This is a genomic window from Clavibacter phaseoli, from assembly GCF_021922925.1.
GTDB classification, from domain to species: Bacteria; Actinomycetota; Actinomycetes; order Actinomycetales; family Microbacteriaceae; genus Clavibacter; species Clavibacter phaseoli.
In genome coordinates this window covers 2,266,756-2,320,471 of sequence record NZ_CP040786.1, presented here as the reverse complement: position 1 = coordinate 2,320,471, position 53,716 = coordinate 2,266,756, and the positions used below count along the sequence as shown (strand labels likewise).

62 protein-coding genes (2 of these 62 running past the window's edge) are annotated in these 53,716 nt (G+C 74.3%); 35 read left to right on the top strand and 27 right to left on the bottom strand.

The annotated features are described in order from the left end of the window. A protein-coding gene (locus FGI33_RS10815; protein WP_119434926.1) for a hypothetical protein crosses the window boundary here: on the bottom strand, positions 1-922 show its 5' portion. Its footprint begins 155 nt before the window's first position; 922 of the gene's 1,077 nt are visible here — the first part of the coding sequence; it begins with the start codon at positions 920-922; the stop codon falls past the left edge of the window. Then, positions 919-1,335, bottom strand: a complete 417-nt coding sequence (locus FGI33_RS10810) for a PadR family transcriptional regulator (protein ID WP_119434927.1) — start codon at positions 1,333-1,335, stop codon at positions 919-921. Before FGI33_RS10810 ends, FGI33_RS10815 begins: the two co-directional genes overlap by 4 nt. A gap of 173 nt (positions 1,336-1,508) precedes the next feature. Between FGI33_RS10810 and FGI33_RS10805 the strand changes: the two genes are divergently transcribed. The 6 genes from FGI33_RS10805 (at position 1,509) to FGI33_RS10780 (ending at position 6,218) form a co-directional block, all read left to right on the top strand. Continuing rightward, on the top strand, positions 1,509-1,799 hold the full coding sequence (locus FGI33_RS10805) for a DUF6412 domain-containing protein (RefSeq protein ID WP_237581867.1): 291 nt from the start codon (positions 1,509-1,511) through the stop codon (positions 1,797-1,799). A gap of 106 nt (positions 1,800-1,905) precedes the next feature. Further along, positions 1,906-2,673: a YidC/Oxa1 family membrane protein insertase gene (locus FGI33_RS10800; protein ID WP_119434928.1), complete on the top strand. Its 768-nt coding sequence runs from the start codon at positions 1,906-1,908 to the stop codon at positions 2,671-2,673. A gap of 64 nt (positions 2,674-2,737) precedes the next feature. Next, a complete protein-coding gene (locus FGI33_RS10795) occupies positions 2,738-3,646 on the top strand; it encodes an alanyl-tRNA editing protein (RefSeq protein ID WP_237581866.1) in 909 nt (302 codons plus the stop codon). Positions 3,647-3,769: 123 nt separating this feature from the next. Further along, a complete protein-coding gene (locus FGI33_RS10790; protein ID WP_237581864.1) occupies positions 3,770-4,297 on the top strand; it encodes a hydophilic protein in 528 nt (175 codons plus the stop codon). A 17-nt stretch (positions 4,298-4,314) separates the two neighbouring features. Next, positions 4,315-5,349: an aldo/keto reductase gene (locus FGI33_RS10785; protein ID WP_119435460.1), complete on the top strand. Its 1,035-nt coding sequence runs from the start codon at positions 4,315-4,317 to the stop codon at positions 5,347-5,349. 101 nt (positions 5,350-5,450) lie between these two features. Continuing rightward, positions 5,451-6,218 (top strand): lysophospholipid acyltransferase family protein, encoded by a 768-nt coding sequence (locus tag FGI33_RS10780; protein ID WP_237581862.1) that lies wholly within the window; start codon positions 5,451-5,453, stop codon positions 6,216-6,218. A 289-nt stretch (positions 6,219-6,507) separates the two neighbouring features. On the opposite strand, the gene panD is transcribed toward FGI33_RS10780, so the two are convergent. Continuing rightward, entirely contained in the window at positions 6,508-6,924 is a 417-nt protein-coding gene (panD, locus tag FGI33_RS10775; protein ID WP_119435734.1) for an aspartate 1-decarboxylase, read from the bottom strand. A 286-nt stretch (positions 6,925-7,210) separates the two neighbouring features. On the opposite strand from panD, the gene FGI33_RS10770 reads away from it, so the two are divergent. Continuing rightward, complete coding sequence (locus FGI33_RS10770; protein ID WP_237581860.1) at positions 7,211-8,296, top strand: YihY/virulence factor BrkB family protein; 1,086 nt, start codon at positions 7,211-7,213, stop codon at positions 8,294-8,296. A 60-nt stretch (positions 8,297-8,356) separates the two neighbouring features. Here FGI33_RS10770 and FGI33_RS10765 read toward each other — a convergent pair whose 3' ends face one another. Next, positions 8,357-9,883 (bottom strand): cryptochrome/photolyase family protein, encoded by a 1,527-nt coding sequence (locus FGI33_RS10765; RefSeq protein WP_119435281.1) that lies wholly within the window; start codon positions 9,881-9,883, stop codon positions 8,357-8,359. A 145-nt stretch (positions 9,884-10,028) separates the two neighbouring features. On the opposite strand from FGI33_RS10765, the gene FGI33_RS10760 reads away from it, so the two are divergent. Then, positions 10,029-11,405 (top strand): glycosyltransferase family 2 protein, encoded by a 1,377-nt coding sequence (locus tag FGI33_RS10760; protein WP_237581857.1) that lies wholly within the window; start codon positions 10,029-10,031, stop codon positions 11,403-11,405. Here the strand turns inward: FGI33_RS10760 and FGI33_RS10755 are convergent. From FGI33_RS10755 to upp, 3 genes are all read right to left on the bottom strand, one after another. Further along, positions 11,402-11,869, bottom strand: coding sequence for a MarR family winged helix-turn-helix transcriptional regulator (locus FGI33_RS10755; RefSeq protein ID WP_045530129.1), 468 nt, complete (start codon positions 11,867-11,869; stop codon positions 11,402-11,404). The two genes, FGI33_RS10760 and FGI33_RS10755, sit on opposite strands and share 4 nt — an antisense overlap. Before the next feature lie 299 nt (positions 11,870-12,168). Next, positions 12,169-12,966 (bottom strand): winged helix-turn-helix domain-containing protein, encoded by a 798-nt coding sequence (locus tag FGI33_RS10750; protein ID WP_119434715.1) that lies wholly within the window; start codon positions 12,964-12,966, stop codon positions 12,169-12,171. Positions 12,967-13,359: 393 nt separating this feature from the next. After that, positions 13,360-13,998: a uracil phosphoribosyltransferase gene (upp, locus tag FGI33_RS10745; RefSeq protein ID WP_119381825.1), complete on the bottom strand. Its 639-nt coding sequence runs from the start codon at positions 13,996-13,998 to the stop codon at positions 13,360-13,362. A 68-nt stretch (positions 13,999-14,066) separates the two neighbouring features. Here upp and FGI33_RS10740 point away from each other — a divergent pair, with 68 nt between their 5' ends. Continuing rightward, positions 14,067-14,528: a nucleoside deaminase gene (locus tag FGI33_RS10740; protein ID WP_182623307.1), complete on the top strand. Its 462-nt coding sequence runs from the start codon at positions 14,067-14,069 to the stop codon at positions 14,526-14,528. A 31-nt stretch (positions 14,529-14,559) separates the two neighbouring features. Here the strand turns inward: FGI33_RS10740 and FGI33_RS10735 are convergent, their stop codons facing one another. Then, a complete protein-coding gene (locus FGI33_RS10735) occupies positions 14,560-15,477 on the bottom strand; it encodes a cation diffusion facilitator family transporter (RefSeq protein ID WP_119403185.1) in 918 nt (305 codons plus the stop codon). 132 nt (positions 15,478-15,609) lie between these two features. On the opposite strand from FGI33_RS10735, the gene proC reads away from it, so the two are divergent. Beyond that, positions 15,610-16,485 (top strand): pyrroline-5-carboxylate reductase, encoded by an 876-nt coding sequence (proC, locus tag FGI33_RS10730; protein WP_119434717.1) that lies wholly within the window; start codon positions 15,610-15,612, stop codon positions 16,483-16,485. A gap of 36 nt (positions 16,486-16,521) precedes the next feature. Here the strand turns inward: proC and FGI33_RS10725 are convergent, their stop codons facing one another. After that, positions 16,522-17,190, bottom strand: coding sequence for a potassium channel family protein (locus FGI33_RS10725; protein WP_043671599.1), 669 nt, complete (start codon positions 17,188-17,190; stop codon positions 16,522-16,524). A gap of 62 nt (positions 17,191-17,252) precedes the next feature. Beyond that, the gene (locus FGI33_RS10720) at positions 17,253-18,677 is read right to left on the bottom strand and encodes a TrkH family potassium uptake protein (RefSeq protein ID WP_119435255.1); all 1,425 of its coding nucleotides are present in this window, start codon (positions 18,675-18,677) and stop codon (positions 17,253-17,255) included. Positions 18,678-18,755: 78 nt separating this feature from the next. Here FGI33_RS10720 and FGI33_RS10715 point away from each other — a divergent pair, with 78 nt between their 5' ends. From FGI33_RS10715 to FGI33_RS10705, 3 genes are all read left to right on the top strand, one after another. Beyond that, a complete protein-coding gene (locus FGI33_RS10715) occupies positions 18,756-19,301 on the top strand; it encodes an ArsR/SmtB family transcription factor (RefSeq protein ID WP_119435256.1) in 546 nt (181 codons plus the stop codon). Between the two features lie 123 nt (positions 19,302-19,424). After that, positions 19,425-19,664 carry a helix-turn-helix domain-containing protein gene (locus tag FGI33_RS10710; RefSeq protein WP_119435257.1) on the top strand — a complete coding sequence of 80 codons (240 nt, stop codon included), beginning with the start codon at positions 19,425-19,427 and terminating at the stop codon, positions 19,662-19,664. A 72-nt stretch (positions 19,665-19,736) separates the two neighbouring features. Beyond that, on the top strand, positions 19,737-19,835 hold the full coding sequence (locus tag FGI33_RS10705) for a 30S ribosomal protein bS22 (protein ID WP_003792170.1): 99 nt from the start codon (positions 19,737-19,739) through the stop codon (positions 19,833-19,835). A gap of 126 nt (positions 19,836-19,961) precedes the next feature. Here the strand turns inward: FGI33_RS10705 and FGI33_RS10700 are convergent, their stop codons facing one another. Then, positions 19,962-20,714 carry an HAD family hydrolase gene (locus FGI33_RS10700; protein WP_147362080.1) on the bottom strand — a complete coding sequence of 251 codons (753 nt, stop codon included), beginning with the start codon at positions 20,712-20,714 and terminating at the stop codon, positions 19,962-19,964. 77 nt (positions 20,715-20,791) lie between these two features. Here FGI33_RS10700 and FGI33_RS10695 point away from each other — a divergent pair, with 77 nt between their 5' ends. The 4 genes from FGI33_RS10695 (at position 20,792) to FGI33_RS10680 (ending at position 23,649) form a co-directional block, all read left to right on the top strand. Beyond that, positions 20,792-21,055, top strand: a complete 264-nt coding sequence (locus FGI33_RS10695) for a glutaredoxin family protein (protein ID WP_086521095.1) — start codon at positions 20,792-20,794, stop codon at positions 21,053-21,055. Positions 21,056-21,087: 32 nt separating this feature from the next. Then, a complete protein-coding gene (locus FGI33_RS10690; RefSeq protein WP_119435490.1) occupies positions 21,088-21,390 on the top strand; it encodes a Dabb family protein in 303 nt (100 codons plus the stop codon). Positions 21,391-21,472: 82 nt separating this feature from the next. After that, the gene (locus FGI33_RS10685; RefSeq protein ID WP_119435491.1) at positions 21,473-22,114 is read left to right on the top strand and encodes an ABC transporter ATP-binding protein; all 642 of its coding nucleotides are present in this window, start codon (positions 21,473-21,475) and stop codon (positions 22,112-22,114) included. Beyond that, on the top strand, positions 22,111-23,649 hold the full coding sequence (locus tag FGI33_RS10680) for a hypothetical protein (RefSeq protein ID WP_237581855.1): 1,539 nt from the start codon (positions 22,111-22,113) through the stop codon (positions 23,647-23,649). Before FGI33_RS10685 ends, FGI33_RS10680 begins: the two co-directional genes overlap by 4 nt. On the opposite strand, the gene FGI33_RS10675 is transcribed toward FGI33_RS10680, so the two are convergent. The 6 genes from FGI33_RS10675 to aspS all read right to left on the bottom strand — a co-directional run bounded on the left by FGI33_RS10675 (position 23,646) and on the right by aspS (position 28,406). Beyond that, positions 23,646-24,284 carry a DUF6518 family protein gene (locus FGI33_RS10675; protein ID WP_119435286.1) on the bottom strand — a complete coding sequence of 213 codons (639 nt, stop codon included), beginning with the start codon at positions 24,282-24,284 and terminating at the stop codon, positions 23,646-23,648. The two genes, FGI33_RS10680 and FGI33_RS10675, sit on opposite strands and share 4 nt — an antisense overlap. Positions 24,285-24,363: 79 nt before the next feature. Continuing rightward, a complete protein-coding gene (locus tag FGI33_RS10670; protein ID WP_119435285.1) occupies positions 24,364-24,579 on the bottom strand; it encodes a hypothetical protein in 216 nt (71 codons plus the stop codon). Between the two features lie 61 nt (positions 24,580-24,640). Next, the gene (locus FGI33_RS10665; RefSeq protein ID WP_119435284.1) at positions 24,641-24,970 is read right to left on the bottom strand and encodes a DUF7882 family protein; all 330 of its coding nucleotides are present in this window, start codon (positions 24,968-24,970) and stop codon (positions 24,641-24,643) included. Positions 24,971-25,146: 176 nt separating this feature from the next. Further along, a complete protein-coding gene (locus FGI33_RS10660; RefSeq protein ID WP_119435283.1) occupies positions 25,147-25,686 on the bottom strand; it encodes a P-loop NTPase family protein in 540 nt (179 codons plus the stop codon). After that, complete coding sequence (locus tag FGI33_RS10655) at positions 25,679-26,908, bottom strand: LCP family protein (RefSeq protein WP_237581853.1); 1,230 nt, start codon at positions 26,906-26,908, stop codon at positions 25,679-25,681. Before FGI33_RS10655 ends, FGI33_RS10660 begins: the two co-directional genes overlap by 8 nt. A gap of 187 nt (positions 26,909-27,095) precedes the next feature. Further along, complete coding sequence (aspS, locus tag FGI33_RS10650; RefSeq protein ID WP_119402996.1) at positions 27,096-28,406, bottom strand: aspartate--tRNA(Asn) ligase; 1,311 nt, start codon at positions 28,404-28,406, stop codon at positions 27,096-27,098. A gap of 127 nt (positions 28,407-28,533) precedes the next feature. Here aspS and FGI33_RS10645 point away from each other — a divergent pair, with 127 nt between their 5' ends. Genes FGI33_RS10645 through FGI33_RS10635 form a run of 3 tightly spaced genes read left to right on the top strand, consistent with a single transcriptional unit; the run spans position 28,534 to position 30,892 of the window. Continuing rightward, positions 28,534-29,361 (top strand): LamB/YcsF family protein, encoded by an 828-nt coding sequence (locus FGI33_RS10645; RefSeq protein WP_237581851.1) that lies wholly within the window; start codon positions 28,534-28,536, stop codon positions 29,359-29,361. Beyond that, positions 29,358-29,978 (top strand): 5-oxoprolinase subunit B family protein, encoded by a 621-nt coding sequence (locus FGI33_RS10640; protein WP_237581850.1) that lies wholly within the window; start codon positions 29,358-29,360, stop codon positions 29,976-29,978. Before FGI33_RS10645 ends, FGI33_RS10640 begins: the two co-directional genes overlap by 4 nt. Next, the gene (locus tag FGI33_RS10635) at positions 29,975-30,892 is read left to right on the top strand and encodes a 5-oxoprolinase subunit C family protein (protein ID WP_237581849.1); all 918 of its coding nucleotides are present in this window, start codon (positions 29,975-29,977) and stop codon (positions 30,890-30,892) included. Before FGI33_RS10640 ends, FGI33_RS10635 begins: the two co-directional genes overlap by 4 nt. Positions 30,893-30,944: 52 nt before the next feature. Here the strand turns inward: FGI33_RS10635 and FGI33_RS10630 are convergent, their stop codons facing one another. The 4 genes from FGI33_RS10630 to FGI33_RS10615 form a co-directional block, all read right to left on the bottom strand. After that, entirely contained in the window at positions 30,945-31,730 is a 786-nt protein-coding gene (locus FGI33_RS10630) for a DUF2510 domain-containing protein (RefSeq protein WP_119435161.1), read from the bottom strand. Positions 31,731-31,849: 119 nt separating this feature from the next. Beyond that, the gene (locus FGI33_RS10625) at positions 31,850-34,339 is read right to left on the bottom strand and encodes an ATP-binding cassette domain-containing protein (RefSeq protein ID WP_119435162.1); all 2,490 of its coding nucleotides are present in this window, start codon (positions 34,337-34,339) and stop codon (positions 31,850-31,852) included. A gap of 114 nt (positions 34,340-34,453) precedes the next feature. Continuing rightward, the gene (locus tag FGI33_RS10620; protein WP_119435192.1) at positions 34,454-34,666 is read right to left on the bottom strand and encodes a hypothetical protein; all 213 of its coding nucleotides are present in this window, start codon (positions 34,664-34,666) and stop codon (positions 34,454-34,456) included. Positions 34,667-34,899: 233 nt separating this feature from the next. Further along, entirely contained in the window at positions 34,900-35,943 is a 1,044-nt protein-coding gene (locus FGI33_RS10615; protein WP_119402413.1) for a sigma-70 family RNA polymerase sigma factor, read from the bottom strand. A 316-nt stretch (positions 35,944-36,259) separates the two neighbouring features. Between FGI33_RS10615 and FGI33_RS10610 the strand changes: the two genes are divergently transcribed. From FGI33_RS10610 to ccsB, 5 genes are read left to right on the top strand one after another with little or no spacing between them, the layout of a single operon-like run. Then, positions 36,260-36,904 (top strand): histidine phosphatase family protein, encoded by a 645-nt coding sequence (locus tag FGI33_RS10610; protein ID WP_119435193.1) that lies wholly within the window; start codon positions 36,260-36,262, stop codon positions 36,902-36,904. Beyond that, positions 36,904-37,512, top strand: coding sequence for a TlpA family protein disulfide reductase (locus tag FGI33_RS10605; RefSeq protein ID WP_119435195.1), 609 nt, complete (start codon positions 36,904-36,906; stop codon positions 37,510-37,512). Before FGI33_RS10610 ends, FGI33_RS10605 begins: the two co-directional genes overlap by 1 nt. Beyond that, entirely contained in the window at positions 37,513-38,253 is a 741-nt protein-coding gene (locus FGI33_RS10600; RefSeq protein ID WP_237581848.1) for a cytochrome c biogenesis CcdA family protein, read from the top strand. Further along, a complete protein-coding gene (gene resB / locus FGI33_RS10595) occupies positions 38,237-39,883 on the top strand; it encodes a cytochrome c biogenesis protein ResB (protein WP_119402410.1) in 1,647 nt (548 codons plus the stop codon). The genes FGI33_RS10600 and resB overlap by 17 nt, the downstream gene beginning before the upstream one ends. After that, on the top strand, positions 39,880-40,908 hold the full coding sequence (gene ccsB, locus FGI33_RS10590) for a c-type cytochrome biogenesis protein CcsB (RefSeq protein WP_237581847.1): 1,029 nt from the start codon (positions 39,880-39,882) through the stop codon (positions 40,906-40,908). The genes resB and ccsB overlap by 4 nt, the downstream gene beginning before the upstream one ends. 22 nt (positions 40,909-40,930) lie before the next feature. Here the strand turns inward: ccsB and FGI33_RS10585 are convergent, their stop codons facing one another. Continuing rightward, positions 40,931-41,914, bottom strand: a complete 984-nt coding sequence (locus FGI33_RS10585) for an o-succinylbenzoate synthase (RefSeq protein WP_119435442.1) — start codon at positions 41,912-41,914, stop codon at positions 40,931-40,933. Between the two features lie 54 nt (positions 41,915-41,968). On the opposite strand from FGI33_RS10585, the gene FGI33_RS10580 reads away from it, so the two are divergent. Both FGI33_RS10580 and FGI33_RS10575 read left to right on the top strand, forming a co-directional pair. Beyond that, complete coding sequence (locus FGI33_RS10580; RefSeq protein ID WP_043585277.1) at positions 41,969-42,880, top strand: 1,4-dihydroxy-2-naphthoyl-CoA synthase; 912 nt, start codon at positions 41,969-41,971, stop codon at positions 42,878-42,880. A gap of 19 nt (positions 42,881-42,899) precedes the next feature. Next, positions 42,900-44,087: an AMP-binding protein gene (locus FGI33_RS10575; protein ID WP_237581846.1), complete on the top strand. Its 1,188-nt coding sequence runs from the start codon at positions 42,900-42,902 to the stop codon at positions 44,085-44,087. Positions 44,088-44,184: 97 nt separating this feature from the next. On the opposite strand, the gene FGI33_RS10570 is transcribed toward FGI33_RS10575, so the two are convergent. Continuing rightward, positions 44,185-44,358: a CsbD family protein gene (locus FGI33_RS10570; protein ID WP_015489305.1), complete on the bottom strand. Its 174-nt coding sequence runs from the start codon at positions 44,356-44,358 to the stop codon at positions 44,185-44,187. A 132-nt stretch (positions 44,359-44,490) separates the two neighbouring features. Here FGI33_RS10570 and FGI33_RS10565 point away from each other — a divergent pair, with 132 nt between their 5' ends. Then, positions 44,491-44,805: a hypothetical protein gene (locus FGI33_RS10565; RefSeq protein WP_119403147.1), complete on the top strand. Its 315-nt coding sequence runs from the start codon at positions 44,491-44,493 to the stop codon at positions 44,803-44,805. On the opposite strand, the gene FGI33_RS10560 is transcribed toward FGI33_RS10565, so the two are convergent. The 4 genes from FGI33_RS10560 to FGI33_RS10545 are packed head-to-tail and all read right to left on the bottom strand — an operon-like array spanning position 44,795 to position 47,924. Next, positions 44,795-45,340, bottom strand: coding sequence for an NUDIX hydrolase (locus tag FGI33_RS10560; protein ID WP_220453101.1), 546 nt, complete (start codon positions 45,338-45,340; stop codon positions 44,795-44,797). The two genes, FGI33_RS10565 and FGI33_RS10560, sit on opposite strands and share 11 nt — an antisense overlap. Before the next feature lie 9 nt (positions 45,341-45,349). Continuing rightward, a complete protein-coding gene (locus FGI33_RS10555) occupies positions 45,350-45,955 on the bottom strand; it encodes a GNAT family N-acetyltransferase (RefSeq protein WP_237581845.1) in 606 nt (201 codons plus the stop codon). Positions 45,956-45,969: 14 nt separating this feature from the next. Next, the gene (locus FGI33_RS10550) at positions 45,970-46,548 is read right to left on the bottom strand and encodes a GNAT family N-acetyltransferase (protein WP_237581844.1); all 579 of its coding nucleotides are present in this window, start codon (positions 46,546-46,548) and stop codon (positions 45,970-45,972) included. A gap of 56 nt (positions 46,549-46,604) precedes the next feature. Continuing rightward, positions 46,605-47,924 carry a glutamyl-tRNA reductase gene (locus FGI33_RS10545; protein ID WP_119435084.1) on the bottom strand — a complete coding sequence of 440 codons (1,320 nt, stop codon included), beginning with the start codon at positions 47,922-47,924 and terminating at the stop codon, positions 46,605-46,607. 104 nt (positions 47,925-48,028) lie between these two features. Here FGI33_RS10545 and hemE point away from each other — a divergent pair, with 104 nt between their 5' ends. The 7 genes from hemE to FGI33_RS10510 all read left to right on the top strand — a co-directional run. Then, complete coding sequence (hemE, locus tag FGI33_RS10540; protein ID WP_119435085.1) at positions 48,029-49,156, top strand: uroporphyrinogen decarboxylase; 1,128 nt, start codon at positions 48,029-48,031, stop codon at positions 49,154-49,156. Continuing rightward, entirely contained in the window at positions 49,149-50,588 is a 1,440-nt protein-coding gene (hemG, locus tag FGI33_RS10535) for a protoporphyrinogen oxidase (protein WP_237581843.1), read from the top strand. Before hemE ends, hemG begins: the two co-directional genes overlap by 8 nt. A gap of 127 nt (positions 50,589-50,715) precedes the next feature. Further along, positions 50,716-51,057 carry a YtxH domain-containing protein gene (locus FGI33_RS10530; RefSeq protein ID WP_119403103.1) on the top strand — a complete coding sequence of 114 codons (342 nt, stop codon included), beginning with the start codon at positions 50,716-50,718 and terminating at the stop codon, positions 51,055-51,057. Positions 51,058-51,089: 32 nt separating this feature from the next. Then, the gene (locus tag FGI33_RS10525; RefSeq protein WP_119434153.1) at positions 51,090-51,506 is read left to right on the top strand and encodes a phage holin family protein; all 417 of its coding nucleotides are present in this window, start codon (positions 51,090-51,092) and stop codon (positions 51,504-51,506) included. Then, the gene (locus FGI33_RS10520; protein WP_012300073.1) at positions 51,496-51,771 is read left to right on the top strand and encodes a DUF3618 domain-containing protein; all 276 of its coding nucleotides are present in this window, start codon (positions 51,496-51,498) and stop codon (positions 51,769-51,771) included. Before FGI33_RS10525 ends, FGI33_RS10520 begins: the two co-directional genes overlap by 11 nt. Before the next feature lie 96 nt (positions 51,772-51,867). Further along, a complete protein-coding gene (mptB, locus tag FGI33_RS10515; RefSeq protein WP_237581842.1) occupies positions 51,868-53,430 on the top strand; it encodes a polyprenol phosphomannose-dependent alpha 1,6 mannosyltransferase MptB in 1,563 nt (520 codons plus the stop codon). 86 nt (positions 53,431-53,516) lie between these two features. After that, positions 53,517-53,716, top strand: the 5' portion of a protein-coding gene (locus FGI33_RS10510) for a TIGR03086 family metal-binding protein (RefSeq protein ID WP_119402768.1). Its footprint extends 364 nt past the window's final position; the window shows 200 of its 564 coding nt (coding positions 1-200); its start codon is at positions 53,517-53,519; its stop codon lies off the right edge, out of view.

Below are 53,716 nucleotides of genomic sequence, written 5' to 3'. Positions count from 1 at the left end.
CGACCGCCTCGCTCCCGTCGATGATCCCGGTCACCAGGGCGGCGTCCTCGCCCCGGAGCGGGAAGACGTTCCAGGCCCCGTCGGACGGGGTGACCGGCTCGCCCGTGGTCGGGTCGGTCGCCATGCCGTCCGTCCCGTAGGAGCCGATGGTCGTGACGGGCGTGCCGTCCTGGTCGAAGAGCTGCACGCGGTCGAGGAGGTTCCCCTCGGCGTCGTACGCGAAGAGGTTGGTGACCTGCTCGCCGTCGAGCGAGAGGCCCGGCTGCTCGTACGAGGTGGGGTACGCCGCCCCGGAGTCGTCGTACCCGCGCACGGCGAGCTCGTCGAGCGTGCTCGGGATCAGGGCGACGAGGACCACCGCGGTGACCGCGCTCACGGCGGCGCGCAGGGTACGGGCCGGGCGCGATCGCGCCCACCTCCCGAGGCCCCACTGCACGCTGATCACGGTCAGGACGATCAGCGCCGTCCAGCTGATCGGGTCCGTCGGCAGCACGCGGAGCGAACCCAGCACGACGATGGCGAGCATCTGGTACCCCGCCCACGCCCGGAGCAGCCACCACACCGGGCGGAAGACGATGACGAGGTCGAGGATCGCGGAGAGCTCGCGGTGGGCGCGGATCCGCGCGTGCAGCTCCCCGGCCCGCGCGAGGGCGCCGTCGCGCAGTTGGTGCAGCGGGGAGGCGGGGGCCGTGTCGACCGCCCGGTCCGGCAGCCCCGCGGAGCTGCGCAGCTCGTCCGCGTAGCGCACCGGGTCGCCGAGCTCGAGGGCGCCGTCGTGATCCGCGGCCTCCTCCTGCAGGTCGGCCTCGAGGCCGCCCGTGAGGTCGTCGACGTCCTCGGGATCCAGGTCCGCGAGCCGGGCTCGCACGGCGGCGGCGAAGGCCTGGATGCGGGTGTCGAGGGTGGGATCTGCGGTGTTCACGGCTTCTCTCCGATCGTGCGGACGTTCACGGATGCGGGCACGGGCCCCTCGCCGGTGCCTCCGGCCTTCCGGGTGCGATGGGTCGGCGCGCCGGCCGGCTCGCCGAGGAGCCCGCTCATGGCCGTGGCGAACGCCGCCCAGGTGGCGCGCTGCCCGGCGAGCAGCTCGCGGCCCTCGGGGTTGATCGCGTAGTACTTCCGGTGCGGTCCGCCCTCGGAGGGCACCACGTAGCTCGAGAGCGCGCCGGCCGCGTAGAGGCGGCGGAGCGTCCCGTAGACCGAGGCGTCGCCGACGTCCCCGAGGCCGGCGTCGCGCAGGCGCCGGACGATGTCGTAGCCGTACCCGTCGTCGTGCTGCACGACGGCGAGCACCGCGGTGTCGAGCGCGCCCTTCAGCAGCTGCGTGGTGTCCATCAGTCGACCTCTCTCATGCGTCGCACAGTATCACGCAGTGCGCGGTACCTCGGAGTGCCGCGCATGGCGGCGCGTCCCGTCGTGGACGGCGGGGGCGGGCGCCCGCCCTCGTGCTCGCCGCGGGCCCAGTGCTACCGTCGGGCACGCCCATCGTCCTGGAGGCACTCGGCCGCGTGCTCGCCCTGGTGGGCGACGTCGTGCTCGGCGGTGCGGGCGTCTCGCCGGCGATCCTCCTCGCGGCCCTCCTCGGCGCCGCCTCCGTGGCCGCCGCGGTCGCGCTCGTGCGCATCGCCGCCGCCCGCGGGCTCCTCGGATCCGTCGCGCCCCCGGCCTTCCCGGACGAGGACGTCGACCTCCCGGTGCTCGTCTCGGCGAGCGACCCGGACGCGGACGGGCACGAGCGCTCCCGGGCACCGGGCCGCCGGATGCGGGTCGTCGTGCCTGCGCCGCTCCCGGCCGCCTGACCGCGGCCCGCAGGGGTCCACCGCCGCCATCCCGCGGCATGGATCCGGCGCGCGCCCGCATGCGACGACCAGACGGATCCCCTCCGCTCTCGTCGCAAGGAACCCCGTGGACCCCACATCGATCGCCCCCGTCCGAGCCGTGCTCGACGGACTGTCCCAGCTCGTCGTCGGGCTCGCCGACTTGATCCATCCCCTCGCCGGCGCCTCCGCGACCGGCGTGGCCGTCATCCTCCTGACCCTCGCGGTGCGCGCCCTGCTCGTGCCGGTCGGCGTGGCGCAGGTGCGCGCCGAGATCCAGCGCCGCCGCATCGCGCCCGCGCTCGCCGAGCTCCGTCGCCGCCACGCAGGGAAGCCCGAGCAGCTGTCGCGGGCGATGCAGGAGCTGTACGCCCGCGAGGGCGCGTCGCCGCTCGCCGGCTACCTGCCGACGCTCGCGCAGGCGCCCGTGCTCGCGGCCGTCTACGCCCTGTTCGCGCACGCGCGGATCGGCGGGGAGGCGAACGCGCTGCTCGCCGCCTCCTTCGCCGGGATCCCGCTCGGCACGAGCGCGCTCGCGTCCGCGGGGCTGGGCGTCGCACCGCTCGTCGTCGCGGTCGTCGTGCTCGGGCTGCTCGCCGTGGTGATCGAGGTCCGCCGTCGCGCGGACCTCCGGTTCCTGGGGCAGCCCGCGCCCGTCGACCCGGCGCTCCCCGGCATGGCCGGCATGGCCACGATGATGCGGGTGCTGCCGTTCGTCACGGTCGTCTTCGCGGGCGTCGCCCCGCTCGCCGCCGCCCTGTACCTGCTGTCGAGCGCCGCGTGGACCCTTCTCGAGCGCGCGGCGCTGCGGCGCCTGCTCGGCCGCGCGCCCTCCCGCGGGACGGCGGCCGCGTGATCCACGCGGCTGGCCCGCCGCACCCGGTCTGCGAGGATCGAGTCACACCGAGCCGGGAGCCGCCATGACCTCCACCCCCGCGGGCGCCGTCGCCCTGCCGCCCACGCGCGTGACCTACCCGGCGGGATCCGTCGCCTCCGAGGGCGAGGCGCTCCGCGTCGACGACCTCGCCGACGGCACGCGCGCCGTCGTGCTCGACGCGACCGCGTGCCACCCGGTCGACGCGGCCTGGCCCGACCAGCCCGCCGACCGCGCGGTCCTCCGGGTGCGCGGCGCCGGCATCGAGGTGCTCGACTGCGTCGTCGGCGCGGCGTCGACGGATCCCGCGGAGGACGCCGCGCTCCACGTCGGCGCGGACGTCCCGGTGAAGAAGGGCGCGGAGGGCTGGTCGTTCGTCGCCGTCCACGTGGTGCCGGGCGACGCCGACGTCCGCGTGGGCGACGCCGTCGAGGTCGCGGTGGATCCCGAGCACCGCCGGGCGCTGAGCGCCGGCCACACGGGCTGCCACCTCGCCTCCCTCGCCCTCGACCGTGCGCTCGCCGACGCATGGACCAAGGACGTGCCCCGCGACGCGCTCGGCGCCCCGGGCTTCGACGCGCTCGCCATCGGCACCTCGCGCATCGGACCGTGGTCGTCCGTCGACACGTACCGCCTCGGGAAGTCGCTGCGGAAGAAGGGCTTCGTGCCCGCGACGCTCCTCGACCGCCTCGACGAGGTGCGCGCCCGGGTCGACGCCACGCTCGCGGAGTGGGTCGCCTCGGGCGCCGCCGCGCGGATCGAGCGCGAGGGCGACCTGCTCACCTCGCGTCGCTCCTGGGTGTGCGAGCTGCCCGGCGGCACCGCGCGGATCCCCTGCGGCGGCACGCACCTGGCGGGCCTCGATGAGCTCGCGTCGGTCACGGTCGACCTCGAGGTCGAGGAGGCCGACGGAGCCGTCGTCGTGCGGATGCGCACCACCTGCGTCGCCGCCTGACCCGCCCGGTCGGGGACCCCGGTATCCCCGCACCTCCCGCGTCGGGTACCGTGGGGAGGCGCCGTCCGGCCGACCGGCATCCTCGGTCCGGCGACGGCGCGGCGATGGAAAGTGGTATCGAACGTGGCAGCAACCCCCGCGACGAAGTGCTCGGTCTGCGGCAAGGCGAACCCCGTCGGCATGGCCACGGGCAACATCCTCGACCACGGTCGCAACCACGAGCGCTGCCCGGGTTCGGGGAAGCCGCCCGCGGTGTCGACCAAGCCGGCCTCCGCGGCCGCGAAGTCGGGAACCGCCCCGTCGCGGAAGCCCGCGAGCGAGGCCGCCAAGCGCGAGCCCAGCCGCAAGACCACCCCGGCCAAGGCCGCCGGCCCCACGCGCGGCGTCACCGTGCGCCGCGTCGAGGTCGACACCGAGCGCCTGCGCCTGCGCGAGGAGAAGCTCGAGCGGATCCGCGTGCAGCGCGAGGAGGCGGCCCGCCGTCGCCTCGGCGACTACATCGTGCCGCTCGACGCCGACGGCCAGGAGGCCCCCGAGGCCGACATCACGCTGGAGACCATGGACGACGAGGCGCAGGCCACCGTCGAGCCCGGCGCCTCCGCCGAGTCCGACGTGGCATCCGCCGCCGAGAGCGGCCGCCCCACCGCCTAGCGCGTAGCGTGGCGCTCATGACAGAGCAGTCCACCGACCAGCCCACCACGTACCTCGGCCGCACCGGCGTGGAGGTCTCGCGCCTCTGCCTCGGCACCATGATGTTCGGCGCCTGGGGCGAGACCGACCACGAGAAGTCCATCCGCGTGATCCACCGCGCCATCGACGCGGGCATCACCTTCATCGACACCGCCGACATCTACGCCTACGGCGAGTCGGAGGAGATCGTCGGCAGGGCGATCGCGCAGTCCGGCCGCCGCGACGACCTCGTCCTCGCGACCAAGTTCTTCAACGGCATGAAGCCCGAGGCCAACTACCGCGGAGGGTCGCGCCGCTGGATCATGCGCGCCGTCGAGGACTCGCTGCGCCGCCTCGGCACCGACTACATCGACCTGTACCAGATGCACCGGCCGGACGAGCACACGGACATCGAGGAGACCCTCGGGGCCCTCACCGACCTCGTCACGCAGGGCAAGGTGCGCTACATCGGCTCGTCCACGTTCCAGCCGAGCCAGGTCGTCGAGGCGCAGTGGGTCGCGCGCGAGCGCGGCACGGCGCGCTTCGTCACCGAGCAGCCGCCGTACTCGATGCTCACCCGCGGCATCGAGGCCGACCTCCTCCCCACCACCCAACGCCACGGCATGGGCACGCTCGTCTGGAGCCCGCTCGCCGGCGGGTGGCTCTCCGGCAAGTACCGCAAGGGCCAGGACATCCCGAAGACGCACCGCAACGACCGCGACCCGTCGCGCTACGACCCGGCCGACCCGAAGTTCGAGGCCGCGGACGCGCTGGGGGCCCTCGCCGACGAGCTGGGCGTGCCGCTCGTGCACCTCGCGCTGGCGTTCGTGCTGCGCCACCCGGCGGTGTCCAGCGCGATCATCGGCCCGCGCACCATGGAGCAGCTCGAGTCGCAGCTCGACGCGGCGACCCTGGAGCTCGACGCCGCGACGCTCGACCGCATCGACGAGATCGTGCCGCCCGGCCTCAACGTGAACCCGGCCGACACGGGCTTCGCGAACTACTGGCTGGATCCCGCCCGCCGCCGGCGCTGACCCGATCGGCCCCGCCGCGAGGCGGCGAGCCGCGAGCCGGGACCGATCCGCGGAGGGTCGGCTCCCGGCCGGCGCCGAGCGCGCCCCCGTAGGGTCGGGGCATGAGCCCCCGCACCCGCGAGCCCGTGTACGGGACCGCCGTGATCCTGGGCCGCGCGCTCTTCGGATCCCTCCGCCTCCGCCTCGTCGCCGAGGGCCGCGACCGCATCCCGGACACCGGCGGCGCGGTCATCGCGATGACCCATTTCGGCTACCTCGAGTTCGCCCTCGTCGAGTGGGCGACGTGGCTGCACAACCGCCGCCGGATCCGCTTCATGGCGAAGAAGGGCGCGTTCGACCAGCCCGGCGTCGGCTGGGTCCTGCGCCGCATGCGCCACATCGAGGTCGACATGACCGCGGGCGCCGCCGCCTACGCGGACGCCGTCGCGGCCCTGCGCGCGGGCGAGCTCATCGGCGTCTTCCCGGAGGCCGGCGTGAGCGCGTCCTTCCGCGTGCGCGAGCTGAAGACGGGCGCCGCGCGGCTGGCGGCCGAGGCGGGCGTGCCGATCGTGCCCGTCGCCGTGTGGGGCGGGCACCGGCTGCTCACCAAGAACCGCCGCATCCGGATGCGCGACCGCGTCGGCGTGCCCGTGCACCTGCGCGTGGGGGAGCGCATCCCCGTCGCGCCCGACGCGGATCCGCGCGAGGTCACCGACGCCCTGCGCGAGGAGCTGCAGCGGCTGGTCGACGACCTGCAGTCCTCCTACCCGGTGGACGGCCGCGGCGCGTGGTGGCAGCCGCGGCACCGGGGCGGCACCGCGCCGACGCCCGAGGAGGCGGCCGCGGCCGACGCCGAGCGCGACGCACGGCGTCGCGCGGAGGGGCGCTGACAGGAGACCGTCGACCGGCGGATCCGCCGGGGGAATGAGATCGGCCCGGACCTTCGAGGCCCGGGCCGATCTGCGCACGTGAACGTCTGTTACCCGCAGACGAACCGGCTGGTGCGGTACCGCTCACCCGAAGAGCCGTACCGGATGCCTCCACGGTAGCCGCGCATCCTGGTGATCCCCCGCCGCGGGCCGGAATGTACCCCGTTTTGGGGGAGCGCGCCTGTGTCCGTCGTTTGGGGGACCCAGTACAGTTGCGCGTCTCTCGGCGGGCTCGCTCGGATCCGCCCGATCAGACCGGCTCGGCCAGCGGGGAGCGCTCGAGGCCGGGCGCGGGCGGGGCGGTGGGGTCGGCGTCCACGGCGCGGATCCGGTTGCCGGCATCCACGTGCACCACGCGGGGCTCGAGCGTTCGGGCCTCCTCGGTGGTCATCTGCCCGTAGGCGATGAGGATCACCACGTCGCCGACGTCGACGAGGTGCGCGGCCGCGCCGTTGATCCCGAGAACGCCGCTGCCGCGCTCGCCCGCGATCGTGTACGTGTCGAGCCGGGCGCCGTTGGTCACGTCGACGATGCTGACGCGCTCGCCCACGAGGATGTCGGCGGCGTCGAGCAGGTCGCGGTCGACCGTGACGGAGCCCACGTAGTGCAGGTCGGCGTGCGTCACCGTGGCGCGGTGGATCTTCGCGGTCATCATGGTGCGCAGCATGCGTGCTCCTCTGCTCGGGCGGCGTCCGTGCGCGCCTGGGCGGAGCACGGTGATCGTCGAGGCGATCACGTGGGCAACGCGCGCGGGCGGGCGGATGTTCCGGCGGGTGCCGGATCCGCGGCCGCGCGAGGCCCTCGGCGAGTGTACGAGACGCGCGCGGGCACGGCGGACCCGGGCCGCGGCGGAGGCGCGGGGGCCGGCGCGGGCCGGGCGCGGGCTAGGCGCGCCGCCGACCAGGGGCCACGCTGGGGAGGGGACCCGATCCACCACACCCACGGAGGCACCAGTGGCACGACGCGACACGGCCGGCACCATCGAGGACCGGCCCGACGAGGAGGACGCGCGCAAGCCCGACTCCCCGACGGAGATCGAGAAGCCCTCCTGGAAGTACGTGCTCCGGAAGACCATGCGCGAGTTCAGCTCGGACCAGTGCACCGACATCGCGGCGTCGCTCACCTACTACGCGGTGCTGTCGCTGTTCCCCGCGCTCATCGCCATCATCTCGCTGCTCGGGGTGTTCGGGCAGGGGCAGTCGACGGTGACGGCGGTCCTCGACCTGCTGCGCGGCTTCGCGCCCCAGGACGCCCTCGCGCTCATCGAGCCGATCCTGACGGGCTTCGTCGAGTCCCCCGCCGCCGGCTTCGCCCTCGTCTCGGGCATCGTGCTCGCCATCTGGTCGGCCTCCGGCTACGTCGGCGCCTTCACCCGCGCGATGAACCGCATCTACGAGATCCCCGAGGGCCGCCCGTTCCTCAAGCTCAAGCCCATGCAGCTCGCCGTCACGGTCATCGGCATCGTGATCCTGCTGATCTGCGCGCTCATCATCGCGATCTCCGGCCCCGTCACCGACGCCATCGGCGCCGCGCTCGGCGTCGGCCCGACCGTGCAGATCGTGTGGTCCATCGCCAAGTGGCCGGTGCTCGCCCTCGCGATCGTGCTGCTCATCGCGATCCTCTACTACGCGACCCCGAACGCGAAGCAGCCGAAGTTCCGCTGGATGAGCATGGGCGCCGCCATCGCGCTCGTCGTGCTCGTCGTCGCGAGCGTCGGCTTCGCCTTCTACGTGACCAACTTCTCCAGCTACGCGAAGAGCTACGGCGCGCTCGCCGGCGTCGTGGTGTTCCTGCTCTGGCTCTGGATCGCGAACCTCGCGCTGCTGTTCGGCGCCGAGTTCGACGCCGAGCTCGAGCGCGGACGCCAGCTCCAGGCCGGGATCGCCGCCGAGGAGACGCTCCAGCTGCCGCCGCGCGACACCGCCGTCAGCGACAAGAAGGCCGCCGCGGAGCGCGAGGACGTCAAGCGCGGCCGCGGGATCCGCGAGCGCCACGAGCGCGCGGAGCGCCTGGGGCGCGGCGAGGGCGACCACGCCTGACCCGTATCCCCGTCCGCTCAGGAGGGCCCGCGCGTCGACCGACGCGCGGGCCCTCCTGCGTCAGCGGTCCTTGATCACGTCGTACGCCGCGAGGGCGCGCTGGCGCGACTCCTTGAGGTCGACGATGGGCGACGGGTAGGCCGCGAGGCCGCCGTCGGCCTGGTCGTCGGCGTCGTCCTCGGCGCTCGCGACCAGGTCGCCCATCGCCTTCCACGGCTCGTGCACCACGTCCCGGGACGCGTGCGCCAGCTCGGGCACGTACGAGCGGATGTACTCGCCCGACGGGTCGAACTTCTGCCCCTGCAGCACGGGGTTGAACACGCGGAAGTACGGGGCGGCGTCCGCGCCGGATCCCGCGACCCACTGCCAGCTCGCCGCGTTGTTCGCCGCGTCCGCGTCGACGAGCGTGTCCCAGAACCACTGCTCGCCGTGACGCCAGTCGATCAGCAGGTTCTTGATGAGGAACGACGCCACCACCATCCGCACGCGGTTGTGCAGGTGGCCGTCCTTCCAGAGCGCGCGCATGCCGGCGTCGACGAGCGGCACGCCCGTCTCGCCGCGCTGCCACGCGCCGAGCGTCTCGTCGGACGGCTCGTCCCACGGGAAGGCGTCGAAGCGCGGCACGAAGTTGCGGGTCGCGAGATCGGGCTGGTGGTACAGCAGGTGGTAGCTGAACTCGCGCCAGCCGAGCTCCGAGAGGAACTTGGTGGCGTTGACCTCGTCGCCGCCGACCTTCTGGCCGCGCGTGCGCTGGATCCGGTGCCACACCTGGAATGGGCTCACCTCGCCCCAGCGCAGGTACGCGGACAGCCGCGAGGTCGTCATCGCGGCGGGCTCGTCGCGCTGGGCGGCGTAGTCCTCGAGCTCGTGGTGGACGAAGTCCTCGAGGCGCTGCAGGCCGGCCGCCTCGCCGGGGTCGCACGCCTCGCGGAGCCCGGCCGCCCAGTCGGGCGTCGTCGGCAGCAGCCCCCAGCCGTCGAGGTCCTCCGAGCGCGGCCCCTTCCGCGGCGCGTCGAGCTCCTTCGGCGCGGGCAGCGGCTTCCGCGGCTCCTCCCGCTCCTGCGCGGCCTTCCAGAACGGGGTGTACACGCGGAACGGCTCGCCCTGCTTGTTCGTCACCGTCCACGGCTCGACCAGCAGCGATCCCTGGAAGCTGCGCACGTCGAGGCCCCGGTCGCCGAGGTCCTTCTTGACGGCGGTGTCGACCGCGATCTCGGCGCCTCCGTAGCGCCGGTTCCACAGCACCGCGCCCGCGCCGACCTCCCGCACGAGGTCGTCGACGACCTCGGCGGCCTTCCCACGGCGCAGCACGAGGGGGGAACCGAGCTCCCGGAGCGACTCCGCGAGGCGCGACAGGCTCATGTGCAGCCACCAGCGGGCGGCGCCGCCGAGAGGGCGGATCCCGTCGCTCTCCTCGTCGAGCACGTACAGCACCACGATCGGCTCGCCGCGCTCGACGGCCGCGTGCAGCGCCGGGTTGTCGGCCACGCGGAGGTCGTCGCGGAGCCACACGATGCTCGGGCCGTGCGCCTCGTCGGCGCCCTCCCGGTCGGCGGATCCGCGGTCGGGGGCGTCGTCGTCGCTCATGGATCGAGCCTAGGACGGCGCCGCGCGGGCGACCGGGCCGTGCCCGCTGCGCGCGCGGAGCCCGGCTGCACGTAATATCGCACCTGGCAGTGCGCGTCCGTCCGGGTCCGACCGCCGCACGAGACCCGCCGTCGTCGAGAGGCCCATGGACAACGAGAGCACGCCCCTGCCCGTCCCCCCGGGCTCGGCATCGCGCGACGCCGTCTCGGCCGTCGTCGTAGCGGGCGACGCGGGATCCACGATCGCGGCGACGCTGACGTCGATCCTCGGGCAGACCGTCCCGCCGCAGCGGGTCGTCGTCGTGGTCGCCGGCAGCCGCGACGACACCTTCGCGGTGGCGCGGACCTTCAACGGCCGCCACGAGCGCGCCGTCCCGGGCGCAGATCCCGTCGGCACGACGGTCACGGTCATCGACCGCGGCCCGCGCGAGGGCTCGCTCCGGTCCGCGTACGGCTTCGCCCTCCGGCTGGTGGGCGACGAGGGGCGCGTGCTGCTCGTCTCGCCCGACGCCGCGCTCGAGCCCCGCGTCCTCGAGCTCCTCGTCGCCGCCCTCGACCGGGACCAGGGCGCCCTGGCGGTGTCGGCCCGCCTCGACCCGCGGCCGAGCGGATCCCACGGCCCCCTCGCGGGTGCGCTCCGGCTCCTGCAGCGCCACTGGGCGATGGGCGCCGTCGAGACCGGCACCGACCTCGGCCTCACCGGGCCCGTGCCGCTCGCTCCCGCGACGCTCCTCCGCCTCCCCGCGCGCGATCCGGGTTCGCCCTCGACCGCGTCGTCCGAGGCGATCCTCACGGCGCTCCTCGCCGGCGACGACCGGTCCGCCGTCGTGCCCGACGCCCGCGCCCGCGTCGACACCTCGGTCACCTGGGGCGTGATGCGCGAGCGGCGCGACCGGTGGGGCGCCCACGTCGGCCGGCTGACGCGGGGCGGCGCACCCGCCGACGCCGCCGACCGCCGCCGCGCCCGCCTGGCGTCGCTGCGCATCAGCGTCGGGCCCGTCCTCCGCTTCGTGTCCTTCGCCCTGGTGACGCTGTACCTGGCCGCCGCGGGCATCCAGGGGATCCTGGAGCCGGCCTGGTGGTGGGCCGCGCCGGTCGTGGTGCGGCTCCCCCTGCACATCCGCACCCTGCGTCGCATCCGCGAGCGCACCCCGGCCGACGTGGTCTTCGGTTCGACGTTCCTCCCCCTGGAGACGGCGGAGGCGGCCTACGGCGTCTCCCGGATCCGCGACGGCCTCCACCGCCTGGCTCCCCGCGACCGGCGCGTCCCCGCCGCGGCCGAGACCGTGCCGCCGTTCACGGTGGTCGACGCCGTCGCCGCGACCGTCCTCGGCGTGATCGTCGTCGCCGTCCTCGCCGTGGCCGGTATCGGCGGGCCCGCGGCGGCGTCGCTCACGACGGCGATCGGCTGGGCGGCGTGCGTGGTGACGGCGGTCGACCTCGTCATGGCGCTGCTGCGGCTGCTCGTCGCCCGCGGCGGGCCGTTCGCCCGCCCGCGTGCGACGACGGGATCCGCGGCCTAGGCCTCGGCGACGCTGCCGCGCAGCTTGTCGGTCAGCTCGCGCAGCGTGTTCAGCTCGTCCGGCGTGAGCGCGCCGCCCACGGTCGAGGCGATGGACTCCATGTGCACGCGCGCGACCGCGCGGAAGGCCGCGTCGCCCGCGTCGGTGAGGCGCACGATGGTGGCCCGTCCGTCGCTCTCGTCGCCGCACTTCACGACCAGGCCCCGCGTCACCAGCCGGTCGATGAGGCGGCTCACGCTCGGCTGGGTCAGGAGCACGTGCTGGTTGAGGTCGCGCAGGCGGAGGCGTCCCTCGGGCTGGCGGGAGATGTTGAACAGCACGTCGTACTCGTTGAAGGAGAGCTCGCGGCTGGGGAACTCGGCGCTGAGGCGGCGCATGACGCTGACCTGCGCGCGGAACAGGGATTCCCATGCCCGCACGGCGTCCGCTGTCTCGCCCACCAGGCCTCCTCGTCCGGTGCGCATCGCGATGATCGTCGGGCGCACGCTCTCGTGGGGGAGTCTACTGAGCGGCGCACCGGGGAGCGTCCCGAGCGGACCCGCGCCGGACATGACTGAGGGCCGACCCCAGAGGCATGGGGCCGGCCCTCTCCCTTGCACCAGGAGTGTCCTGCAATCACATTCCGTCTCCACCGCCACAGCAAACGGTGGGGACGAGAAGACTGTATAACGATCCCGTAACGCCCCGCTACCTCGAACCGGCCCGATCTGCTGGGAGATCGCCGACAGCTCCGCAAGGGCAGGCTGAGTCGTCCGCCGGTGCCTCAGAACAGGTCGGGCGACTGCGTGCTGGCGTGGTTGACGGCGACGTCCGCGTGCCGGTCGAACCGGTAGCCGGCACCGCGCACCGTGCGGACGATCTCCTCGTAGCGGCCGAGCTTCGAGCGCAGCCGACGGACGTGCACGTCGATGGTGCGCTCGTTGGGCACGTCGTCCTCGTCCGCGGCGGACCACAGCGAGGCGATGAGCTCGGATCGCTCGATGGTGCGACCCTCGCGGAGCACCAGGTACTGCAGGAGCTCGAACTCCTTGTAGGTGAGCGGGGCGGTCTCGCCGTCGAGGACGACGCGCTTGCGGGACAGGTCGACCGTCACGCCGCCGTCGGCGCGGTCGTCGTCCTCGGGCTGCTCGCGGTGCTGGGCGACGGCGGCGGGATCCTGCAGGGCGAGCCGGACCACGTCGATGTCGCGGCCGCCCGCGCCCTCGGGGGCGAGGGCGACCGCGGCGTGCGTCTCGACGCCGGGGGCGAGCTCGGCGGCCAGGCGCTTGAGCGCGGCGACGACGGTTCCGAGGTCGGTGCCGGCGGCGGCGGCCTTGAGCTCGTCGAGGCCGACGTAGATGGCGAAGCCGCGTGCCTCGGTGCCCTCGGGCACGGCGCGGAGGCGGGCCGGGCGGGCGGGCGCGGCATCCTGGGCGGCGGCGGCGGCGGTGGTCGCGGCGGATGCCGGGACGCCCCGGGGCCGCCGGACCGGCGGGGCGAGGGGCGCGGCCGCGCGGAGCACGGGGGCGGAAGGAGCGGAGCGGAGGGCGGTGCGAGCGGGATCGATGGTCGCGAGCGACATGGCGGGAGTCCTTGTGATGATGCGGGTGCAGCGCAGCTGGAGTGCGCGGGACCTCAGGGGAGTGCGAGACGCCTCAGGGGGCGGATGCGCCGGTGACGGCGGGGAGGGTCGGCGACGGAGGCGTCGCGGGACCGCTCAGGCGAAGGTGGCGGCTCAGGCCGACATTCGACAGGACATCGCGACACGGCCGGGCATCATCATGCCGGCGACTCCCGAGGCCTCGGAGGAGGTCAGGACGTGCGCGTTCAGAGTCATGGGGAGAGCTTGCACGGATCCGTGCGCCCCTGTCAACAGGAGCGGGCGGAATCGTGCGGGACGCGCAGGAATCGTGCGTGCGCGGACAGCGGCGCCCGCCCCCGAGGGGAGCGGGCGCCGCGGGGTCGAGCGCGCGGGTCAGTGCGCGGCGGTGCCGTACAGGCGGTCGCCCGCGTCGCCGAGGCCCGGGATGATGTAGCCGACCTCGTCGAGCCGCTCGTCGAGCGCGCCCAGCACGATGGTGACCTCGCGGCCCGCGGTCGCCTCCTCGACGGCCTTGAGGCCCTCGGGGGCGGCGATGAGGCAGATGCACGTGACGTCGACGGCGCCGCGGTCGAAGAGGTACTCGATGGCGGCGATGAGGGATCCGCCCGTCGCGAGCATCGGGTCGACGACGAAGCACTGGCGGTTCGAGAGGTCGGTGGGGAGGCGCTCGGCGTAGATGTCCGGCTGCAGCGTCTCCTCGTTGCGCACCATGCCGAGGAAGCCGACCTCGGCGCTGGGCATGAGGCGCATCAGGCCGTCGAGCATGCCGAGACCGGCGCGGAGGATGGGGACGACGAGCGGCTTCGGGTCGCTGAGGGTGAGTCCCTGGGCGGGCGCGACCGGCGTCTGCACCGTGATCGTCTCGACCCGGACGTCGCGGGTGGCCTCGTAGGCGAGCAGCGTGACGAGCTCGTCGGCCAGGCTGCGGAAGACGGGGGAGGGGGTGGTGCGGTCCCGCAGCGCCGTCAGCTTGTGCGTGATGAGCGGGTGGTCGGCTACGTGGACTCGCATAGGCTCCATCTAATCAGCAAGGGGGATCGCGATTGGACCTGCCCGTGCCGGCCGACTACGAGCGCTGGATGGCCGTGGCGCTCGACGAGGCCCGGGCCTGCGCTGACACCGGGGACGTGCCCGTGGGCGCGGTCGTGGTCGACGCGTCCGGGGTGGTGATCGGGCGCGGGCGGAACCTCCGCGAGGCCAGGCAGGATCCCACCGCGCACGCCGAGGTGGAGGCCCTGCGCGCCGCGGCGGAGGCCACCGGCGACCGGCACCTCGTGGGCACGACGCTGGTCGTCACGCTCGAGCCGTGCGTGATGTGCGCGGGCGCGATCCTCGCGGCCCGGGTGCCGCGCGTGGTCTTCGGCCCGTGGGACGAGAAGGCGGGCGCGGCCGGATCCCTCTACGACGTGCTGCGCGACCGGCGGCTGCCGCATCGCGCGGAGGTGTTCTCGGGCGTGGCGGCGGGGGAGTGCGCGGAGCTGCTGGACGCGTTCTTCGCCGCGCGCCGGCTCGACGCCGGCGCCGTCTCTCCGGGCGACTGACGCGGGCGACCGGCCCGCGCGCCGACCGGCGTCAGCGCGTCGCGACCCGCACGTCGGGCTCGAGGTAGATGACGCGGGCGACCGGGACGGCCTCGCGCACGCGGCGCTCGATCGCATCGATCCCCGCGGCGACGTCGCCGAGCGAGCTCGTGGCGGGCATGGCGATCTTCGCGGCGACGAGGAGCTCGTCGGGGCCGAGGTACAGCGTCTTCATGTGGATGATCGACTCGGCCTCGTGGCCCGCGGTGATGGCGGCGCGGATGGCCGCGAGGTCCGGCTTCGACGCGCCCTCGCCGACGAGCAGGCTGCTCATCTCGACCCCGAGGATCACGGCGACGGCCACCAGCAGCACGCCGATGAGCAGGGTGCCGATGCCGTCGTAGATCCCGTCGCCGGTGAGGATCGACGCCGTGACGCCGAGGAGCGCGAACACCAGGCCCGAGAGCGCGGCGGTGTCCTCGAGCAGCAGCACGGGGAGCTCCGGGCTCTTCGCGCGGCGCACGAACTGCACCCACGTCTGCGTGCCGCGGAGCGGGTTCGACTCCTTGATGGCCGTGCGCAGCGAGAACGACTCCAGGCCGATCGCGATGAGCAGCACGACGATCGGCAGCCACGGCACGTCGAGCGGCTCCGGGTGCTCGATCTTGTGGATGCCCTCGTACAGCGAGTACACGCCGCCGACCGAGAACAGGATGATCGACACGATGAAGGCGTAGACGTAGCGGACCCGGCCGTAGCCGAAGGGGTGCTCCTCGTCCGCGAGGCGCTTGGCGCGCTTGCCGCCGATGAGCAGCAGGATCTGGTTGCCGGAGTCGGCGAGCGAGTGCACGCCCTCCGCGAGCATCGACGAGGAGCCGGAGAAGAAGGCCGCGACGAACTTCGTGATCGCGATGCCGACGTTGGCGGCGAGGGCGGCGAAGATCGCCTTGCTGCCGTGGGATTCGCTCAAGGCCGGACCTCCTCGACCGGCGGGGACGGCTCGGGCCGCCCGGGCGCGCATGCCCCGGTCGCCTCAGCCTAGCCACGCGCCCGGCGCCGACGACCACCCGAACGGGCGACGCCCGGTCCCTAGGATCGAGCCATGCCCGACGCCTCCCGCCCCGCCCCGTCCGTCCCCGCCGAGGTCGTCCGCCTCCCGTCGCTCGCGATGCTCGGCACCGGGTCCATGAACGGCGCCATCCTCGGCGGCCTGCTGCAGCCGGGCGTCGAGGTCGACGGCGACGTGCGCGTGACCACCCGCTCGGCGGCCAGCGCGGCCGCTCTCGGCGAGCGAGAGGGCGTGCAGGCGGCGAGCGTCGAGGAGGACGCCGACGCCAACCGGCGCGCGGTCCGTGGCGCGCGGGTCGTGGTCGTCGGCGTGAAGCCGCACATGGTGCCCGACCTGCTGCGGGAGATCGCGAGCGACCTGGATCCCGGCGCGCTCGTGATCAGCGTCGCGGCCGGCGTGACGATCGCGACCTTCGAGTCGCTGCTGCCGGAGCGCGTCGCGGTGCTCCGCTCGATGCCGAACACGCCGTCGCTCGTCGGCCGCGGGGTCACGGGCCTCGCCGCGGGCACGCGCTCCACGCCCGAGGACCTCGCGCTCGCCCGCGCGGTGTTCGCGACGGTCGGCGACGTGGTGGAGGTGCCCGAGGAGCGCATCGACGCGCTCAGCACGATCTCCGGATCCGGCCCCGCCTACGTCTTCCTGCTCATCGAGGAGCTGACCCGCACGGCCGAGGCGAAGGGCTTCGGCCCGGACGAGGCGCGCGTGCTCGTGCAGGGGACGTTCCGCGGCGCGGTCGAGCTGTTGGCCGCGTCGGACGCCGAGCCCGCGGAGCTCCGCCGCCGCGTCACGAGCCCCAAGGGCACGACCGAGCGGGCCGTCGAGGTGCTGCAGGCGGCGGACCTGTCGGGCCTCTTCGACCGCGCGACCGACGCCGCCCTCGCCCGGGCCCGCGAGCTCGCCGCCGGCTGAGCGCGCGGCCGCCGCGGCCGCCGGCGGCGCCGCGGGTCAGGACAGCGAGGCGAACCGCTCGATGTCGGCCGACGTGCCCGACACGATGATGAGGTCGTGGTTCGAGACGACGGTCTCGGCGGTCGCGTAGGTGAACGGCTTGCCGGGCGTCTTCACGCCGACCACCGTGATCCGGTAGCGGCGGCGCACCGACGACTCCGCGAGCGCCATCCCGCGGATCGGCTTCGGCGGGTACATCTTGGCGAGCACGAAGTCGTCGTCGAACTCGATGAAGTCGAGCATCCGTCCGGACACGAGGTGCGCGACGCGCTCGCCCGCCTCCGCCTCCGGGTAGATGACGTGGTTCGCGCCGATGCGCTCGAGGATCTTGCCGTGCGACTGGCTGATGGCCTTCGCCCAGATCTGCGGGATCTTGAGGTCCACCAGGTTCGCGGTGATGAGCACGCTCGCCTCGATGGACGACCCGACCGCCACGACCGCGATCGAGAAGTCCTTGGCGCCCAGCTGCTGCAGCGCCTCGATGTTGCGCGCGTCGGCCTGCACGGCGTGCGTGACCCGGTCCGACCACTTCTGCACGAGCCCCTCGCTCGCGTCGATCGCGAGCACCTCGCGGTCGAGGCGCGCGAGCTGGCCGGCGGTCGCGGCGCCGAAGCGGCCGAGCCCGATCACGAGCACGGGGGCGTTGTGGGGGATGCGTTCGCCCATGGGGGGCCTCTCTGATCCGGTCGGTGCGGGATGGGACGGGTGGGTGGGTGCGCGTCGCCGGCTCAGCCGACGATCGGCCGCTCCTCGGAGCGCTGGAAGAGCTGCCGGCGGGTGCTCGCGGCGAGGGCCGCCGCGAGGGTCACCGTGCCGACGCGCCCCAGGAACATCGTGGCCGCGAGCACGTACTTCGCGGGATCCGTGGCCTCGGCCGTGAACCCGGTGCTGAGGCCCGAGGTCGCGAACGCGCTGATGGCGTCGAAGAGCACGTAGTCGAGGCGCTCGCCGGAGATCTGCAGCAGCACGATGCTGCTGAGCGCCACGGTCGTCGCGCCCCAGAGCACGATACTGACCGCGAGGCGGAGCACGTCGCTCGGGATGCGGCGCTCGAACACCTCCATGGACTCGCTGCCGCGCGCCTCGGCGAACGCCGCGAGGAACAGGATCGCGAGGGTCGTGACCTTGATGCCGCCGGCCGTGGACGCGGATCCGCCGCCGATGAACATGAGCATGTCGGTGACCAGCAGGCTCGCGTTGCCGAAGTCGCCCATGTCGAGCGTCGAGAAGCCGCCCGAGCGCGTCATGACCGAGAGGAACAGCGCCTGGAAGCCGTGCTGCACGGGATCCATGAGCGCGAAGGTCTTCTTGTTGTCCCACTCGAGCACGACGTAGGCGAGCGTGCCGAGCACGATGAGGATGAGCGACGTCCAGAGCGTGAGCTTCACGTGCACGGAGAAGCGCCGCGGCTTCCGCCAGCCGCGGTACACGGCGTAGATGACGGGGAAGCCGATGCTGCCGAGGAAGACGCCGATCATGAGCAGGCTGAGGAACCAGTAGTCCTGGTGGTAGAGCTCGAACCCGGCCTCGCTGAAGACGAAGCCCGTGTTCGTGAACGCCATGAGCGAGTAGTAGAACGAGTCGAGCGCGGCCTGGCCGACCGGGATGCCCTCCAGCAGGATTCGCGGGAACAGCAGCGCCGCGATGGACAGCTCGATGACGAGGGCGCTGATCGCGACCGTGAGCAGCAGCGTGCCGATCTCGCCGAGCTTGACGGCCTGTCCCTCGGCGACGGGGCCGTGGTGGATCCGCAGCGGGTTGCTGTCGCTCGCCGCCATCAGCCGTGCCTTGAGGCCGAGGCGGCGCGACACGATGAGGCCCATGATCGACGCGAGCGTGAGCACGCCGATCCCGCCGATCTGCACGCCGAGCGCGATGAACGCGTGGCCGAGCGGCGTCCAGTACGTCGCCATGTCGACGGTCGCGAGGCCCGTGACGCAGATCGCGGAGACGGCCGTGAAGAGCGCGTCGGCGAAGGGCGCGGTGTCGCCCGTCGAGGTCATGCCGGGGAGCATGAGGATCGTCGTGAGCGTGAGCACGAGCGCCCCGAAGATGAGGATCGCGAAGCGGGCGGGCGTCGAGTGCGCGAAGTAGTCGAGGAAGTCGCGGATGCGCCCGAGGAGGGGACGCCCGTGATCCGGCCTGACGCGCATGGTCCCCTGTCCGCTTCCCGGGCGCAGCGCCCCGGATCGTCATGGTACTGCGAGCGCGCGACGGAATAGCCTTCGGGGATGGCTGACATCTTCGACGTCGTGGGGGATCCCACCCGGCGCGACCTCCTCCGCGTGCTGCTCGACCGACGCGCGGTGCCCGAGGCGCCGACGGGGGAGATCAGCGTCTCGGAGCTCGTGCAGACCCTCGGCATCAGCCAGCCGACCGTGTCGAAGCACCTGCGCGTGCTGCGCGACATCGGCCTCGTCTCCGTGCGCGAGGAGGGGCAGCACCGCTACTACCGCCTGGAGCCCGCGCCGCTCGAGGCGCTGGACGCCTGGGTCGCGCCCTTCGTCGACGACGGCCGGGGCGAGGAGGCCGACGACGGCCACGCGGATCCCGACACGGGGCTCCTCGGCGGCGGCCTGTCCGCGGATCCCGACGCGGACGAGGATGGCGACCCGGCCGGCTACCCGTTCGCCGCGTCGCTCGGGCGCATCTGGGCCGACACCCGCTACCAGGCGGCCGCCGCCGTGCACGACGCCACGCGCGTCGCGGGCACGGCGGGCCAGGCGTCGCTCGGCCGTCTGCGCGGGCGGAAGCAGGGGAACTCGCGGGACGCGTGATGCAGGATGTGACACGATGGACACGCGTCCATCCGGACCCCTAGACTCGCGCACCAGCGCCCGCATCGCGGGGGCGATGGAGGTCCGTGAGCCGGTCACGCAGAACGAGGAGTCGATCCGCCCATGTCGCGTGACCTGTCCGACGTCCGATTCCTCACGGTGGCCGAGGTGGCCGAGATGATGCGCGTCTCCAAGATGACCGTCTACCGCCTCGTGCACTCGGGCGACCTGCCCGCCATCCGCTTCGGCCGCTCGTTCCGCGTGCCCGAGTCCGCCGTGCTCGCGGCGATCGACCCGACGAACGCGCTGCCCGGCCAGCCCGGCGATGCGTCGCGTCACTCTGGCATGTCGGATGTCGGCTAGACTCCTCTGAGGCTATTTTCCGCGGGTCACCAGAACCCGCGTGTTCCGTCCGGCAACAGATGAGGTGCCCCTATGGGTTCAGTGATCAAGAAGCGTCGCAAGCGCATGGCGAAGAAGAAGCACCGCAAGCTGCTTCGCAAGACGCGCCACCAGCGCCGCAACAAGAAGTAGAGCGGACGCGTCCACGAGGGCGCAGGACGTGATGGAGAGGACGCCGACCCGGTGACGGGGCGGCGTCCTCTTCGTGCGTGCGGGGGTGCCCGGCGGTCCGGTGCCCGGGGCGGCGTGGTCGGCGGATCAGCGCCCGGCGGTGCGGTCCGCCGACGCGGCCTCGCGGCGCACGCGCCTGCGGGCGTCGCGGATGCTCGCGCGCCGGAGCCGCATCGACGGCCAGCCGGATCCGCGCGCGTGGGCGGCGAGCGCCTGGTCCGGGTTCACCACCACGGGGTGCCCGACGAGCGTGAGCAGCGGGATGTCGTGCCGCGAGTCGGAGTACGCCCAGCAGTCGCGGGCGTCCGCGCCCGTCCGCGCGAGAAGCTCCCGGGCGGCGGCCGCCTTGTGGGCGCCGTGCAGGAACTCGCCCTCGAGGCGACCCGTGTACGCGCCGTCGCGCACCTCGAGCACGCTGCCCAGCGCGCCCGTGAGGCCGAGCCGGCGGGCGATCACATCGGCTAGGAACGACGGCGACGCCGTGACCAGCCAGACCTGGTGGCCGTTCGCCAGGTGCTCCTGCGCGAGGCCGAGCGTCTCCGGCCAGACCATCGGCGCGGTGTGCCGCTCGTAGATGTCGCCGGCGAGCCGGGCCATGTCGGCGACCGTGATGCCCGTGACGACCTCGAGGCCGCGGGTCCGCGCCGACGCGAGGTGCCGGTCGTTCTCGCCGCGCGCCTTGAAGCGCGCGTGCTTCCATCCCGCGCCCACGATGTCGCGCGTGGTGAGGAGGCCCGCGGCGCGGAGGCCGCGCACGAGGTGGAAGACGCTCGCGCCGTGGATGAGGGTGTTGTCCACGTCGAAGAACGCGAGGATCGGGGTGCCCGCCTGGTCGACCATGATCGGCTCAGCGTAGGCGACGCTCCTGGGCCGGGGCGCCGGGGCTGTGGGCGGATGCGCTCGCCTACGCTGGGCGGATGAGCGCAACGGTCCTCACCCTCGTCGGCAAGCCCGGCTGCCACCTCTGCGACGACGCGCGCGACGTCGTGACCGGCGTGCTCGGCGGCCTCGACCCCGCGCGCGCGGCCGAGGTGACCCTGGAGGAGCGCAGCATCCTCGACGACCGCGCGCTCGCCGACCGGTACGCCGAGGAGATCCCGGTGCTCCTCATCGACGGGCGCGTGCACAACTACTGGCGCATCGACGCCGACCGGCTGCGCCGGGCGCTCGACGCGCGCTGACGCGCGTCGCCGCCCGCGGATAGGGTCGGTGCATGACCCTCCGCCACGTCGTCTCCTGGAAGCTCGCCGACCGCGATCCCGCCGCCCTCGACCGCGACGCCGGCCGCGTCACGGAGGCGCTCGGGACGCTGCCCGGCCTCGTGCCCGGCATCCGCTCGTTCCAGGTGGGGCGCGACGTGGTCGGATCCGCGCGCAGCCACGACGTCGTGCTCATCGCCGACTTCGACGACCGGGCCGCGCTCGAGGCCTACGACGTGCACCCGGAGCACCAGCGCGTCGCCGCTTTCGTGCGGAGCCTCGTCGGATCCGCGGCGTCGGTCGACTTCGAGGTCTGACCTCCGCGGGCCGATGAGCCCGCCCGACCGGCCCACGCCGTCGCCCGCCCGCCGCTCGCGGCCCGTGCGGGAGGATGGCGGGATGGGCGATGCGGTCGAGGTCGAGCGGGTGTCGGTGGTCGTCGACGGGATCCCGCTGCTGCGACCGACCGACCTCTCCGTCGCCGCGGGCGAGGCCGTCGCGGTCACGGGGCCGAACGGCGCGGGGAAGACCACCCTGCTCCGCGTCGTCGCCGGGCTCACCCGGCCGAGCGCGGGATCCGCGCGGGTCCGCGGCCGGCCGGTCGACGAGCGCGACCCGGCGTTCCGGCGCGCGGTGTCCGGATCCATCGGCCACCCGCCCGTGGCGCGCGACCTCACCGTCGCGGAGCACCTCGCCGTCATCGCCGCGACCTGGGGCATGGACGCGCAGGGAGCCCGCGCCCGTGCGGCGGCGCACCTCGAGCTCTGGCGGCTCGCGCCCCTCGCCCGGCGCTTCCCGCACGAGCTGTCCAGCGGCCAGTCGCAGCTGGCGGCCCTCGCGATGGCCACCGTGCGGCCCTACGACGTGCTGCTCCTCGACGAGCCCGAGCAGCGGCTCGACCCCGATCGGCTGCAGCTCGTGATCGGGATCCTCCGCGCGGAGCTCGACGACGGGCGCACGGTCGTGCTCGCGACGCACAGCCCGGTGCTCCGCGACGCGGTGGCGCACCGGTCGATCGCGCTCGTCGGCGACGCCGCGTGAGCACGAGGCGCGTCCTCCGCACGGTCCGGTCCCTCCGGCTCGAGCGCGGCGGGGCCTCGCCGATGGACCTCGCGTACACCGTGTACGCGGGCACGCTCACGGTGCTGATAGTCGGGATCCCGGTGCTGCGCGCCATCGTGCTCGAGCTCGCCGAGCCGGTCGCGGCGGCGGCGCTCCGCGCGCACGGGCCCACCGCGGCGGCGGGGATCGCGGGCCTCGCCGCCCTGGCGCTCCTCGTGGCCGGCGGCGCGCGCGGTCCGGCGCTGCTGTCCCCGTTCCTCACCGCGGCGCTCGCGGGCAGCGGGCTGCCGCGCGCGGCCGTGCTCGGGCGGCCGTTCGCGCGCGCCGCCCTCGGGCTCGCCGCGATCACCGGGCTCGTGGCGCTGCTGCCGGGGCTCGCGCTGCTGGTCGCGGGCGACGCGGATCCGTGGCCGGTCGCGGCTTGGACCGCGGGCGGCGCGCTGGTCGGCGTGATCCTCGCGGGCTGCTGGCTCGCGGGCCAGCGGCTGGGCGCGGTCGGGCGGGCTGTCGGGGGAGCCGCGCTCCTCGGATCCACCGCGCTCGCGGTGCTCGTGCCGACGGCGCTCGTGCCGTGGACCGCCGTGCGCGCGCTCTTCCCCGCCGCGGACACGGGCACCGGTGCGTGGCCGCCGGCCGCAGGCGTCGGCTCGGCGCTCGGGGTCCTCGCCGCGCTGGCCGTCGCGGTACTCGCGGCCGCGCCGACGCTCCTCCGCGGGCTCCGCGGACCCGGGCTGCTCGCGCAGGCGCGGCGCTGGCAGACGGCCACGACCCTCGCGACGACGGGCGACCTGGCGATGGCGGCGGGCGGCTTCCGTCCCGTCCCGCGGATCGGGCGCGGCTGGGGCGCCGTGCGCGGCCGGTCCCCCGTGACCCTCCTCATCTGGCGGGACCTCGTCGGCGCGGTCCGCACGCCCGTCCGCGCGACGGCCGGGTGCCTCGGGGTCGCGGCGTCCGGCGCCCTGATCGCGGTGGCGCTCGACGGCGCGGGCACGTGGCTCGTGATCCCCGCCCTCGGCGCCGCGCTCGTCGGGTTCCTCGCGCTCGGCGTGGGGGCGGACGGGTTCCGGCACGTCGTCGACGTCGCCTCCTCGCCGCCGCTCTACGGGATCCCGACCGAGCGCCTGCTCCTCCTCCACGCCGCGCTCCCCGCGGCGGCCGGGGTCGCGTGCGCGCTCGTGGGGGCGGGGATCGCCGTGGTCGACGGGGCGGGCCCCGTCGCCCTCGTCGTCGCGCCGGCCGTCGCGCTCCTGCTCGTCGTGGTCCGCGCGTTCGACGCGGCGAAGGGGCCGCTGCCGCTGGCCGTCATGGCGCCCGTGGTCACGCCGGCGGGCGACGCGTCCGCCCTGGTGATCGCCGCGTGGCAGGCCGACGCGCTCCTGCTGGCCGGGGGATCCACGCTCGCCGTCGTGTCCGCGGTCGCGGCGGTCGGCCCGGCGGGAGCGGCGCTCGTGCTGCCGCTCGGCCTCGCGGCGGCCCTCCTCGCACGGGGGCGGATCGCCGCGACGCGGGGCTAGGGGCGGGCGGCCCGGTCCGGCACGGCGACGACCGCCCGCCGACCGCGCAGCACCGCCGCGGCGAGGAAGCCGATCGCGAGGACGATCTCGAGGATCCAGTAGACCGGGCTCGTGGTGGCGGCGACGACCGTGAGCCCGAAGATCCCCTCCGCGACGAGGACGGCGCTGAGCACCGCGACGCCCGCGATGGTCGCCCCGCGCCCGGCGTGCCGGACGAGGGCCGCCGCCGCGCCGATGAACGGGCCCGCGACCAGGCCGATCGGGATCCACATGGAGGAGAGCGGCTCCGCGAAGAAGTGCCCGCGCCACAGGCTCACGACCCCGTACGCCTCCACCATCGCGACGAACGACAGGGCTCCGAGCACGGCCCCGAGGGGCGGGCGCGCGCGGGAGAGCCAGACGGCGACGAAGGCGAGCATGCTCCAGCCGCCGGCGGAGTTGGCCAGCGAGTTCACCCACGACGGGAGGAAGCCCTGCGCGGGGCTGGTGAGGCCTCCGACGACGAGGCTGAAGACGAGGACGACCGCGGTGGCGCGGAGGCCGGCCAGGAGGGCCTCGCGCACGGTCGGGCGCGGGATCCCGCGCGTGGGGCGGGCGGCGGCGGTGCGGCGGGGAGACGCGTCGGGTCGGGTCATGGGTCCAGCCTCGCAGCGCTCCGGCGGCGGGTCGTCGGCCGCGAGGGCCATGCGCGTACGCACGCGGGTGGACGTCGCGTCAGTCGCGCGGCAGCGACTCCTGGAGGATCCGCAGGGCCTCGGCCGCCGGGACCGTCCACGTGATCGTCGCCGTCACGCGGGCGACGGCGTCGTCGGACACGCTCGTGCTCGCGAAGTCGACCTGCACGTCGCGCACCTCCTTCGCGAGGACGGTGGCGGACTCGGTGGCGGCGAGGATCGCCTCGTCGTCGTAGGGGAGGTTGGTGAGGGCCATGGGGGTCCTAGGGGTGCGGGGCGGGCGTGGTCGGGGCGGGTCGCCGGGTGGGCGGATCCCGTCAGTCGGGCGACTCGGCGTGCGAGCCCGTGCCGGGCGGCGGCTCCGGCAGCAGGTGCAGCCCGGAGCCGGTGTTCGCGCTGTCCATCAGCACGTCCACCCAGGCGGGGTTGATCGCGGGCGGGCGGCTGCCCGAGAACCGGAAGTGCAGCGGGAGCTCGGGGGCGACCCACACGGTGCTGCGCCCGTCGCCCTCGGACGCCGGGTACTTCCACGAGAACGCGAAGCTCTCCTTGCGGCGGAGCTTGTTGAGCATCACGATCTGCAGGTGCGCGAGCGCGCGGTCGTCGATGGTGGTGCGGGTGCTGCTGTCGAAGATCAGCTGGCCCATGCCCTGCCCTCCTCCGTGTCCCGTCCTGGTGCCCGTCGCGGGCACGGATCCTCCGGATCCCGCCGCCTGGACGGCTCGGCGACCCGCGGGTGAGGGCATCGAGTGGTGGTCCAGATATTACGGCAACAGAGGAAAAGCTGACCCGGCGGGTGGGCGTCGCGTGGGTCGCCGGATGCTTACCGGCCGGCGGCGTCGAGCGCGTCGAGCACGGCCCGCGCGACATCCCGCGGGGTCCGGCCGTCGGTCGCGATCGCGGCCTCGTGGAGGTCGGACGTCTCGATCTGCGTGGCCAGGTCCGCGTGGCGGGCCAGGTGCCAGTCGCGTGCGGCGCGCCTGTCGTCGTCGTAGCGGGTGCGCAGGCGCGCCTCGACGACCGCGGACGACGCGGTGAGGAGCACGCACCGCACGTCGATCCCGAGCGCGTCGCGGTACCGGTCGACGTCGGCGCGCTCCTCGACCACCCCGCTGACCACGAGCTGCCGCGGACCGGCCTCCTGGAACAGCGCCCACGTCGCGGCTATCGCCCGCGCCTCGACGGCGACGTTCTCGGGATCCCACGGCGCGGGCGGCCAGGACCGGTGGAACCAGTCGACGTCCATCAGGCTGAACGGCCTACCGGCCTCGGCGAGCAGGTCGCCGAGATGATCGAGCACGGCGCTCTTGCCGACGCCGTAGGTGCCGTTCAGGAGCAGGGCGGGTGGGCTCCCGTCAGCCATTCGAGCAGGTCTCCTCCGCGGCCGTCTGGCCCGTGGCGTTCTCGGGGAGCACGGCGGGGGCAGAGGGATCTGCGGACGGCGTACCGCCGGCGGCGGGCGCGAGGGTCTCGCCGGTCGTGGGCTCTGGCGCGGCCACGCCCTTGCCGGTGCTGCCCGGGGCGAGGGAGAAGTCGGCGTCGGCGGCGATGAGGCGGATCATCTCGTCGCCGTTCACGACGTCCTGCGCCACGCGCTGGCTCTCGAGACGGATGCTCGGGTACTGCACGAAGGTGAAGCGGTCGAGCGGGATGTCCTTCACGGTGAGGGCCAGCGAGGTGATCGCCGCCGGGCTGTCCAAGGAGGTCGACAGCACCATGTTGTCGACCGCGGCTCGGGCGATGCCGTAGATCTTGGCCGGATTCGTCAGCGTGTCCGTCGCCGTGATGGTGCGCAGCAGCGCGCTGAGGAAGACCTGCTGGTTGCTGATCCGGTCGATGTCGCTGCCGTCGCCCACGCCGTAGCGGGTGCGGAGGAACTGGACGGCCTGACGCCCCTCGAGCACGCGCACGCCTGGCTGCAGGTCGAGGTCGGTCTTGGGGTCGAGGATGCGGTTCGCGATGCAGACCGGCACACCGCCGACGGCGTTCGACATCCCGATCACCCCGTTGAACTGGATGACGCCGCCGTAGGGGACGTCGAGGCCGGTGATGGCCTCGACGGCGCGCGCGACGCACGGGAGACCGCCTCGTTTGAGTGCCTCGTTGATCTGCACGCCCGAGGACGCGGCGACCTCGGCGCCGTCCGGTCCGACGCAGGTGGGCATGTCGACGAGCATGTCGCGGGGGAAGGAGACCACGGTCGCGCGCGTGTGGTCCTCGCTGATGTGGAGGAGCATCGTGACGTCGTTGAGGTTGCCCGTCGCGACGCCGACACCCGTTCCGAACCCGTCGCCTTGGCCTTCGCGCGTGTCACCGCCGACCAGCAGGATGTTCGCACCCCCGTCGATCCCGCCGATGGACGGCGGCGGCGCCTGCCCGTCCGAGATGTCGACCGAGTTCGCCTCGACGGTGCGGGCCAGGTCCCACGCGGCGAACGCGGCGACGGATCCGGTGCTCGCGATCACCACGGCCGTCGCCGCGGCCAGGGCCTTCACCGCGGTGCGCGCGCCGCTCGGCCTCCGCAGCCGGCCGTGCCGGGCGATGCCGGGCGCGAGGCGCCGGTCGTGTCGCGTCTCGTGGCGCATGCGGGCTCCTCGGCGTCGGGGCGTGGGCCGTCCCGGTCGGATCGGCGCTGCCTGCCACGCTACGGCCGGGTCGGCGTCCGCGGTTCCCCCGAGGGATGTAGATCCGCGCCCCTGATGCCGCGCCCCCGGATGCGCGGAACGGCCCGACCCCCTGCGCGGGGATCGGGCCGTCCGGTGGAGCGGGGACCTACGGGGCGAGCCGGTTCGGGCCGCGGAACAGGTACGTGACCTCGCGCAGATTCGACTGGTGCAGCAGCAGCATCAGCACGCGGTTGAGGCCCATGCCGAACCCGCCGTGCGGCGGCACGCCGTAGCGGAAGAAGTCGAGGTAGGAGCCGAGCTCCTCGGGGTCGAGGCCCTTCTCGCGGGCCTGCGCCTCGAGCACCTCGACGCGGTGCTCGCGCTGGGCGCCCGTGGTGATCTCGACGCCGTTCCAGATGAGGTCGTAGCTGTTCGTGATCGTCGGGTCCTCGGCGTTGCGCATGTGGTAGAACGGCCGGATCGACGACGGGTAGTCGGTGAGGAACACGAACTCGTGGCCGAACTCCTCCATCACGTGGGCGGCGATCTGGCGCTCGCCCTCGGGGTCGAGGTCGTCGTCGGCGCGGTCGATCACGTGGCCGCGCTTCGCGACGATGTCCTTGGCCTCGAGCAGCGGGATCCGCGGGAACGGGATGCTCGGCACGGTCACCTCCACGTCGAACAGCTCGCGGATCTCGTCGCCGTGCTTCTCCTTCACCGCGGTGAGCGCGGCGACGATGAGCTCCTCCTGGAGGCGGGCGACGTCCTCGTGGCTCTCGACCCAGCTGATCTCGGCGTCCACCGAGGTGAACTCGGTCGCGTGGCGCGAGGTGAAGGACGGGTCGGCGCGGAACGCCGGGCCGACCTCGAACATCTTGCCGAAGCCGGCGGACTGCGCCATCTGCTTGAAGAACTGCGGGCTCTGCGCGAGGTACGCGACGCCGTCGAAGTAGTCGACCTTGAACAGCTCGGCGTTCGACTCGGAGGGCGTGGCCATGAGCTTGGGGGAGAAGACCTCGATGAAGTCGTGCTCGACCCAGTAGGTGCGCAGCGCGTGGACCAGCGTGGTCTGCACGCGGAAGATGAGCGAGTTGCGGGGCGCGCGCAGGTCGATGAAGCGCCAGTCGAGGCGCTTGTCGATGGAGGAGTCGGCCGCGATGGGCGTCTCGGGGATGGCCGCGCCCGCGACCTCGATGCCGGACAGGCCGATCTCCAGGCCGCCGAGCTTCACGCGCTCGTCGTGCTTGAGCGTGCCGGTGGCGGTGAGGAACGTGCCCGCGGCGAGGCCCGAGATGGTGTCAGCGGTCCGGTCCTCGTCGCCCTGGCGCTTGTAGGTGAGCTGCACCGCGCCCGACTCGTCGCGGAGGATCACGAACTGGATCTTCTTCTGATCCCGGACGGTCTCGACCCAGCCGGAGACGGCCACGTCCCCGTCGTCGAGGGCGGCCAGGTTCTTGATGAGGGTGCGGGTAGTCACGGTCGTCGAGTCTATCCGCGGCCTCCGGCACCCCGCGCGCCCCGGCGGCCGCCTAGCCTGGTGGGACGGCCACGCGACGGGCGGGCGCCGGCGCCCGACGCGGCGCGACCACCGCAGGGGAGACGCCATGCAGATCGACCTCAACAGCGACCTCGCCGAGTCCTTCGGCCGCTGGACCCTCGGCGACGACGACGCGATGCTCGACGCCGTCTCGAGCGCCAACGTGGCGTGCGGCTTCCACGCGGGGGATCCGCTCGTCATGCTGCACGCGCTCGAGCGCGCGGCCCGGAACGGCGTGGCCGTCGGCGCGCACGTCGCCTACCGCGACCTCGCGGGCTTCGGCCGGCGCGACCTCGACGCCTCGCCCGCCGAGCTCACGGGCGACGTGCTCTACCAGCTCGCGGCGATCAGCGGCATGGCCCGCACGGTCGGCGCCAGGGTCTCCTACATCAAGCCGCACGGCGCCCTCTACAACCGCATCGCGCACGATCCCGTGCAGGCGCAGGCCGTGGTGGACGCGGTCGTGGCGCTGGATCCGACGCTCCCCGTGCTCGGGCTGCCGGGCTCCGAGATCCTCCGGCTGGCCGCGGCGGCCGGCCTGCCGACGCGCGTCGAGGCGTTCACCGACCGCGCGTACACGCCCGAGGGCGCGCTCGTGTCCAGGCGGCAGGAGGGCGCGGTGATCCACGACCCGGCCGAGGTCGCGGCGCGATCCGTGCGCATGGCGACGGAGGGCACGGTCGTCGCGATCGACGGATCCGTGGTGCGGCTCGACCCCGACTCCCTGTGCCTGCACAGCGACACCCCCGGCGCCGTGGGGCTGGCGCGCGCGGTGCGCGACGCGCTCGAGGCGGCGGGCGTGGAGATCCGGCCGGTGCCGGACGCCGCGGACGCCGACGCGGCCTCCTCGCCCGAGCGCCGCGCGCTCCCCGCCCGCGACCGGCGCGCCCTGTGACCCTCCGGCTCCTGCCGTGCGGCGACGCCGCCGTGATGCTCGACCTCGACTCGCTCGACGAGGTCCTGCGCCTGCAGGCCGTGCTCGACGCGACGCGGCCCCGCGGCGTCGTCGACATCGTGCCGGGCGCGCGCAGCATCCTCGTCACGGTGGATCCGCGCGTGCTCCCGCTCGCCGCCGCCCGCTCCTGGGCGCTCGCCGCCCGCCCCGCCGACGAGGCCGGCGCCCGCGGCGGCGCGCCCGTCGAGATCGACGTGGTCTACGACGGCGAGGACCTCGCCGACGTCGCCGCGCTCCTCGGGATCGACCCGCGGGAGGTCGTCGAGCGCCACACCTCGGGCGTCTGGACGGTCGCGTTCGGCGGCTTCGCGCCCGGCTTCGGCTACCTGGCGGGCGTCGCCGGCCTCGAGGTGCCGCGCCGCGCGTCGCCCCGGCCGCGGGTCCCGGCCGGCGCGGTCGCGCTGGCGGGCGAGTTCAGCGGGATCTACCCGCGCGTCTCGCCGGGCGGCTGGCAGCTCATCGGCACGACGCGGGCGGTGCTGTGGGATCCGGAGCGGGAGCCGGCGGCGCTGCTGCAGCCCGGATCCACGGTGCGCTTCCGCGAGGTCGACGCGTGAGCGACGCGCTGGCTCCCCGCCGCGGACGCCGGGCCACGACCACCGCGGCGGCCGGCCTCGTGGTCGAGCGCACCGGCCCGCTCATGCTCGTGCAGGACGCGGGCCGGCCGGGCCACGGCGGCATCGGCGTCTCGCCGTCCGGCGCCCTGGATCCGCGCGCCCTCGCCGACGCCAACCTCCTCGTCGGCAACGACCCCGGGACCGCGGGCCTCGAGATCGTGCTCGGCGGCGCCGTGCTGCGCGCGACGGCCGCCGTGTGGGTCGCGGTCACGGGCGCCGTCGGGCCGCTCTCGCGGTCGGTGGGCCGCGGATCCCGCCCCGCGCCCTACGCCCAGGCCGTGCTGCTCGACGCCGGCGACGCCCTCGAGATCGGCACGGCCGTCGCGGGCATCCGCTGGTACGTCGCGGTGCGCGGCGGCGTCGACGTCGCCCCGGTGCTCGGCTCGCGCGCCACCGACCTGCTCTCCCGCGTGGGACCCGCGCCCGTGGCGGTCGGCGACGTGCTGCCCGTCGGATCCGCGCCCGCCCGGCCCGTGCCCCCGGTCGACTCGCTCGCGGTCTCCGCGCCCGCCGACGGCGAGGTGCTCCTCCGTGCGTCGCCCGGCCCGCGCCTCGACTGGTTCGTCGACGGGTCCTGGGCCGCGCTCCTCGACCGCGCGTGGGAGGTGACGGCGGAGGCCGACCGGGTGGGCGTCCGCCTCGACGGCGATCCCCTCGAGCGGCGGATCCCCGGCGAGCTCCCCAGCGAGGGCGTCGTCACGGGCGCGCTCCAGGTGCCGCCGTCGGGCCGGCCGATCCTGTTCCTCGCCGACCACCCGATGACGGGCGGCTACCCGGTGATCGGAGTCGTCGCGCGCGACGACGTGCGCCTCGCCGCGCAGCTGCGCCCCGGCCAGCGCGTCCGCTTCGTGTGAGCGGACGCGCCGACCGGGGCGCGGGACGTGCGGCGGGCGGGCCGCCGGTGGATCAGAAGCCGCGGGTGCCGTACATCTGCATCATCCCCATGAAGGCGTCGACCCACTTGACGGTGAAGACGAACAGGAAGATGACGGTGACGCCGATCCAGAGCCAGAGGGGCGCGAGGACGCGTCCCGGGTTGCCCGTGATGCGGCGGCGCACGATGACCGAGCGCCCGATGACGTAGACGCCGGAGCCGAGGAACGTCCACGCCCAGTGGAACGGCCGGACGATCCCGCGTCGGCCGAGGTCGCGCCAGTCGAAGTAGGCGACCGCGACGCTGGCGCCGTAGACGAGGAAGCTCACGAGCTGCACCACGACGTAGCCGAGGCCGGGGAGCATCGCGCCGCGGCCGTACTGCATGGGGGTCATGGTCTGGCGGAGGTCGAGGCCCAGGATCGAGATGAGCGAGATGACCGGCAGCGCGGCGAGCACCCAGATCGCCCAGGTGAAGGGCGGCGTCGACGCCGGGACCTGCGGGGGCGGGGTGGCGGGGGTGTACTGCTGCTGCGCGTACGGCTGCGGGGAGTAGGGCTGCTGCGCGTACGGCTGCCCGGGAGCCTGCTGCCCGTACGCGGGCGGCATCGCGGCGGACGCGGCCGACGCCTCGGGGGCGACGTGGCCGGAGGCGGGAGCGGCGGCGGGCTCGGTCGCGGCCGTCGACGCCGCCGCGGTAGGCGCGTCGGCCAGGTGGTCGGTCCAGCGCGTGCCGTCCCACCAGCGCAGGCGGTCGGATCCCGCGGGGTCCGCGTACCAGCCCGCGGGAGTGGATGGCGTTCCGGTCGAGTCAGTCACGAGGTGCTCCTAGGGGGCGTGCGGGATGGAGGCGAGCGCGTCGGACGCGCCGGGGCGCGACCGCAAGAGGTCAGACTACCCACGTCGCGCTGGGCCCGCGCCGTCCCGCGCGACCCGTCTCAGGAGGCGTCGAGCCGCCGCGCGAGGTAGGGCGCCGTGCGGCTCCCGGCCGTGTCGGCCACCTCCCGCGGGGTGCCCTGGGCGACGATCCGCCCGCCCTGGTCGCCGCCCGACGGCCCGAGGTCGATCACGCGGTCGGCGTCGGCCACCACGTCCATCTCGTGCTCGACGACGACGACCGTGTTGCCCGCGTCCACGAGCCCCTGCAGCTGCCGGAGGAGGAGCACGACATCGGCGGGATGCAGCCCCGTCGTCGGCTCGTCCAGCAGGTAGAGGGTGTGGCCGCGCGGCGCGCGCTGCAGCTCGGTGGCCAGCTTGATCCGCTGCGCCTCGCCGCCCGACAGCTCGGTCGCGGGCTGGCCGAGCCGCAGGTAGCCGAGGCCCACGTCCCGGAGGGTCGCGAGGGCGCGCGCGGCGAGCGGCACGTCGGCGAGGAAGCCGTGGGCCTCGTCCACCGTCATGCCCAGGACGTCGGCGATCGACCTCCCGTGGTACTCGATCTCCAGCGTCGCCGGCTCGTACCTGGCGCCGTGGCACGTGGGGCACGGCCCGTAGGAGCCCGGGAGGAAGAGGAGCTCGACGGTCACGGATCCCTCGCCCTGGCACGTCTCGCAGCGCCCGCCCGCGACGTTGAACGAGAACCGCCCGGCGCCGTAGCCGCGGGCGCGCGCCTCGTCGGTGGACGCGTAGGTGCGGCGGACCGCGTCGAAGAGCCCCGTGTACGTGGCGAGCGTCGAGCGCGGCGTGCGGCCGATGGGGCGCTGGTCCACGGAGACGAGCCGGTCGACCGCGTCGGCGCCCTCGACCCGGGCGATCCGCGCGGGCCCCGACGCGTCGTCGTCGCCGTCCGCCTCGTCGGAGGCCTCGACCACCACGCGGTCGGGCGTGAGCGAGGCCCGCAGCAGGTCCGGCAGCACGCGGCTCACGAGCGTCGACTTGCCGGATCCGGAGACGCCCGTCACCGCGACCATCACGCCGAGCGGGATCTCCACGTCGAGGTCCACGAGGTTGTGGAGCGTCACGCCCGTCGCCCGGATGCTGCCGGTGGGCGTGCGCGGCGTCCGCTCCACCCGGGCAGGCGCGAGGTCGGGGAAGAGGTGCGGCCGGGTCGCCGACGCCTCCACCTCGCGGAGCCCGTCGACGGGACCGCTGTAGACGACGGATCCGCCCGCCTGCCCCGCGCCGGGCCCCACGTCCACGATCCAGTCGGACCGCCGCACGACGTCCATGTCGTGCTCGACCACGAAGACGGAGTTGCCGGAGTCGCGCAGCTGCTCGAGCACCTCCAGCAGCGGCTCGGCGTCGGCCGGGTGCAGCCCCGCCGACGGCTCGTCGAGCACGTAGACCACGCCGAACAGTCCGGACCGCAGCTGCGTCGCGAGTCGGAGCCGCTGCATCTCGCCGGGGGAGAGCGTGGTGGTGACGCGGCCGAGGCTGAGGTAGCCGAGCCCGAGGTCCACGAGCACGGCGAGGCGCGCGACGAGGTCGGTCGTGATCGTCACGGCCACGTCGCCCATGCCGTCCGTCGGCGCGATGGCCGTCGCGAGGTCCGCGAGCGTCAGCGCGTTGAGCTCCTGGATGCTGCGGCCCGCGAAGGTCACGGCCAGCGCCTCGGGCGTCAGCCCGCTCCCGCCGCACCGCTCGCACGTGCCCGAGACCATGTGCGCGAGCGCGGCCTCGCGCAGGCGCGGGCTCGCCGAGTCGGCGAGCGTGTGCAGAACGTAGGAGCGCGCGCTCCAGAACCGCCCGTTGTAGGGCTTCGCCACGCGGTCGCGCTGCGGCGTGATCTGCACCACCGGCTGCTCCTCGGTGAACAGCAGATAGTCCCGCGCGTCCCGCGGCAGCTCGCGCCACGGCACGTCCACGTCGTGCCCGAGCGCGATGACGATGTCGCGCAGGTTCTTGCCCTGCCAGGCGCCCGGCCACGCGGCGACGGCGCCCTCGCGGATCGTGAGCGACGGATCCGGCACGAGCGAGTCCTCGGTCACGGTGTGCGCGACCCCGAGGCCGTGGCAGACCGGGCAGGCGCCGGCGGCGGTGTTCGGCGAGAACGCGTCGGAGTCGAGCCGGCCCTGCCCCGCGGGATAGGTGCCGGCGCGCGACATGAGCATCCGGAGCGAGTTCGAGAGGGTGGTCACGGTGCCCACGGTGGAACGCGTGCTCGGGGCTCCGCGGCGCTGCTGCAGGGCGACCGCGGGCGGGAGCCCGGTGATGCTCTCGACGTGCGGCGTCTGCTCCTGCCGGATAAGCCGGCGCGCGTAGGGCGCGACCGACTCGAAGAAGCGGCGCTGCGCCTCGGCGTAGACGGTGCCGAACGCGAGCGACGACTTGCCGGATCCGGAGACGCCCGTGAAGGCGACGATCCGATCGCGCGGGATGTCGACGTCCACGTCGCGCAGCGTGTTCTCGGACGCCCCGCGCACCCGGACGAAGCCGTCGGCGCGGTCGTCGGGGGCGGATGCGGGCGGGTGGATCTCGGGGGAAGGCACCTGCTCGACCCTAGGCCCGCTCGTGCGCGGCCGTCGGCCGGGTGCGGGTACGGCCCGGAGGTGGTAGCGGATGCCGGGGCGCGCGGCATGCGCCGCCCGCCCCGGCCGGGTGGATCAGCCGAGCGCGCCGCGCGCCTCCTGCAGCGTCGGGAAGTCGCCCACGTCGCGGCCGAGGCGGTCGGTGACGTGGAAGCCCACGCCCCAGCGCTCCTCGCTCATGCCGGCGAACTCGTCGCCGCGTCGGGCGACCCAGAGCCCCGCGGCGACGGGGGACCAGCTGATGCCGGGGATGTCGGTGTGGCCGGGTGCGGCCTGCGTGAGAGCCATTGCTCCTCCTTCTCCGCGGCTCGTCGTCGAGTCCGCGCTGTGTCGCCGGCGACGTGGGTGCGCGTCGCGGCGCCCCTGTGGGGGTGGACCTTGAATGTATGCGCACTAACGACTAGTGGACGTTCTTCCGGGCGGATCCGGAGGATCGCGGGGCGCCGGCGGACATCCGCCCTGTCCGCGCACGACGGAGGGCCGCCCGCGCGATGCGGACGGCCCTCTCGTGACGCGGCGGATCAGCCGCGGATGTACGTCTCCAGCTCCGGGATGCGGAGCTTCGCGAGCACCTTCTTCTCGATCTGGCGCACGCGCTCGCGCGTCACGCCGAGCTGCTGGCTCACGAAGGCGAGCGAGCGCGGCTCGAGGCCGGCGAGGCCGAAGCGCATCCGGACGACCTCGGCGTCGCGCTCGGCGAGCCCGTCGATGAGGCGCATGACGTGCGCGGCCATGAGCTGCTGCGTCACCACGTCGATGGGCTGCGTGACGTCGGCGTCCTCGATGAGGTCGGCCATCTCGGTGTCGCCGTCGCCGCCGCTGCCGCCCACGAGGACCTGCAGCGACATGGGCTCCTGCGCGCGGTCGAGCAGGTAGCGCACCTTAGTGACGGGCGTGTCCGACTCGCGCGCGATCTCCTCCATGGAGGGGTCCCGGCCGAGCTCCACCGCGAGCTCGCGCTGCACGGCGTTGATCCGGTTGATGTGCTCCACCGTGTGCACGGGGATCCGGATGGTGCGGCTCGTGTCGGCCATGCCGCGGGTGATGGACTGCTTGATCCACCACGACGCGTAGGTCGAGAACTTGAAGCCCGCCTGGTAGTCGAACTTCTCGACGGCGCGGACGAGGCCCATGTTGCCCTCCTGGATGAGGTCCAGGAATGGCAGGCCACGGCCCGTGTAGCGCTTGGCGATGCTGACGACGAGGCGCAGGTTCGCGTTGACGAGGTGCTGCTTGGCGCGCATCCCGTCCTGGGCGAGCGTCTGGTACTCGCGGCGCTCGGCCGGGGTGAGGTCGGTGCGGGTGTCGAGGACCTCCTGCGACAGCACGCCCACCTCGATGCGGCGGGCGACGGTCACCTCCTGCTCGGCGGTGAGCAGCGGCACGCGGCCGATCTGGCGGAGGTAGTCCTTGACGGCGTCGGTGCTGGCGCCGGGGGTGACGAGCGAGGGCTCGGGGAGGTCGGAGTCCGCGTAGGGATCGACGGGGCCGACGGACTCGACCTGGTCGAGGGCGGCGTCGGAGGTGGTGTCGGCGGCCGTGGGCCTGGTCGGTGTCATCGTCATGGTGCCCGTTCCTTCCGTGCCGTCGCGGACGGCATCGTCATGCGGGCCCGCGTCCGTTCGACGGGGGTCTCTGCGAGGTCCCGTGCTCCACGGGGCTCTCGCCGGGAGGCCGGATCACGACCTCGAGCACCTAACTTAGCGTGCGATTCCTTTGGGGCCCAAACGTTCGTATACGCACGTAATATCCGGTCAGAGCCGGTCTCGCGAGGCCGGCCCCCACCGGTGCGCCCAATCGTATTGGGGACGAACGATTAGCGCAGGGGGTTGCGCCGGATCCTCGGCGGTTGTACATCTCCTCGCCACCTACACTTGACGGGTGGTCGCCTCACGAATCCATCTCGTCCGTCACGGCGAGGTGCACAACCCGCACGGAGTCCTCTACGGACGCATCCCGGGGTACGGCCTCTCCGAGCTGGGCCACCGCATGGCGGACGCCGCGGCGTGCGCCCTCGAGGAGTCGGGCGCTCCCGTCAACCGGATCATCGCGTCGCCGCTCCAGCGGGCGCAGGAGTCCGCCGCCCCGTGGGCCGAGCGCTTCGCCCTCGAGGTCGCGACCGACGAGCGCGTCATCGAGCCCACCAACCGCTTCGAGGGATCCCGCTTCCCCTCGCCCGCGCGCCTCGCGCGCTCCCCGCGCCTGTGGCCGCTCGTCGTCGACCCGGTGAAGCCCAGCTGGGGCGAGTCGTACCGCTCGATCGCCGCGCGCATGGCGGAGGCCGTGAAGGCCGCGCACCGCTCCGTGCCGGACGGCGACGTCGTCATCGTGAGCCACCAGCTGCCCATCTGGATGGTGCACCTCTCCCTCGCGGGCGAGCGCCTCTTCCACGACCCCCGCAAGCGTCGCTGCGCCCTGTCGAGCATCACGACGGTCGAGCGCGTCGGCGACCGCTTCGTCGAGACCGGCTACATCGACGCCGCCGCGGGGCTGTCCGAACTCGCCGTCGACCAGGGGGCGGTGTGATGCCCGGCGTCCCCCGCCGCAGCATCCTCGCCGCCGCCGCGTCCTCCGTGCTGGCCGTCGTGGCCCTCTCCGCCTGCACCGAGGATCCGCTCGCCGCCGAGTTCCGGGCCGGCGACAACAAGCGGTACATCGCGGGAGACGGCACGTTCACCGAGGTCCCGCTCGCCGAGCGCGCGGCCCCCGTCGACTTCTCGGGCACGCTGTCGGACGGCACGGAGATCACCTCAGCCGACTACCGCGGATCGGTCACGGTCCTCAACTTCTGGTACGCCGAGTGCCCGCCCTGCCGCCTCGAGGCGAAGGACCTGCAGGCCGCGAGCGAGGAGCACGCGGCCGACGGCGTCAAGTTCCTCGGCGTCAACACCCGCGACCAGCGGCCGAACGTCGACTCCTTCGACAAGACGTACGGCATCACCTACCCGTCCGTCCTCGACGTCGAGGACACGTCCATGCAGCTCGCGTTCGCCGGCACCATCGCGCCGAACGCCGTGCCCGCCACCCTCGTGCTCGACCGCCAGGGGCGCGTCGCGTCCCGCGTGCTCGGGCAGATCGACCCCGGCGTCCTGCGCACCCTCGTGAAGGACACCGTCGCGGAGGCGGCGGGCTAGGTGGACCAGATCCAGAGCGTCCTCTCCGGCCAGCTCCTCGTCGCTGTGCCGCTCGCGCTGCTCGCGGGCCTGGTCTCGTTCGCGTCGCCCTGCGTGCTGCCGCTCGTGCCCGGCTACCTCGGGTACATCGGCGGCATGGCCGAGGCGAAGGGCGGATCCGCGACGCGTCGCCGCCTGCTCCTCGGCACGGCGCTGTTCGTGCTCGGCTTCTCCGCCGTCTTCATCGTCACCACGCTCGTCTCGGCCACGGCCGGCTTCTGGCTCATGCGCTGGCAGGACGTGGTCACGCGGATCCTCGGCGTGGTCCTCATCGTGATGGGGCTCGTGTTCACCGGCCGGCTCGGCTTCCTGCAGCGGCAGGTGAAGAGCTCGTGGCGCCCGGCGACCGGGCTCGCGGGCGCGCCGCTGCTCGGGGTCGTGTTCGGCATCGGCTGGGCGCCCTGCATCGGCCCGACCCTCGCCGTCGTCATCTCCATGAGCCTCACCTCGGCCGACGCGGGCCGCGGCGTGCTGCTCGGCGTCGCGTACTGCATCGGGCTCGGCGTGCCGTTCCTGCTCGTGGCCCTCGGCCTCGGCTGGATGACGCGCACCGTCGGGTTCCTCCGCCGCCACATCCGCACCGTCAACCTCGTCGGGGGAGCGCTGCTGATCCTCACCGGCGTGCTCATGGTCTCCGGCCTCTGGTCGGCGTGGATGCTCCAGCTCCAGGGGGTGATCGCCTCGTATGTCCCGGCCATCTGACCACGTCGACTCCCCGCGGCAGGCGCCGCGCGAGGGGGCGCCCATCGCGCAGCCCAAGCTCGGCTTCGTCGGCACCCTCCGCTGGTTCTGGCGGCAGCTCACGAGCATGCGCACGGCGCTGTTCCTGCTGCTGCTGCTCGCGTTCGCCGCCATCCCCGGATCCCTCGTGCCGCAGCGCAGCTCCGACCCGAACGGCGTCACGCAGTTCCGCACGGACAACCCCGACCTGTACCCGGTCCTCGACAAGCTGCAGGTGTTCGACACCTACAGCTCCGTCTGGTTCTCCTCCATCTACCTGCTGCTGTTCATCAGCCTCATCGGCTGCGTCGTGCCGCGCGCCAAGCACCACTTCGACGCGCTCCGACAGGCGCCGCCCAAGACGCCCGCGCGGCTCTCGCGCCTCGCCGGGTACACGACGCGGACCACCACGGCAGATCCGGTCGACGCGATCCGCCAGGCCCGCGCGCTGCTCAAGCGCCAGCGGTACCGCACGGTCCTCGTCGACGACGCGTCGGCCGCGGGCGGCGTGCTCTCCGTCTCGGCGGAGCGCGGCTACCTGCGCGAGACCGGCAACCTCGTCTTCCACTCCGCGCTCGTGGGGATCCTCATCACGGTCGGCATCGGCGGCGGCTTCGGCTACTCCGGGCAGAAGGTGCTCGTGGAGGGGCAGTCGTTCGTCAACACGCTCTCGACGTTCGACTCCTTCAACCCGGGCCGGTTCTTCGACGACTCCGCGCTCACCCCGTACCGGGTGAAGCTCGACGCGCTGCACGTGGAGTACGAGCAGGAGAACCCCAACGCCATCGGCCAGCCGCTCGACTTCACGGCCGACGTGACGGCCGACGTGCCCGGCGGCCAGCCGCAGCAGCGCGAGGTCAAGGTCAACGACCCGCTCGCCATCGGCGGCACCGACATGTACCTGCTCGGCAACGGCTACGCGCCGCACGTGACGGTGCGGGATCCCGACGGCAACAGCGTCTACAGCGCCGACGTGCCGTTCCTCCCGCAGGACGCGAAGCTCACGTCGCTCGGCGTCGTCAAGGTGCCGGACGGGCTCCGCGAGCAGGTCGGCATGCTCGGCTTCTTCTACCCGACGCAGGGCGCGGAGAAGGCGCCGTTCTTCTCCTCCTACCCGGACCTCGACAACCCGCTGCTGACGCTGAACGTCTACACGGGCGACCTCGGGATCGACGGCGGAGTGCCCACGTCGGTCTACACGCTCGACGTCAACGACCTCACGCAGCTCACCGGCGGCAAGACCGGCGTCCAGTCCATCGAGCTGGCGCCCGGCCAGACCGCCGACCTGCCGGACGGCCTCGGCACCGTGAGCCTCGACTCCGTGCCGCGCTTCGTCTCCTTCGACGTGCACCACGACCCGACGCAGCGCTGGGTGCTGCTGTTCGCCATCCTCGTGCTCGGCGGCCTGCTCACGTCCCTCTTCGTGCCGCGCCGGCGCGTGTGGGTCAAGGCGGTACCGCAGGCCGACGGATCCACCACCCTCGAGTACGCCGGGCTCGCCCGCGGCGAGGACCCCACGCTGGAGGCCGCCGTCGCGGCCCTGGCGGACAAGCACGTGGCGGGCCTCGGGCCTGCCGCGGTGTCAGATGCAGAAGTTAGGCTCCACTCGTGAACACGGCCATGCTCGACGACGTCTCCCTCATCGCGCTCCTCGTCGCGATGGGGCTCTACGCGGCCGCGTTCATCGCGTTCGCCCTCGACCTCGCGCGGCGCTCCGCGCTCGTGGCGGACGCGGCCACCGCCGCCGCGCGCCAGCCCTCCGCGGTCGGCGCCACCGCGGCCCGCCGAGGCGGCGCCACCGCGACCCTCGAGCGGGAGCCCGGATCGTCGGGTCGCGATCGGGCCGCGACCGGGCCGGACGCGCCCGTCGCCGCCGGCCGCTCCCTCAGCCTCAACGTCGCCATGGTGCTGCTCGGCGTCGGCTTCGTCGCGCACGCGGTGGCCACCGTGCTCCGAGGCCTCGCGGCCTCGCGCGTGCCGTGGGCCAACATGTACGAGTTCGCGATGACGGGCACGCTCCTCATCCTCAGCGTCTACCTCATCGTGCTCACGCGCCGCGACCTGCGCTTCCTCGGCACGTTCGTCACCGGGCTCATCCTCATCCTGCTGGGCATCGCGGTCGTGCAGTACCGCGTCGAGGTGGCGCCGCTGCCGCCGTCGCTGCAGTCGTACTGGCTCGTGATCCACGTCTTCGTCGCCGCGCTCGGCACGGGCTTCTTCGCCCTCGCCTTCGCGCTGTCGGGCGTGCAGCTGCTGCAGTTCCGGCGGGAGTCGCTCGCGGCTGACGCGCGGGCCGCGAAGATGCGCTTCCTCGCGACGCTGCCCGACTCCGTCACGCTCGAGTCGATGGCCTACCGCCTCAACATCGTGGGCTTCATCTTCTGGACCTTCACGCTCATGGCCGGCGCCATCTGGGCCGAGCGCGCGTGGGGCCGCTACTGGGGGTGGGACACCAAGGAGGTCTGGACCTTCATCATCTGGGTGCTCTACGCCGGGTACATCCACGCGCGGGCCACGCGCGGCTGGCGCGGGTCGCGGTCGGCGTGGCTGGCCATCATCGGGTTCTCCGCCGTCATGTTCAACTTCGGCATCGTGAACGTGTTCTTCAAGGGCCTGCACACCTACAGCGGGCTGTAGCCGCCGGTCGGCGCCGCCCGCGTCAGGCGCGGGCGAGTACGGCGTGCGTGCGGCGGAGCCGGTCGAGCCACCAGTCCCGGCGGTCGGCGTCGGCCGCGTGGGCGTCGAGGAGCCGGGCGTCGGGCGCCACGCGGCGTACGGGGATCCGGCCGTCCACCGGCACCAGCGGCTCGGCGACGACGTCCTCGACGAACAGCGAGACCGTGCCGAGGCCGCAGTCGTGCGGCAGCTCCGGGATCGCCGCCGCGAGGTGCGCGGCCATCGCGATGCCGACGCTCGTGTCGAGCGCGCTCGAGACCACCACCGGCAGGCCGGCGTCCTGCGTGATCCGGAGCGCGCGGTGGATCCCCCCGAGCGGCTGCGCCTTGATCACGAGCAGGTCGGCGGCGCCGGCCCGGGCGACCCGCAGCGGGTCCTCGGCCTTGCGCACGCTCTCGTCGGCGGCGATCGGCACGCCCAGATGACGGATCCGTCCCCTCAGCTCGGCGAGCTCCTCCACCGACGCGCAGGGCTGCTCCACGTACTCGAGGTCGTGCTCGGCGAGGGCGTGGATCGCGTGCTCGGCCTCGTCGACGTTCCAGGCGGCGTTGGCGTCGATGCGCACGCGGCCCTCGGGCCCGAGCAGGCGGCGCACCTCGGCGACGCGCGCCACGTCGTCCGCGAGCGTCGTGCCGCGCTCGGCGACCTTGACCTTCGCGGTGCGGCAGCCGGGGAACCGGGCGAGCACGCCGGCGACGCGGGCGGCCTCGACGGCCGGGATGGTCGCGTTCACGAGCACGTGGTCGCGCAGGGGAGCGGGCGGCTCCGTCCAGCCGAAGTCGATCGCCGCCGCGAGCCAGGCGGCGGACTCGTCGTCGTCGTACTCGACGAACGGCGAGAACTCCGTCCAGCCGAGCGGGCCCTCGATCAGCACCGCCTCGCGCACGTCGAGGCCGCGGAAGCGCGTGCGGAGGGGGAGGGCGACGACGCGGGCGGTGGCGAGCAGGTCGTCCAGGGCGGGGAGCATGGATCCAGCCTCGCACCCGCGGGCGGCGAGCGGGGCGCCGCCTAGGCTGGACGCATGGTGAAGCAGGTCTCCGACATCCACGATCCCACCCGCTGGCGCGACGTCCCCCTCGCGGAGGGCTTCACCGACATCACGTACCACCACGACCTCACGGGCCGCATCGCGCGCATCGCGTTCGACCGACCCGAGGTGCGGAACGCGTTCCGCCCGCGCACGGTCGACGAGCTGTACCAGGCGCTCGACGACGCCCGGCAGGATCCGCGCATCGGCGTCGTGCTCCTCACCGGCAACGGCCCGAGCCCGAAGGACGGCGGCTGGGCGTTCTGCAGCGGCGGCGACCAGCGGATCCGGGGGCGCGACGGCTACAAGTACGCGGAGGGCGAGACCGCGGAGGGCGTCGACCCGGCGCGCGCGGGACGGCTGCACATCCTCGAGGTGCAGCGGCTGATCCGCTTCATGCCCAAGGTCGTCATCGCGGTCGTCCCGGGCTGGGCGGCCGGCGGCGGGCACTCGCTGCACGTCGTGTGCGACCTCACGATCGCGTCGGCCGAGCACGGCCGCTTCAAGCAGACCGACGCCGACGTCGGCTCCTTCGACGGCGGGTACGGATCCGCGTATTTCGCCCGCCAGGTCGGCCAGAAGGCCGCGCGCGAGGTCTTCTTCCTCGCCGAGGAGCACAGCGCCCAGCGCATGTACGAGATGGGCGCCGTGAACCGCGTCGTGCCGCACGCCGAGCTCGAGGCGACCGCGCTCGACTGGGCGGAGACGATCCTCGGGAAGTCGCCCACCGCGATCCGCATGCTCAAATTCGCCTTCAACGCGGTCGACGACGGCATGGTCGGCCAGCAGGTGTTCGCGGGCGAGGCCACGCGCCTCGCCTACGGCACCGACGAGGCCGTCGAGGGCCGCGACTCCTTCCTCGAGAAGCGCGCGCCCGACTGGTCGCCGTTCCCGTGGCAGTTCTGATCCGCGCGGTCCCGCTCCCGTGAGGCGCCTCGAACGGCTGACCGCGTCCGGCGCCGACGTCGTGCCGCTCCTCCGCGCGGCGCTCGCGGGCGACGGCCCGGCGCTGCTCGCGCGCCCGGTGGACGCGGTCGTGGCCGCCGGGGATCCGCCGCCGCCCGCCGAGGTCGAGCGCCGCGTGGCGCTCGTGGTCGAGACGTCGGGCACCACCTCCCGGCCGAAGCGCGTCGCGCTGTCGTCGGACGCGCTGCTGGCCAGCGCCGCCGCGTCGCAGACGGCGCTCGGGGCGCCCGGGCAGTGGATCCTCGCGCTCCCCACCCACTACATCGCCGGCCTCCAGGTGCTCGTTCGCTCGATCGCGGCGGGCACGGCGCCCGCGGTGCTCGCGCCCGGGAGCTTCGACCCGCGCGCGTTCGCGGAGCTGGCCGCGTCGATGGACGCGCGCGTCGCCGGGTACACGTCGCTCGTGCCGACGCAGCTCCACCGCCTCGTGGAGGCGGCGGAGGACGGCGCCGCGGGCGACGACGCCCGCCGCGTCCGCGACGCCGTCCGACGCCTCGACGCGATCCTCGTCGGGGGCCAGGCGACGCCCCCGCACCTGGTCGACCGCGCGGCCGCGCTGGGGTGGCGCGTGGTGCGCACCTACGGATCCAGCGAGACCGCGGGCGGCTGCGTGTACGACGGCGTGCCGGTCGCGACCGCCGAGGTCGCGGTCGTCGACGGCCAGGTCGAGCTCGCGGGCCCGATGCTCGCGGAGGGCTACCTCGGGGATCCGGCCGCCACCGACGCGGCCTTCGGCGAGCACGACGGCCGCCGCTGGTACCGCACGGGCGACGGCGGCGAGGTCGTCGACGGCGTGCTGCGGATCACCGGGCGGCTCGACGACGTCGTGATCTCCGGGGGCGAGAAGTTGCGGCTGGCCGCGGTGGAGGAGGCGGTGCGGTCCCTCGCAGCATGGGACGCGCGCCTCGGCGAGGCCGTCGCGGTGCCCGGCGAGCACGCGGGATGGGGGCAGCGGCCGGTCGTGTTCGCGCCCGGTGCCGTCGGCCCGGAGCTCGCGGAGCGCGTGCGCCGCGAGCTGGCCGCTCGCCTGGGCCGCATCGCGGGATCCGCCGTCGTCCGCGGCATCGATGCGATGCCGACGCTGCCGTCCGGCAAGCCCGACCGCCGGGCTCTGCGGGCGTTGGCCGACGCGGATCCGCACGGCTGACGCATCGCCGGAGCGCGACCCGCTCCGGGCATGACGAGGGGCCGGATGCTCGGCACCCGGCCCCTCGCCTCTCAGGAGGGACGTCCCTCCGGAAGACCTACTTCTTGAAGACGTCCTTCACGTTCTCGCCGGCCTGCTTGGCGCTTGCCCCGGCCTGCTTCGCTTCGCCTTCGGCGACCTTGCTGTCGTCGCCGGTCAGCTTCCCGAAGGCCTCCTCGGCCTTCCCCGCGAGCTTCTCGCCGGTGTTCTGGGCCTTGTCATCCGCACTCATATGCGCTCCTTCGTTCGGTGGATGGGACGCATCCGACGCTACGCCCGCCGGCTTCCGCCGTCACCCCCTCCCACCGGACGCACGGGCGGGCGCCGCCGGGGGATCCCGCGCCGCCCGTGGGAGGATGGGCGCATGGCCACCCGCACCCCCGACGCCCGCGCGAAGGGCCTGCTCTCCTGGCTGATCCTCGCCGTCGGGGTCGTCATCGCCGCCTTCACCGTCGCGATCCTCGTGGCCGCCGTGCAGGCGGACGGCCTGGGCGAGGTCACGGGTACGCTCGTGGCAGGCGGCATCGCGACCGTGGTGGCCGCGATCGCGTTCGTCGACCAGCGCCGCAAGGTCCGCGCGACGCGCACGGCCGAGCTGGCCGCGGGAACCCACACGGAGGCCGAGGCCGCGGCCGCGGCCGACGTCACGAAGCCCGGGGACGACGCCCTCAGTCGATGAGCCGGAGCGCCACGAGGCGCTCCAGCGCGGCCTGTCCGGCCGGCGGGCAGCGGTCCGCGTCCGCGGATCCCACGAGCTCCACCTCGGCCACCTCGCCCGACGGCACCGGCTCCTGCCGCGTGCCCTCCCGCGGCTCCGCGCGGTAGACGGTCATGCTCACGAGCCGCCCCGCGTGCACGCCGTGCGCGTCGGCCAGGACGGTGAAGAGGTCCTCGATCGTGGCGGGGTCGATGTCGAGCCCCACCTCCTCGGCGGCCTCCCGCACGAGCGCCTGCCGCGCGCCCTCGCCGGGCTCGATCTTGCCGCCCGGCAGGTAGAGCACGTCCTGCCCCTGGACGCGCACCATCAGCACGCGGCGGTCGCGGATGAGGGCGAGCGCGGCCACCCGGAGCGGGCGCTCGTCCGGGCCGCGGCGACGGGCGGCGTCGTCCGGGCCGTCGGCGTCGAGCTCGTCCAGCTCGTCGAGGTCGTCGTCATCGTCGTCGTCGATGACCGGGGCGATCGGTCGTCCTGCCGGGTCGGGGGTCGATGTCACGCGGTCCTCCTACAGTCCGTCGAGGCTCTTCCGAGCCGCCCACTCCACGTCGAGCAGCGCGACGACCACGGTATCGGCCCAGGCTCCGCGGGCCCACCTGTCGTGCACGAGCAGCGCCTCCCGCCGCATGCCGAGGTGCCCGGCCAACCCGAGCGCGGTGGCGTCGGCGGCGTCGACGCGGCAGGCGACGCGGTGCACGCCGGCCTCGGCGAACGCGAGCTCGAGGATCCGGTCGGCCGCCTCCGCCGCGAGGCCCGCGCCCCGCGCGTCCTCGTGCAGGACCACGCCGAGCTCGGCCTGCCGGGCGCCCGGATCCCGCAGCAGCAGGTGCACCTCGCCCACGACGCGCGCCCACCGCTGGCCCTGGGCGGGCAGCTCGATCGCGAGGGCGAGCCGGTCGCCGACGTCCGCCAGCCGGGTCCAGCCGAGGCGGTCGGCGAGCATCCGGGCGGGGTCGGAGCGGGAGCCGGCAAGGTGCGGCCGCGCGCCCGGGGACGCCGCGTAGGCCTCTAGGGCCACCACGTCGTCGGGCGTGAACGGCCGCAGCACGAGCCGCGCCGTGCGGACGGGACCGCGCACCTCGACCGGGTCGAGCGCGGGCAGGTCGCCGTCCACCTGGATGCCCCCCGTCAGGTGGTCGCGGGCGGCATGGCCGCCCACTCGTCGGCCAGCACGGCGTAGTAGAGGCTGTCGACCCACTCGCCCTTGACGAGGTGCTCCTCGCGGAAGTGGCCCTCGCGGCGCATGCCGAGGCGCTCGGCCATGCGCGCGGACGAGGTGTTGCGGGCATCGAGCTGCGCGAGGACGCGGTGGGCGCCCGCGCGCTGGAAGGCGATGTCGAGCATCGCGCGGCTGGCCTCGGTGGCGTAGCCCTTCCCGGCGAAGTCCGGGTTCATGACCCAGCCGACCTCGAGCTGGCGCGAGGCCGCGTTGCGGAGGAGGAGGGACACGTCGCCGACGACGCGGCCGGATCCGGCGCGCGGGTTCAGGCTCGGCTCGTCGGGCAGCTCGACGGCGAGCCCGAGGAAGTCGTTCGACTGCTCGAGCCGCGTCTTCCGGCGGCGGGCGTCGAGGTGGCGCTTCGACGCCTCGCGGTCGCGCAGCGGCCAGAACATGTACTCGACCACGTCGGGGCGGCGCTGGATGGCGGCGTAGTCGTCGAGGTCGTCCGCCGTGTACGGGCGGAGCACCAGTCGCTCGGTGCGCACGGGCTCCGTCATCCTGAGCGGCGCGTCGAGGCGCGGGCCGCGGAGGATGCGGGGCCTCACGACGCCTGGCCCGCCTCGGCCGTGCGCGGCAGCGCGACGGCGACGGGGGAGGACACCGCGGCGGGCATCTCCACGTCGAGGCCGAAGAGCGCCTGCACGGCGTCGACGACGCGGGCCCCCTCGCCCTGGCGCGCGAGCTCGCGGGCGCGGACGGAGGGCTGGTGCACGAGGACGCTCACGAGGTGCCGCAGCGCCTTCTCGGTGGCCTCGGAGGAGTCGCCGCGCTTGCGGACCCGCTCCAGCTCGCCCTCGAGGACGTCGAAGATGTGGGTGCGGAGGGCGACGACGGCGGGAGCGACCTCGTCCTCGGCGCTCGCGGCGCGGAACTCGGCGGCGGCGGTGCTGACGATCTCGCGGGCGTCGTCCGTGGCGGTGAGGTCGCGCAGCGGCGCGTGCAGGCTGATGGTCTCGAGGTCGAGCAGCTCGACGCCCTCGACGGTGACGACGTCGGGATCCACGTTGCGGGGGAGCCCCAGGTCGATGACGAGGCGGCGGCGCCCGTCGCCCGACACCGCGGCGGCGCCCTGCATGTGGTGCGCGGCCAGCACGGCGGCGGGGGCGGTGCTGCAGGTGACGACGATGTCGGACGCGGCGAGCGCCTTCAGCAGGTCGCGGCCCTCGACGGCCGGGATGCCGTGCGGGCCGGCGAACTTGTGCGCGCGGCCGGACGGGGAGTAGACGTGCACGTCGACGACGCCGCGGTCGCGGAGGGCGGCGAGGCTCGCGCCCGCGTACGCGCCCGTGCCGACGAGGAGGACGCGCGTGGCCGACCAGTCGGCGATGCGGCTCTCGGCGAGGTCCAGCGCGAGGCGCACCATCGAGCGTCCGGCGCTCTGCAGGCCCGTGCGGGTCTTGACGCCGCGCGACGTGTTGGACGCGGTCTGGAAGAGGCGCTCGAGGCCCGTGCTCGTGGTGCCGCCGGTGCGGGCGCCCTCGAGCGCGCGGCGCACCTGGCCCGCGATCTCGCCCTCGCCGACGACGACGGACTCGAGCCCGGAGGACACGGCGAACAGGTGCTCGGCGACCGCGTCGCCGCACTTGACGTCGACGCTGCCGCGGACGTCGTCACGGGCGATGCCGCTGGCGCCGCTGACCACGTCGACCGTGGCCTCGACGGCCAGCGCGCGGGCCGCGGTGAGGGGCTCCTCGACGTCGAGGTAGGCCTCGAAGCGGTTGCAGGTGGCGAGGACGACGGCCCCCGCGATGAAGTCGTTCTGCTCCATGAGCGCGCCGGCGACGGAGGGTGCGGCCACGGACAGCTTCTCGAGGACCTCGAAGCTGGCGTTGTGATGACTCGCCGTCAGACATATGAGCACACCCCATGGTAAACCTCCCCGCCGTGTGCTCCGGGCCGGTGAGGGCACCCTGACTAGGTCCGGCCGGCCTCCCCAGCCGAGCGGGCGCGCAGGCGGGGGATGGGATGATCTCCCCCGTGATCACGCCCTCCTCCTCCTCTCCCCCCGCGCCCTCGTCCGCCGCCGTCCCGCTCCCCGCGGAGCACCCGCTCAACACGCGCACCGCGTCCTCGCTCCTCGTCGAGGCGTACCGCGGGCACCGCGGCGAGCGCGCGCCCGTGTGGTTCATGCGCCAGGCCGGTCGGTCGCTGCCCGAGTACCGCGAGCTGCGCGTGGGCACGCGCATGCTCGACGCGTGCCTCGACCCCGAGATGGCCAGCGAGATCACGCTGCAGCCGGTGCGGCGCCACCACGTCGACGCGGGCATCTTCTTCAGCGACATCGTCATCCCGCTGAAGCTCGCGGGCGTCGGCGTCGACATCGTCGCGGGCCGCGGCCCCGTGCTCGAGAGGCCCGTGCGCACGGCGGCCGACGTCGCCGCGCTGCCGTCGCTGGATCCCGCCGCCCTCGAGCCCATCCGCCAGGCCGTCGCGCGCACGGTCGCCGAGCTCGGCGACACCCCGCTCATCGGCTTCGCGGGCGCGCCGTTCACGCTCGCCGCGTACCTCGTCGAGGGCGGCCCGAGCAAGGACCACATCGCGGCCCGCGGCCTCATGCACGCGGATCCCGACGCCTGGGACGCGCTCATGCGCTGGTGCGCCGAGATCACGGGCGTCTTCCTGCACGCGCAGGTCATGGCGGGCGCCTCCGCGGCGCAGCTGTTCGACTCGTGGGCCGGCGGCCTCTCGCTCGCCGACTACACGCAGCGCGTCGCCCCGGCGTCCGCGCTCGCGCTCGACCACGTGCGCACGATCACCGCCGCGGACGGCCGCACGGTGCCGCTCGTCCACTTCGGCGTCGGCACGGGCGAGCTGCTCGGCGCGATGCACGACGTGGGCGTCGACGCGGTGGGCGTCGACTGGCGCATCCCGCTCGACGAGGCGTCGCGCCGGCTCGGCGGATCCGTGCCCGTCCAGGGCAACGTCGACCCGGCGCTCCTCGCGGCGCCGTGGCCCATCCTCGAGGCGCACGTCCGCGACGTGCTCGAGCGCGGGAAGGCGGCGCCGGCGCACGTGCTCAACCTCGGCCACGGCGTGCCGCCCGAGACCGACCCGACCGTGCTCACGCGCATCGTGGACCTCGTCCGTGAGTAGCGATCCGCGGCAGGCCGCCGGCGAGGTCGACCCGACCGACGTCGTGGTGATCGGCGGCGGCGTGGGCGGCCTCATCGCCGCCCGCGCCTGCGCGCTCGCCGGGAAGCGCGTGATCCTCGTGGAGGCGTCGCCCGCGCTCGGCGGCACCGTCGGATCGCACGTGGTCGACGGCCTCCGCCTCGACAGCGGCGCCGAGAGCTTCGCGACGCGACGCGGCACGGTCGCCGCGTTCCTGGGCGAGCTCGGCCTCGCCGACCGGATCGTGCAGCCGAACCCGGACGGCGCGTGGGTGCAGCTCGCCGAGCGCGCCATCCAGCTGCCGCGCACCGGCCTGCTCGGGATCCCCGCGCACCCGTTCGACCCCACCATCGCCACCGCCATCGGCCGCGCCGGCGTCGCCCGCGCCAAGGCCGACCTCCTCCTCCCCGCCGCCGTCGGCGCGCGGGAGCGCACGCTCGGCGGCCTGGTGCGCGCCCGCATGGGCGCCCGCGTGGTCGACCGGCTCGTCGCCCCCATCGTCTCCGGCGTGCACAGCGCCCACCCCGACGAGGTCGACGCCGACGCCGTCGCGCCGGGCCTCCGCGCCGGCCTCGCCGAGCAGGGGTCGCTCGGGAAGGCGGTCGCGTCCATGCGCGCGGCGTCTCCCGCGGGATCCGCCGTCAGCGGCATCGTCGGCGGCGTGCACCTGCTGGTCGACGCGCTGGTCGCCGACCTCGCGCGCCTCGGCGTCGACGTCCGCACCTCGCTCGCCGTGGAGTCCGTGCACCGGCACCGCTCGCACGAGGGCGCGGCGGCGTCCGACGACTGGCACGTCGAGCTCGCCGACGGCCGCGGCGTCGACGCGGCGGGCGTGGTCGTCGCGATCCCCGCGGCGGGCCTCATCCGCCTCTTCTCCGGCCTCGCGCCCCGCGCCGTCACGGAGGGCTGGCCCGAGCCGTCCTCGGTCGAGCTGGTCACGCTCGTCGTCCGCGCGCCCGAGCTCGACGCAGCTCCCCGCGGCACGGGCGTGCTCGTCGCGGCCGACGCCCCGGGGATCCGCGCCAAGGCCCTCACGCACGCCACCGCCAAGTGGCCGTGGCTGAAGGAGCTCGCGGGCGACCGCCACGTCCTCCGCCTCTCCTACGGGCGCGCGGGCGGCGACGACGACACCCGGGGCGTGCCCGACGACGAGCTCACGGGCGTCGCGGTGCGCGACGCGTCCGCGCTGCTCGGCGTCGACCTCGCCGGCCGCGTCACCGGATCCGCCCGCGTGCGCTGGACCAACGCCCTCCCGTTCGCCGCCTCCGGCCACCGCGAGCGCGTGCAGGCCGTGCGCGACGAGGCCGCCGAGCACCCGGGCCTCGAGATCACCGGATCCGCCGTCGCGGGCACCGGCCTCGCCTCCGTGGTGGCCGACGCGCAGGCCGCCGCGGCCCGCGTCCTGGGCCGCTGATGCGCGCCCGCGGCCCCGCCTGGCCGGGCACCGCCCGCCCCGTCGCCCCCGACCACGCGGGTGCGCCGGAGGGATACGCTGAACGGACGTGTGCTGCACGTGCCCCCTCAACGAATGGAGATCTCCCATGAAAGGCAAGCTTCTCTTCGTCGCCGGAGCCGGTGTCGGCTACGTCCTCGGCGCCCGCGCCGGTCGCAAGCGCTACGAGCAGATCCGAACGAACGCCAAGAAGGTCTGGGACGACCCGAAGGTGCAGCGCCAGGTCGACAACGCGGCCGGCTTCGTGAAGGACCACACCCCCGACGTCGCGCACGCGGTCGTCGGCGGCGCCAAGAAGGTCGTCGGCACCGTCACCGGCGGCAAGAAGGACTCCTCGAACGGCTCCACCCCCTCGAGCGCGTCGACCACCACGTACCCGACCATGGACCCCGCGTCGCCGGAGCCGAACGGCTCCGGCACCACCCGCTGACCCGCAAGCCCATCCCCAGGAGGGAAACCCGCATGACGGATCAGGATCTCAATCCGAAGAGCAAGCGCTCGCTCGTCCGGCTCGTCGCCGACCTGCCGACGCTCATCGTCCAGCTGATCAAGGACGAGATCGAGTCGTTCAAGAACGAGCTCGTCTCGAAGCTCAAGCACGCGGGGATCGGTGCCGGCTTCCTCGTCGTGGCGCTGTTCTTCGCGTTCATCGCGTTCCTGGTGCTCGTCGCCGCCGCGATCCTCGGCCTGTCCGAGGCGTTCTCGCCGTGGCTCTCCGCGCTCATCGTCGCGGGCGTCTTCCTCCTCATCACGGTGGTGCTGGCGCTGCTCGGCATCCGGTGGCTCAAGAAGGGCGTCCCGCCGACGCCCGAGGGGACGGTGGACAGCCTCAAGGAGGACGTCGACGCGGTGAAGGGGACCGGCAAGTATGACCACTGACCGCCCCCGCCCCACGGGACCCCGGTCCCGCGCCGAGCTGAAGCTCGACATCCAGCACACGCGCGAGGAGATCTCCGCGACGCTGGACGCCCTCGAGGCGAAGCTGAACGTCCGTCGCCGGGCGAAGGACGGCATCGCCGACCTCCGCCGTCGGATCCGACGCACGGCCGACGAGGACCCGCTGCTCCTCGTGGCCGTCGGGGTCGGGGCGGTCGTCGTCGTCGGCGGCGTCGTCTGGGCCGTGGCCCGCGCCGCGCGCCGCTGACCCGCGGTTCCCGCGTCCGTCATGGCCCAGGGGGAGCCCGTGCGTCCACGCCGCCGCGAGGCACGTGATCCGGGTTCCCTCGGCGCGCATCCGCTGATGCTGCCGGGGCTCGTCGGGCTCGCCGGCTCGCTGATCCTCCTCGTGGCGTCGTTCGTCGTGGGCCACGCGCCGGCGGAGTCCGAGCTCTCGCAGCTCCCGCTCATCGGCGCGCTCCGGGTGTCGCCCCTCGCGACGAGCATCGCCTCGCTCGCCGTCGTGGTGGGCGGCCTGATGCTCACCTCCGGGTGGCTCCTCCTCGGGGCCCTGCTCCCGCGGCTCGGCCCGGCCGGGCTGCGCGCGACGCTCCGGCTCGCGGTGATCTGGACCATCCCGCTCCTGGTGAGCGCGCCGCTGTTCAGCCGGGACATCTACTCGTACATCGCGCAGGGGCGCGTGCTCGGCGCCGGCCTCTCGCCCTACGAGCACGGGCCCGCCGTGCTGCCCGACTGGCGGAGCACGGGCGTCGACCCGCTGTGGGCGCACAACCCCGCGCCGTACGGGCCGCTGTTCCTCGCCGTCGAGCGCGTGATCGGCGCGATCGACGACGCCGCAGGCGTCGAGGTCGCCGTCCTCGCGGCCCGCGGCGTCGCCGTCGTCGGGGTCGTCCTCATGGTCGCGTGCGGGCTCCGCATCGCCCGCCGCCGCCGCATCGACCCCGTGCGGACCGCGTGGTTCCTCGCCGCCAGCCCGCTCGTCCTCTTCAACTTCGTGATGGCCGCGCACAACGACGCGCTGATGATGGGCCTGCTGGTCGCCGGCCTCCTCGCCGCGATCGACTCCCGGCCCGTGCTCGGCGTGCTGCTCGTGACGTGCGCGGTGGCGGTCAAGCCCATCGCGCTCGTCGCCCTGCCCATCGTCGCGATCGTGCACGCGGAGATGCGGGCCCGTCGCGTCGACGACCGGGCGCCGGACGGCGTGGCCGTCGACGGATCGGCCGGCGGCGTCGTCGGCCTCCGCCCGCCCACGCGCGACCCGCGCGTCTGGGCGGCCTGGGCCGCGTCCGCGATCGGCGCCATGGGCCTCCTCGCGCTCGCCGGCGAGCTGCTCGGCGTCGGCCTCGGTTGGATCTCCGCGCTGTCGAGCCCCGTCTCCGTCGTCTCGTGGTTCATGCCGTTCGGCATCGCGGCGGGCGCGTTCGGGCCCCTGGTCGAGGCGCTCGGCGGGCCGGGCGGGGCGGTCGAGGGCGGGATCAAGACCGCGGGGATCCTGCTCGGGTTCGCGGGCGCCGCGTGGTGCATCCTCACGACCCGGACGCTCTCTGGGGAGGCGCGCCTCGCGCTCGCCTTCGCGTGCATCGTCGCGATGTCGCCCGTCGTGTACCCCTGGTACGGCCTGTGGGTGCTCGTGATCCTCGCCGTCGTCGGCATCGCGGACGGCGCGGCCATGTCGCTCGCGGTCTCGGCGACCGTGTTCCTCGTCGGCGTGAACCTGCTGGAGCCGATGGCGGTCGTGCACACGGTGGCCTCGGGCTGGCCGCGAGTGCTCGTGGTCGTGGTCGCGGTGGTCGGGATCCTCGGGGTGCTGGCGCCCGGGCTGCAGGGGCTCGCGGGCACGGATCCGTTCCGAGCCCTGCGCGCGCCGCGCCACCAGTTCTCCGCCGCCCGGCAGCCCCCGGCCTGACCGGCGACCACACGGCGGATCCCGCGCGGGAATGCGCGCGCCCGCCGCGGACGTTCCCCCGGGACACCACCGACGGGAGCTCGACCATGGACACCGACCTCGACTGGCACGACCTGATCCGCCGGGCGCACGACCGCTTCGCCGACCGCCTCGGCGCGGTCACCGACTGGTCGGCGCCGACGCCCGACGTCGAGTGGGACGTCCGCGAGCTCGTGGCGCACGTCATCGAGGAGCAGCAGTGGGTGCCGCTCCTCCTCGCCGGCCACACCGCGGAGACCGGGCAGCC

Bases quoted from the DNA above. Each gene is read 5' to 3' on its own strand.
- FGI33_RS10690 (WP_119435490.1), top strand. From the start codon at position 21,088: ATGACCCTCCGCCACGTCGTCTCCTGGAAGCTCGCCGACCGCGATCCC.
- FGI33_RS10675 (WP_119435286.1), bottom strand. From the start codon at position 24,284: ATGACCCGACCCGACGCGTCTCCCCGCCGCACCGCCGCCGCCCGCCCC.
- FGI33_RS10525 (WP_119434153.1), top strand. From the start codon at position 51,090: ATGACGGATCAGGATCTCAATCCGAAGAGCAAGCGCTCGCTCGTCCGG.
- proC (WP_119434717.1), top strand. From the start codon at position 15,610: ATGCCCGACGCCTCCCGCCCCGCCCCGTCCGTCCCCGCCGAGGTCGTC.
- FGI33_RS10740 (WP_182623307.1), top strand. From the start codon at position 14,067: ATGGCCGTGGCGCTCGACGAGGCCCGGGCCTGCGCTGACACCGGGGAC.
- FGI33_RS10580 (WP_043585277.1), top strand. From the start codon at position 41,969: ATGGTGAAGCAGGTCTCCGACATCCACGATCCCACCCGCTGGCGCGAC.
- FGI33_RS10670 (WP_119435285.1), bottom strand. From the start codon at position 24,579: ATGGCCCTCACCAACCTCCCCTACGACGACGAGGCGATCCTCGCCGCC.
- FGI33_RS10660 (WP_119435283.1), bottom strand. From the start codon at position 25,686: ATGGCTGACGGGAGCCCACCCGCCCTGCTCCTGAACGGCACCTACGGC.
- FGI33_RS10695 (WP_086521095.1), top strand. From the start codon at position 20,792: ATGAGCGCAACGGTCCTCACCCTCGTCGGCAAGCCCGGCTGCCACCTC.
- hemE (WP_119435085.1), top strand. From the start codon at position 48,029: ATGATCTCCCCCGTGATCACGCCCTCCTCCTCCTCTCCCCCCGCGCCC.
- FGI33_RS10710 (WP_119435257.1), top strand. From the start codon at position 19,425: ATGTCGCGTGACCTGTCCGACGTCCGATTCCTCACGGTGGCCGAGGTG.
- FGI33_RS10715 (WP_119435256.1), top strand. From the start codon at position 18,756: ATGGCTGACATCTTCGACGTCGTGGGGGATCCCACCCGGCGCGACCTC.
- FGI33_RS10725 (WP_043671599.1), bottom strand. From the start codon at position 17,190: ATGGGCGAACGCATCCCCCACAACGCCCCCGTGCTCGTGATCGGGCTC.
- mptB (WP_237581842.1), top strand. From the start codon at position 51,868: ATGCTGCCGGGGCTCGTCGGGCTCGCCGGCTCGCTGATCCTCCTCGTG.
- FGI33_RS10780 (WP_237581862.1), top strand. From the start codon at position 5,451: ATGAGCCCCCGCACCCGCGAGCCCGTGTACGGGACCGCCGTGATCCTG.
- FGI33_RS10570 (WP_015489305.1), bottom strand. From the start codon at position 44,358: ATGAGTGCGGATGACAAGGCCCAGAACACCGGCGAGAAGCTCGCGGGG.
- FGI33_RS10615 (WP_119402413.1), bottom strand. From the start codon at position 35,943: ATGACGATGACACCGACCAGGCCCACGGCCGCCGACACCACCTCCGAC.
- FGI33_RS10665 (WP_119435284.1), bottom strand. From the start codon at position 24,970: ATGGGCCAGCTGATCTTCGACAGCAGCACCCGCACCACCATCGACGAC.
- FGI33_RS10685 (WP_119435491.1), top strand. From the start codon at position 21,473: ATGGGCGATGCGGTCGAGGTCGAGCGGGTGTCGGTGGTCGTCGACGGG.
- FGI33_RS10810 (WP_119434927.1), bottom strand. From the start codon at position 1,335: ATGGACACCACGCAGCTGCTGAAGGGCGCGCTCGACACCGCGGTGCTC.
- FGI33_RS10760 (WP_237581857.1), top strand. From the start codon at position 10,029: ATGGACAACGAGAGCACGCCCCTGCCCGTCCCCCCGGGCTCGGCATCG.
- FGI33_RS10755 (WP_045530129.1), bottom strand. From the start codon at position 11,869: ATGCGCACCGGACGAGGAGGCCTGGTGGGCGAGACAGCGGACGCCGTG.
- upp (WP_119381825.1), bottom strand. From the start codon at position 13,998: ATGCGAGTCCACGTAGCCGACCACCCGCTCATCACGCACAAGCTGACG.
- FGI33_RS10520 (WP_012300073.1), top strand. From the start codon at position 51,496: ATGACCACTGACCGCCCCCGCCCCACGGGACCCCGGTCCCGCGCCGAG.
- FGI33_RS10620 (WP_119435192.1), bottom strand. From the start codon at position 34,666: ATGGCTCTCACGCAGGCCGCACCCGGCCACACCGACATCCCCGGCATC.
- FGI33_RS10785 (WP_119435460.1), top strand. From the start codon at position 4,315: ATGACAGAGCAGTCCACCGACCAGCCCACCACGTACCTCGGCCGCACC.
- FGI33_RS10565 (WP_119403147.1), top strand. From the start codon at position 44,491: ATGGCCACCCGCACCCCCGACGCCCGCGCGAAGGGCCTGCTCTCCTGG.
- FGI33_RS10585 (WP_119435442.1), bottom strand. From the start codon at position 41,914: ATGCTCCCCGCCCTGGACGACCTGCTCGCCACCGCCCGCGTCGTCGCC.
- resB (WP_119402410.1), top strand. From the start codon at position 38,237: ATGTCCCGGCCATCTGACCACGTCGACTCCCCGCGGCAGGCGCCGCGC.
- FGI33_RS10700 (WP_147362080.1), bottom strand. From the start codon at position 20,714: ATGGTCGACCAGGCGGGCACCCCGATCCTCGCGTTCTTCGACGTGGAC.
- FGI33_RS10530 (WP_119403103.1), top strand. From the start codon at position 50,716: ATGAAAGGCAAGCTTCTCTTCGTCGCCGGAGCCGGTGTCGGCTACGTC.
- FGI33_RS10645 (WP_237581851.1), top strand. From the start codon at position 28,534: ATGCAGATCGACCTCAACAGCGACCTCGCCGAGTCCTTCGGCCGCTGG.
- FGI33_RS10655 (WP_237581853.1), bottom strand. From the start codon at position 26,908: ATGCGCCACGAGACGCGACACGACCGGCGCCTCGCGCCCGGCATCGCC.
- panD (WP_119435734.1), bottom strand. From the start codon at position 6,924: ATGCTGCGCACCATGATGACCGCGAAGATCCACCGCGCCACGGTGACG.
- FGI33_RS10765 (WP_119435281.1), bottom strand. From the start codon at position 9,883: ATGAGCGACGACGACGCCCCCGACCGCGGATCCGCCGACCGGGAGGGC.
- FGI33_RS10605 (WP_119435195.1), top strand. From the start codon at position 36,904: ATGCCCGGCGTCCCCCGCCGCAGCATCCTCGCCGCCGCCGCGTCCTCC.
- FGI33_RS10705 (WP_003792170.1), top strand. From the start codon at position 19,737: ATGGGTTCAGTGATCAAGAAGCGTCGCAAGCGCATGGCGAAGAAGAAG.
- FGI33_RS10750 (WP_119434715.1), bottom strand. From the start codon at position 12,966: ATGTCGCTCGCGACCATCGATCCCGCTCGCACCGCCCTCCGCTCCGCT.
- FGI33_RS10795 (WP_237581866.1), top strand. From the start codon at position 2,738: ATGACCTCCACCCCCGCGGGCGCCGTCGCCCTGCCGCCCACGCGCGTG.
- FGI33_RS10720 (WP_119435255.1), bottom strand. From the start codon at position 18,677: ATGCGCGTCAGGCCGGATCACGGGCGTCCCCTCCTCGGGCGCATCCGC.